Here is a 55567-nt window from a genome sequence, read left to right as displayed (position 1 = left end):
AAGAACGCGATCGTCGTGGACGGCACCAGGCACCACGCCATGAAGGAACTGGAAGAAGCCTTCCACGGCCCGGTGGCCATGGCCATCCATGGCCTGCAGGCTGCGCCGTTCTGGCTGGCGTTGGCTGGCGTGGTCCTGTCCTGGTACATGTACATGATCAACCCGGCGCTGCCGGCCGCGATCAAGCGCGCCTGCGGCCCGATCTACCGCCTGCTCGAGAACAAGTACTACATGGACTGGTTCAACGAGAACGTCATTGCCCGCGCCACGCGTGCGCTTGGCACCGGTCTGTGGAAGGGCGGCGACCAGGCCCTGATCGACGGCGCCGTCGTCAACGGTTCGTGGAAAGTGATCGGCCGGATTTCGGGTGTGGTGCGCTGGATGCAGTCTGGCTACATCTACCACTACGCCTTCGCGATGCTGCTCGGCATCTTCATCCTGATGACGTACTTCGTCTGGTTCAAACGCTGAGCCTAGCGCTGGAGAAAAAGAAAAATGGGTTTGTTGAGCCTTGCCATCTGGGTGCCGATCGCATTCGGCGCCGTGCTGCTGGCGTTTGGCCGTGACGAGCATGCCAAGGGCGTGCGCTGGGTCGCGCTAGTCGGTGCCATCGTGAGCTTCCTGGTCACGGTGCCGCTGTTCACGCGTTTCCAGAACGGCACTGCCGCAATGCAGTTCGTCGAAAAGACGGGCTGGATCGCGCGCTTCAACGTCAATTACCACCTCGGGATCGACGGTCTGTCGCTCTGGCTGGTGCTGCTGACGTCGTTCATCACGGTCGTCGTGGTGATCTCGGCCTGGGAGGTGATCACCGAGCGCGTGAACCAGTACATGGGCGCGTTCCTGATCCTGTCGGGCTTCATGATCGGCGTGTTCTCCGCGCTCGACGGCGTGCTGTTCTACGTGTTCTTCGAAGCCACGCTGATCCCGATGTACCTGATCATCGGCATCTGGGGCGGTCCGAACAAGATCTACGCGGCGTTCAAGTTCTTCATCTACACCTTGCTCGGCTCGCTGCTGATGCTGGTGGCGCTGATCTTCCTGTACAACAAGTCGGGCGGCAGCTTTGACATCCTGGCCTGGCACAAGCTGCCGCTGGGGTCGACCGCGCAGACCTTCCTGTTCTTCGCCTTCTTCGCGGCCTTCGCGGTGAAGGTGCCGATGTGGCCGGTGCACACCTGGCTGCCCGACGTGCACGTCGAGGCGCCCACCGGCGGTTCGGCCGTGCTGGCCGCGATCATGCTGAAGCTGGGTGCCTATGGCTTCCTGCGCTTCTCGATGCCCATCGCGCCCGACGCCTCGCACGAATGGGCCTGGCTCATGATCGCGCTGTCGCTGATCGCGGTGATCTACGTCGGCCTGGTGGCACTGGTGCAGCAGGACATGAAGAAGCTGGTGGCTTACTCGTCGGTGGCCCACATGGGCTTCGTGACGCTCGGCTTCTTCATCTTCAACGAGCTCGGCGTGTCCGGCGGCATCGTGCAGATGATTGCGCACGGCTTCGTGTCGGGCGCCATGTTCCTGGGCATCGGCGTGCTGTACGACCGCGTGCACTCGCGCCAGATCGCCGACTACGGCGGTGTGGTTAACACCATGCCCAAGTTCGCCGCGTTCGCGCTGCTGTTCGCCATGGCCAACTGCGGCCTGCCGGGCACCGCTGGTTTCGTGGGGGAGTGGATGGTGATTCTGGGCGCCGTGAAGGCCAACTTCTGGATCGGCGCAGGCGCAGCCACCGCACTGATCTTCGGTGCCGCCTACACCCTCTGGATGTACAAGCGTGTGTACCTGGGCCCGGTCGGCAACGACCACGTCAAGGAACTCAGCGACATCAACGCCCGCGAGTTCCTGATGCTGGCACTGCTGGCCATCGCCGTGCTGTGGATGGGCCTGTTCCCGAAGCCGTTCACCGATGCGATGGACGCCTCGGTTACCGAGCTCCTGCGCCACGTGGCAGTTTCGAAGCTGCCTTCCTGATGCCACGCTGAAGAAGAGAACGAGATGATTGACAAACTCAGCTGGGTCACGATCTACCCCGAAATCGTGTTGCTGGTCATGGCCTGCATCATTGCGCTGGTCGACCTGTCGGACACGAGCCCGCGCCGTACCCGCACTTATGTGCTGACGCTGCTCACGCTGGCCGTGGTCGCCGTGCTGTCGGGCCTGCAGGCCCTGGACGCCAAGACGATCTACGGCTTCGGCGGCATGGTCGTCAGCGACCCGATGGGCAACTGGCTCAAGTGCTTTGCCACCGTCGCCCTGATGGTCACGCTGGTCTACGGCCGTCCCTATGCGGCCGACCGCGAGATGCTGCGCGGCGGCGAGATGTTCACCGTCAGCATGTTCGCGCTGCTGGGCATGTTCGTGATGATCTCGGGCAGCAACTTCCTGCTGATCTACCTGGGCCTCGAACTGCTCACGCTGTCGAGCTACGCGCTGGTGGCGCTGCGCCGCGACAACGCGGTGGCCAGCGAAGCTGCCATGAAGTACTTCGTGCTCGGCGCCATGGCCAGCGGCTTCCTGCTGTACGGCCTGTCGATGATGTACGGCGCGACCGGCTCGCTCGACGTCAACGAAGTGTTCAAGACCATCGCGAGCGGCAAGGTGAACCACCAGGTGCTGGTGTTCGGCCTGGTGTTCATCGTGGCTGGCCTGGCCTTCAAGGTGGGCGCTGCGCCGTTCCACATGTGGGTGCCTGACGTCTACCAGGGCGCTCCGACGGCGATCACGCTGCTGATCGGCGCCGCGCCCGAGCTGGCTGCCTTCGCCATCATCATCCGTTTGCTGGTTGACGCGCTGCAGCCGCTGGCCATCGACTGGCAGCAGATGCTGGCCGTGCTGGCCATTGCCTCACTGCTGGTCGGCAACCTGGCCGCCATTGCGCAGAGCAACCTGAAGCGCATGCTGGCCTACTCGACGATCTCGCAGATGGGCTTCATGCTCCTCGGCCTGGTCGCCGGCTCGGATCAGCAGGGCACCTACAACGCCCAGTACGCCTACAGCGCCTCGATGTTCTACATCGTGACCTACGTGCTGACCACGCTGGCGAGCTTCGGCATCATCCTGCTGCTGGCGCGCGAAGGCTTCGAAAGCGAAGAGATCACCGACCTGGCTGGCCTGAACCAGCGCAGCCCGCTGTACGCCGGCGTGATGGCCATTGCGATGTTCTCGCTGGCCGGCTTGCCGCCGCTGGTCGGCTTCTACGCGAAGCTGGCCGTGCTGCAGGCGTTGATCGCCTCGGGCCACGCCATCTATATCGGCTTGGCCGTGTTCGCGGTGATGATGTCGCTGATCGGCGCGTTCTACTACCTGCGCGTGGTCAAGGTCATGTACTTCGACGCGCCCGTCACGGCCACTACCGTGTCCGCACCGCGCGACGTGCGCACCGTGCTCACGATCAACGGCGCGCTGATCCTGATCCTGGGCATCGTGCCCGGTGGCCTGATGACGCTCTGCTACGACGCGATCGTGGCAACCCTGGCCCACTGACGCGGCCGACCTGGTGTCGCAAACCGCGTCGGTCTGGGTCGTTCTGCTGGTGGCCCTGGTGGCCGCCAATCTGCCGTTCTTCAATGACCGCCTGTTCGGCGTCGTGCCGCTGGCGACGAAACCCAAGTCGCTCGCGGTGCGCTTCGCCGAACTGGTGGTCTTGTACTTTGTGGCCGGCGGCATCGGGTTGCTGTTCGAGCGCAGGGCAGGGCAGATCGCCCCGCAGGGTTGGGAGTTCTATGCGGTGACCGGCGCGCTGTTCATCGTGCTGGCCTTTCCAGGGTTCACCTGGCGCTATCTGATGAAGCACAGGCATTGACGAGGACGACATGATCACGCCCATCGACACCACCGATTCCCACCTGAAGGAAGAGCTCAAGAGCCGCGAAGAGCTGTTCAAGGGCAAGTTCCTGGAGGCCAGGCGCGACACCATCCGGCTGCCCGACGGCCACAGCGCCACGCGCGAGTACGTGGTGCACCCGGGCGCCGTGGTGGTGATTCCGCTGCTGGACGACGGCCGCGTGGTGCTGGAGCGGCAGTTCCGCTATCCGGTCGGCCACGTGATGATCGAATTTCCGGCGGGCAAGCTCGACGCGGGCGAAGACCCGTTCGACTGCGGTCGGCGCGAACTGATCGAGGAAACCGGCTACACCGCGCGCGAATGGGCGTATGCGGGTGCGATGCATCTGGCGGTGGCGTACTCGACTGAAATCATCCACATCTACTTTGCGCGTGGCCTCTCGCTCGGTGAGCGGAAGCTCGACCATGGCGAGTTTCTCGACGTGTTCACGGCCACGCCCAACGAGCTGGCCGGCTGGTGCCGCGACGGCAAAGTGACTGACGCCAAGACGCTGACCTGCACGCTCTGGCTGCAGAACGTCCTTTCGGGCGCATGGGCACTGGATTGGCAGGCCGCCCCGGCAGAAGGCGGCGCGGGATAATCCCCGCATGAAGGTCCTCAATCTCCGCTGCGCACACGGCCACGGCTTCGAGGGCTGGTTCGCGTCCAACGAAGCCTTCGACAGCCAGTTGGCTAGCGGGCTGGTCGAATGCCCGGTCTGTGGCGACACCGCCATCGTCAAGCTGCTGAGCGCGCCGCGCCTCAATCTGGGCAATGCCAAGGCGCCGCAGGAAGCGGCAGCGCCCGCTGCGGCTGCTGCCTCCAACGTTCCTGCTGAACTCTCGCCTGAAGCCCGCTGGATGCGCGCCGTGCGCGAGGTGCTGGCAAAGACAGAAGACGTCGGCGACCGCTTTGCCGACGAAGCCCGCAAGATGCACTACGGCGAAGCCCAGGAGCGCGGCATTCGTGGCCAGGCGACGCCGGAGCAGACTGAAGCGCTGCTCGATGAAGGCATCCCGGTGATGGCGCTGCCGATTCCGGCGGCGCTGAAAGAAACCCTGCAGTAATCGATCAGCCGGTCGCGGCCGCTCAGGCCGTGAACTGCAGCGCTGCCAGGCGCGCGTACACGCCACCCTGCGCGACCAGCGTCGCATGCGTTCCCTGCTCGACGATTCCGCCGTGGTCCAGCACCACGATGCGGTCGGCCTTCTGCACCGTTGCCAGCCGGTGCGCGATCACCAGCGTGGTCCGGTTCTCCATTGCCGATTCCAAGGCCGCCTGCACCATGCGTTCGCTTTCCGCATCGAGCGCGCTCGTGGCTTCGTCGAGCAGCAGCAGCGGCGGGTTCTTCAGGATCGCGCGCGCGATCGCGATGCGCTGGCGCTGTCCGCCCGACAGGCGCACGCCGCGCTCGCCGAGGAAGGTGTCGTAGCCCTCGGGCAGCGCCTGCAGGAAGTCGTGGGCGAAGGCGGCGCGGGCGGCGGCATGCACTTCATCGGCCGTCGCCTCGGGACGGCCGTAGCGGATGTTCTCGAATGCGGTGGTCGAGAAGATCACGGCGTCCTGCGGCACGAGGCCGATGCGGGTGCGCAGGTCGGGCAGGGCGAGCGAGGCCAGCGGCGCGCCGTCGAGCAGCAGGCGTCCCGATTGCGGGTCGTAGTAGCGCAGCAGCAACTGGAACACCGTGCTCTTGCCCGCGCCGCTCGATCCCACCAGCGCCACGGTTTCGCCCGGTGCGACTTCGAGGCTGAAGTCACGCAGTGCCGGCGTGCTTGGCCGCGACGGGTAATGGAAGGTCACAGCATCGAATTTGATCGTGCTGCCCGCCACGGGGACGGGCGTGACCGTCGGGCTCGGCGGCGAAAAGATGGCCGCGGGCGCATGCAGCAACTCCATCAGCCGCTCGGTCGCGCCGGCGGCGCGCAGCAGGTCGCCATACACCTCTCCGAGCACCGCAGTCGCGCTGGCCAGGATGGCGACGTAGACGACGGTCTGACCCAGGTGGCCGGCCGTGATGTCGCCGCGCAGCACCGCCTGCGTGCCTTGATAGAGGCCCCAGAGCAGCGCTGCCGAGGTCGCGATGATGATGAACGCCACCAGCACCGACCGCGCCTTGGTGCGGCGCACGGCGGTGCGGAAGGCGTTCTCGGTTGAGCCGTTGAAGCGCGCTGCCTCGCGGCCTTCAGCCGTGTAGCTCTGCACCACCGGGATTGCGTTCAGCACCTCGGCGGCGATGGCGCTCGAATCGGCCACGCGGTCCTGGCTGGCGCGCGACAGCTTGCGCACGCGGCGACCGAACCACATGCTCGGCAGCACCACCAGCACGAGGATGCCCAGCACCTGCACCATCACGTAAGGATTGGTCCAGATCAGCACCGCTAGGGCGCCCACGCCCATCACCGCGTTGCGCAGGCCCATGCTCAGCGACGAGCCGACGACCGTCTGCACCAGCGTGGTGTCGGCCGTCAGGCGCGACAGCACTTCGCCGGTCTGCGTGGTTTCGAAGAAGACGGGACTCTGTTTCAGCACATGGCCGTAGACCGCGTTGCGGATGTCGGCGGTCACGCGCTCGCCCAGCCAGCTCACCGTATAGAAGCGCGCCGCCGAGAAAACGCCCAGCGCCACGGCCACGGCGAAGAGGGCGCCGAAGTGCTCGCGCAGCGCCATGGTCTGGGCGCCTTTGTCCGTGCTGATCAAGCCGCCGTCAATCAGACTGCGCAATGCGATAGGAAAAACCAGCGTGGTGACCGCCGCCAGCACCAGAAAGAGGGCCGCCAGCACGATCTGCACGCGGTAGGGCCGAAGAAAAGGGCTCAGGCCCGACAGCGACCGGGGCGAGCCCTTGGCCATGGAAGACGGTGGGGTAGAAGCCATGCGCCGATTCTAACGATCCCTTGCCTCCACAAAGGCGGCCTTGACAATTACTGCCGAGGCAGCTAATATTTCGACCATGAGCGATGCAAACACCCCAGAAGCCTCGTCGGCCCCCGCCGACGCTGAGCGTCGCCCGCCTGTCTTCTATCGCGCGGAGACTTATTCGACCGAAGACAGCATCGGTTACCTGATGCGCCGCATCGTCACTGCGGTCGGTCAGGCAGTAGAAACCCGCATGTGCGAGCCTGGCGGCCCGACCTATCCGCAATGGGTGCCTCTATACAAATTGCACACCGGCGCCGCCACCACCGTGGCCGAACTGGCCCGCGCCTGCGAGCTCGACACCGGCGCCATGACGCGCCTGCTCGACCGCCTCGAAGCCAAGGGCCTGTGCCGCCGCGTGCGCTCGCTCGAAGACCGCCGCGTGGTCAACATCGAACTCACCGACGAAGGCCGTGCCGCCGCCAAGGAAGTGCCTTACGTGCTGAGCCGTGTACAGAACGAACACCTTGCTGGCTTCAGCGCCGAAGAATGGGAGCAGCTCAAGGGTTACTTGCGCCGCATCCTCGACAACGCCCAGGCCCTCGCGGCCCGTGGAGATAAAAATGACTGATTCCCTCGCCGTGCGCGCTGTGCGTCGCACCCCCGTCGTGGCCGCAGCATTGCTCGTGGTCGCACTTGCCGGCTGTGCCGACATGGCCGGCATCGGCTCGCAGGCCAAGCTGCGCGACGCCTCGTCGCTGGGCATCGCGCCCGACAGCGCCGCGGCGCCGGTGTCCCGCCTCGACAGCCAATGGTGGCTCGCCTTCGGCGACACGCAGCTCAATTCGCTGATCGACCAGGCCGTGGCCGGCAACCCCAACCTGCAGGTCGCGCAAGCCCGCCTCGCGCGTGCGCAGGCCTCCGCCGACATCGCCGGCTCGGCCCTCAAGCCCCAGGTCAGCGCCGAACTCGACCTGAATCGCCAGAAGTTCAACAGCAACTACATCTACCCCGCACCGCTGGGCGGCTCCACGCAGAACATCGGTCTGCTGCAGCTCGGCGCCAGCTGGGAGCTCGACTTCTTCGGCAAGAACCGCACCGCGCTCGACGCCGCCATCGGCTCGGCGAATGCCGCGGCCGCCGATGCGGACGCCGCCCGCGTGCTGCTCGCGAGCAACGTGGCACGCAGCTACTTTCAATGGGCGCGCCTGAACGACCAGCTCACCGTCGCCCAGCGCACGCTGGCGCAGCGCGACGAAACGCTCAAGCTCGTGCGCGACCGCGTGTCCGCCGGCCTCGACACCCGCCTCGAACTGCGCCAGAGCGAAGGCGGCCTGCCCGAGGCACGCCAGCAGATCGAATCGCTCAACGAGCAGATCGCGCTGCAGCAACACGCGCTCGACGCGCTCGTCGGCCAGCCGAATGTGTCGGCATCGCTCAAGCCGCCCGTGCTGGCCGGCGTCAAGCCGATTGCACTGCAGGGCAGCATTCCGGCCGATCTGCTCGGCCGCCGCGCCGACATCGCCGCCGCGCGTTGGCGCGTCGAGGCCGCCACGAGCGACGTGGCCAACGCCAAGACGCTCTTCTATCCCAACGTGAACCTCACGGCCTTCGTCGGCTTCCAGAGCCTGGGCTTCGGCAAGCTGCTGAAGTCGGGCAGCGAGCAGTGGGGCGTGGGCCCGGCCATCAGCCTGCCGATCTTCGAAGGCGGCAAGCTGCGCGCCAACCTGCGCGGCAAGTCGGCCGACCTCGACGTGGCCATCGAAAGCTACAACGCCACCGTGCTCGACGCGGTGCGCGACGCAGCCGACCAGGTCACGAGCGCGCAGTCGATCACTCGCCAGCAAACCGAACAACGCGCCGCGCAGACCGCTGCCGAAGGCGCCTACGACATCGCCGTGCAGCGCTACCGCGCGGGCCTCGGCAACTACCTCAACGTGCTGACCGCGGAAACCTCCGTGCTGGCGCAGCGCCGGCTGGCCGTCGATCTCGCCGCCCGCGCGCTCGACACGCAGGTGGGCCTGGCGCGCGCACTGGGCGGCGGCTGGCAGCCCCCGGCCATGGCCACCGCTTCGGCCCCCGCGGCCGCAGTGAACTGAACAAGAACCGACCAGAACTGACCCGACTCCCTCGTCTTCGGAAAGAACTTCATCATGAGCGACAACAACACTCCGACGCCCGCTGCAGCTGCAGCTCCTGCAGCCCCCGAGGCACCCGCCGGCAACGGCAAGCGCCGCCGCGCACTCACCGCGCTTGCCGCGGTGGTGATCGTCGTCGGCGGCGGCTGGGGCCTCTACGAATGGCTGGTTGCCAGCCACTACGAGGACACGGACAACGCCTACGTGCAGGGCAACGTCATCCAGATCACGCCGCAGATCGGCGGCACCGTGATGGCCATCGGCGCCGATGACACCGACTTCGTGAAGGCCGGCCAGCCGCTGGTGCAGCTCGACCCGGCCGATGCCAAGGTGTCGCTCGAACAGGCCGAAGCCGCGCTCGCGCAGGCCGTGCGCCAGGTGCGCACGCTGTACGCCAACAACGGCTCGCTGGCCGCGCAGGTCACGCTGCGCCAGTCCGACATCGTGAAGGCGCAGAGCGACATCGCCAAGGCGCAGGACGACCTGCAGCGCCGCCGCGCGCTGTCGGGCAACGGCGCCGTGTCGAAGGAAGAACTCAACCACGCCGAGACGCAACTCGACACCGCCAAGAGTGCGCTCGCCGCTGCGCAGGCCGGCGTGGTCGCCGCGAAGGAAGCGCTGGTCAGCAACCAGTCGCTGACCGACGGCACCAGCGTGGCCCAGCACCCGAGCGTGCTGGCCGCCGCCGCCAAGGTGCGCGAGGCCTACCTCGCCACTCAACGCGTGGCCATGCCCGCACCGGTCGACGGCTACGTTGCCAAGCGCACGGTGCAGCTCGGCCAGCGCGTGGCCGCCGGCACGCCGATGATGTCGATCGTGCCGCTCAACCAGCTGTGGGTCGACGCCAACTTCAAGGAAGTGCAGCTGCGCAACATCCGTATCGACCAGCCCGTGAAGCTCACGGCCGACGTGTACGGCAAGAAGGTCGAATACACCGGCAAGGTCGCGGGCCTCGGCGTTGGCACCGGCAGCGCGTTCGCGCTGCTGCCCGCGCAGAACGCCACCGGCAACTGGATCAAGGTGGTGCAGCGCGTGCCCGTGCGCATCGCGCTCGACCCCGAGCAGCTCAAGGCTAACCCGCTGCGCATCGGCCTGTCGATGGACGCTGAAGTCGACATCTCGTCCAAGACCGGCAAGATGCTCGCCGACGCACCGCGCGCCACCGCGCTGACGCAGACGCAGGTCTACAGCCAGCTCGACCGCGGCGCCGACGCCGAAGTCGACCGCATCGTCGCGGCCAACCTCGGCCGCAGTGCACCGGCCACGGCCACCGCGCCGTCGAAGGGCTCGGCGGCACCGTCGAGCGCGCCCGCCGCGGCATCGGTGGCAGTGCAAGGGCAGCCGGGCTGATCGCCCGCGCTTCCCTCGGGTAACTCAGGCAAACAGTTCGCGCGACCGCAATGGCCACCGCTGCTCCTGCTTACGTTGCGCATCCACCGCTCGAAGGCGCAGCCCGCGTCTGGGGCACGGTAGCGCTGTCTGCGGCAACCTTCATGAACGTGCTCGATTCGTCGATTGCGAACGTGTCGTTGCCCGCCATCTCGGGCGACCTGGGCGTGAGCACCACGCAAGGCACCTGGGTCATCACCAGCTTCGCGGTGGCCAACGCCATCGCGGTGCCGCTCACGGGCTTCATGACGCAGCGCTTCGGACAGGTGCGCCTGTTCATGGCCAGCGTGATCCTGTTCATGGTCGCCTCGCTGCTGTGCGGCCTGGCGCCGAACATGACGACGCTGATCGCCTTTCGCGCGCTGCAGGGCTTTGTTGCGGGCCCGATGATTCCGCTGTCGCAGACGCTGCTGCTGTCGAGCTATCCGCGCGCCAAGGCCGGCCTCGCAATGGCCATGTGGTCGATGACCACGCTGGTCGCGCCGGTGATGGGGCCGCTGCTTGGCGGCTGGATCACCGACAACATCTCGTGGCCGTGGATCTTCTACATCAACATTCCCGTGGGCATTGTCGCGGCGGCCATCACCTGGACGCTGTACCACAAGCGCGAGAGCAGCACGCACAAGGTGCCGATCGACGCCATCGGCCTCGCGCTGCTGGTGCTGTGGGTGGGCTCGATGCAGCTGATGCTCGACAAGGGCAAGGAGCTCGACTGGTTCCACTCGGCACAGATCGTCACGCTGGCTGTGGTGGCCGTGGTCGGCTTTGCGTTCTTCCTGGTCTGGGAGCTGACCGACAAGCACCCGGTGGTCGACCTGTCGCTGTTCAAGCGCCGCAACTTCTGGTCGGGCGCCGTGGCAACGGCCGTGGCCTACGGCCTGTTCTTCGGCAACGTGGTGCTGCTGCCGCTGTGGCTGCAGCAGTGGATGGGCTACACCGCCACGCAGGCGGGGATGATCATGGCGCCCGTGGGGCTGCTGGCGATCTTCTTCTCGCCGATCGTCGGGCTCACGGTGGCCAAGATCGACCCGCGCCGCTATGCGACCTTCTCGTTCCTGGTGTTCGCACTGATTTTGTGGATGCGGTCGAACTTCAACACGCAGGCCGACTTCGTCACCATCATCATCCCGACGGTGATCCAGGGCATTGCGATGGCGTTCTTCTTCATTCCGCTCGTGACCATCACGCTGTCAGGCCTCACGCCCGACCGCATCCCGGCCGCATCGGGGCTGTCGAACTTCCTGCGGATCACCGCGGGTGCGATGGGCACGTCGATCACCACCACGCTGTGGGACAACCGCGCGACGCTGCATCACACGCAACTGGCTGAAGCCATCAACCAGGGCAATAACGCAGCCACGAGTGCGATGTCCGGGCTCAATGCCAGCGGCTTCAGCACCGACCAGGTGCTGGGGCAGATCAATCGCATCGTCGATCAGCAGGCCTACATGCTGGCCACGAACGACATCTTCTATGCGTCGGCGATCCTGTTCCTGCTGCTGATTCCGCTGGTGTGGCTGGCAAGGCCGCAGAAGGGCGGTGCCGGCGGCGACGCCGCAGCCGGCGCGCACTGACCGCGCATCGCCTTCACACCGATCACCCCCAGCCTCCGTGAGGAGCCTGGGGGTTTCTTCATGGGGGTTCTTATTTGCGCAGCGCCTTGAGCACGTCGTGGCATGCGCCCATGGTGTGATAGTCGGTCTTGCCGGCGGGGCTCTTCTCGTCGCTGATCTTCCGGTTCTGCGGCGTGAGGATGCGGTACCAGGCGCCGTGCCGGTGGTCGACGAAGTGCTCCCAGCTGTAGGCCCAGATGCTGTCGTACCAGTCCCAGTAGCTGGCCTCGCCGGTGCGCACCGCGAGCAGGGCGGCCGCCGCGAAGCTCTCGGCCTGCACCCAGAAGTACTTGTCGCCGTCGCACACCTTGCCGTCGGGGCCGAAGCCGTAGACCAGCCCGCCGTTGTCGGCGTCCCAGCCGCGGAACATGGCGGTGTCGAAGAAATGCCGCGCGCGCGGCACGATCCAGTCGGCCGTGCGGTCCTTGGTGGCGAGGTGGCCTTCCAACTGCAGCAGCAGCTTGGCCCACTCCGTCAGGTGGCCGGTCTGGAAGCCCCAGGGCCTGAAGATGTTGGTCTTGTCGCCGCGGTTGTAGTCCCAGTCGACCGACCAGTCTTCGCGGTAGTGCTCCCAGACCAGCCCTTCGGCCAGCGCGGCCTGCTTGCCGGTCACGGATTCGGCCACTGCCAGCGCGCGGTCAAGGTAGCGCGTCTGCTGCGTGGCTTCGAATGCGGCCATCAGGGCCTCGCAGGCGTGCATGTTGGCGTTCTGCCCGCGATAGGCACCGATGCGCCAGTCGGCCGTAGCCTCGTCGGCGTAGAGCTGGTGGCGTGATTCCCAGAAATGCTGTTCCATCAGTTGCCAGGTGTGCTCCAGCCCCGCATACGCTTCTTCGATGCCTGCCATCAGCGCATGCGCTTGCGCGAGCAGCACGAAGTCAAGGCCGTAGCAGTGGTTGGTGCCGTCCTGCACGGTGGCGCGCTGCTGGTGCCAGTCGATCTGCCATGCATAGCCGCCGCCCGGCTGCCGATGCGCATGCTCGACGAACGCAAGACCGTGCCGCGCGGCCGCAAGATGTGCGGGAATGCCGAAGCGGCGATACGCCATCGCATGGTTGAACACGAAGCGCGTGCTGCTCACGAGATGACGCGTGCGCCGGTCGTACACCGTGCCGTCGTCCTTGAAGAAATGAAAGAAGCCGCCCGTGGCATCGAGGTCGCGCGGCTCGTAGAAGGCCAGCGTGTGCAGGATGTGGTCGGTCAGGAAGTCGGGAGAGCGGAAGTCCGGCATGTTGGCTGCAGTCTACGCAGACCCCTGTGCGCACCGGCTTGGGGTTTCCGATGCCGCGGAGCTTTCTTTGTCGTCGCAGCGACAGTCCCCGATTCGAATGTGCGCCGGTCCGTGCAGGTTGCACTGCAGCATAGGCATTTGCCCCAGTATGCAAGCGGGGTAGGCCCACGAACAATCGGTCCGCGCTCGATGGTGGCGCATTGAGATGGACCGCATGACCGACATTCTTTTTCCGTACCCGGGCGACTTCGCGAGATGAGCGACGTCATTCTCGAAACACGCCAGCTCACCAAGGAATTCAAAGGGTTCACGGCGGTCAGCAAGGTCGACCTGTCGGTGGTGCGCGGATCCATCCACGCGCTCATCGGTCCGAACGGCGCCGGCAAGACGACCTGCTTCAACCTGCTCACCAAGTTCCTCGAACCGACCACCGGCACGATCCTGTTCAACGGGCAGGACATCACCGGCGAGCGGCCTGCGCAGATTGCGCGGCGCGGCATCATCCGCTCGTTCCAGATCTCGGCCGTGTTCCCGCACCTCACGCTGCTCGAGAACGTGCGCCTCGGGTTGCAGCGACGCCTCGGCACCTCGTACCACTTCTGGAAGAGCGAGAAGTCGCTCAAGCCATTGGATGCCAGAGCCCGCGAGCTGCTGGCTGAAGTCGGCCTCGAAGAACTCGCCGACGAACAGACGGTGAACCTGCCCTACGGCCGCAAGCGCGCGCTCGAAATCGCGACCACGCTGGCCATGGAGCCCGAGCTGATGCTGCTCGACGAACCTACGCAGGGCATGGGCCATGAAGATGTGCATCGCGTGGCCGAACTCATCAAGCGCGTGTCGGCTGGACGCACCATCCTGATGGTCGAACACAACATGAGCGTGGTCTCGACCATCGCCGACACCATCACCGTGCTGCAGCGCGGCGCCGTGCTGGCCGAAGGCCCGTACGCCGAAGTCTCGAAGAACGCGCAGGTGATGGAGGCCTACATGGGCACCACCGACGGCCAACTCCAAGGGGCCCACTGATGACCGCCGCATTGGAGATCAAGGGCCTGCAAGCCTGGTACGGCGAATCGCACGTGCTGCACGGCGTCGACATGGTCGTGCAGCCTGGCGAGGTCGTCACGCTGCTGGGCCGCAACGGCGCGGGCCGCACCACCACGCTGCGGGCCATCATGGGCCTGACCGGCGCGCGCAAGGGCAGCATCGAGGTCAATGGCAAAGAAACCATCGGCATGCCGACGCACCGCATCGCGCACCTCGGCATCGGCTACTGCCCGGAAGAGCGCGGCATCTTCGCCAGCCTGTCTTGCGAAGAAAACCTCCTGCTGCCGCCAGAACTCAAGGGAGCGGGGCAGGGCATGTCGGTCGAAGAGATCTACGCCATGTTCCCCAACTTGGCCGAGCGCCGCAACAGTCAGGGCACGCGCCTGTCGGGCGGCGAGCAGCAGATGCTGGCCGTCGCGCGCATCCTGCGCACGGGCGCCAAGCTGCTGCTGCTCGACGAAATTTCCGAAGGCCTCGCGCCCGTCATCGTGCAGGCGCTGGCCCGCATGATCACCACGCTGCGCTCCAAGGGCTACACCATCGTCATGGTGGAGCAGAACTTCCGCTTCGCCGCGCCGCTGGCCGACCGCTTCTATGTGATGGAGCACGGCCGCATCGTCGAGAAGTTCGGCGCTGCCGAGCTCGAAGCCAAGATGCCCGTGCTCACCGAGCTGCTCGGCGTCTAGGTTCTTCGAGGTTCTTTCACCTGTTGCTACTGCTGGAGACAAACATGAAAAATCGGCTCACCGTATTCGCCCTGGCTTTCGGCGCACTGGCGCTTGCAGCGTCCGCCCATGCGCAGGCGCAGGACAAGATCAAGATCGGCTTCATCACCGACATGTCGAGCCTGTATGCCGACCTCGAAGGCAAGAACGGCGCGCTCGCGATCCAGATGGCCATCGACGACTTCGGCGGCAAGGCGGCTGGCAAGCCGGTCGAGCTGCTCACGGTGGACCACCAGAACAAGCCCGACATCGCCGCCTCCAAGGCACGCGAGTGGATCGACACGCAGGGCCTGAGCATGGTGTTCGGCGGTACCAACTCCGGCGTGGGCCTGGCGCTCGCGAAGGTGGCGGCCGAGAAGAAGCGGGTGTACTTCAACAACGGCGCCGCATCGTCCGCACTCACCAACGAACAGTGCTCGCCCTACACGGTGCACTACGCCTACGACACCGTGGCGCTGGCCAAGGGCACCGGCGCGGCCGTGGTCGACGGCGGTGGCAAGACCTGGTTCTTCCTGACCGCCGACTACGCCTTCGGCCATGCGCTCGAAGCCGACACCTCCACTGTAGTGAAGGCCAAGGGCGGCACCATCGTGGGTTCGGTGCGCCATCCGCTCAACGCGTCCGACTTTTCCTCGTTCCTGCTGCAGGCGCAGAACTCCAAGGCACAGATCCTCGGCCTGGCCAATGCGGGCGGCGACACCGTCAACAGCATCAAGGCCGCCAAGGAATTCGGCATCGGCAAGACCATGAAGCTCGCCGGCCTGCTGATCTTCCTGAGCGACGTGCACAGCCTGGGCCTGAAGAACACCGAAGGCCTGCAGTTCACCACCAGCTGGTACTGGGACCTGAACGACGACACGCGCAAGTTCGCCAAGCGCTTCTTCGACAAGACCAAGCGCATGCCCACCGAGATCCAGGCGGCCGACTACTCCGCCACCATGACCTACCTGAAGGCCGTGGACGCGGCCAAGTCGGACGATGCCGACAAGGTCATGGCCGAGCTCAAGAAGATGAAGCTCAACGACTTCTTCGGCTCCGGCCAGATCCGCGCCGACGGCCGCTACGTGCACGACATGTACCTGATGCAGGTCAAGTCGCCCTCGGAGTCGAAGACGCCGTGGGACTACTACAAGCTCGTGAAGAAGCTGCCCGGCGACACGGTGTTCACCACCAAGGCCGAGTCCAAGTGCGCGCTCTGGAAATAACCAGCCGATCGACCCCCATTCAGGATCACAAGGACCTCTCATGAAAAAAGCATTCGCCTTCACCGCCGTTTTTGCCGCCGCAGCACTGGCCGCCGGCGCAGCCCAGGCCCAGGACAAGGTCAAGATCGGTTTCATCACCGACATGTCGAGCCTCTACGCGGACGTGGAGGGCAAGAACGGCGCCCTCGCGATCCAGATGGCCATCGACGACTTCGGCGGCAAGGTCAACGGCATGCCCATCGAGCTGCTGCAGGCCGACCACCAGAACAAGGCCGACATCGCAGCCTCCAAGGCGCGCGAATGGATCGACACGCAGGGCCTGACGATGCTGTTCGGCGGCACCAGCTCGGGCACCGCCCTGGCCATGGCCAAGGTGGCGCAGGAGAAGAAGCGCGTATTCGTCGTGAACGGCGCGGGCAGCTCGGCGCTCACCAACGAGCAGTGCACTCCCTACACCGTGCACTACGCCTACGACACCGTGGCGCTGGCCAAGGGCACCGGCAGCGCAGTGATTGCGCGCGGCGACAAGAGCTGGTATTTCCTCACGGCCGACTACGCCTTTGGCCAGGCGCTGGAGGCCGATGCCTCCAAGGTCGTGAAGGAAAAGGGCGGCACCGTGGTGGGCAGCGTGAAGCATCCGCTCAACACCTCCGACTTCTCTTCGTTCCTGCTGCAGGCGCAGAACTCCAAGGCCCAGGTGCTGGCGCTGGCCAACGCTGGCGGCGACACCATCAACTCGATCAAGGCTGCCAAGGAATTCGGCATCACCAAGACCATGAAGATGGTCGGCCTGCTGGTGTTCGTGACCGACGTGCACAGTCTGGGCCTGAAGAACACCGAAGGCCTGCTGCTCACCACCAGCTGGGACTGGAACCTCGACGACAAGACGCGCGCCTTCGGCAAGCGCTTCTTCGAGAAGACCAAGCGCATGCCCACCGACATTCAGGCGGCCGACTACTCGGCCACCATGACCTACCTGAAGGCCGTGCAGGCCGCCAAGACGGTCGATGCCGACAAGGTGATGGAGACGATCAAGGCCACGCCCATCGACGACTTCTACGCCAAGGGCACGGTGCGCGCCGACGGCCGCTTCGTGCACGACATGTACCTGGTGCAGGTCAAGTCGCCGGCCGAATCCAAGCAGCCGTGGGACTACTACAAGGTGATCCAGAAGCTCAAGGGCGAAGACGTCTTCACGACGAAGGCCGAGAGCAAGTGCGCCCTGTGGAAGTGATCCCCCGCGGGCGCGCAGCCGCCCGGGTTCGTTGAAACGCTTATGACCATTTCCCTTCCCGCGCTTTTGAGCCAGCTCCTGTTGGGGCTGGTCAACGGCTCCTTCTACGCCATCCTGAGCCTCGGGCTGGCGGTGATCTTCGGCCTGCTCAACGTCATCAACTTCGCGCACGGCGCGCTGTTCATGCTCGGCGCCGTCCTGACGTGGATGGCGATGGAGTATCTCGGCATCAACTACTGGGTGATGCTGATCGCGGCGCCCGTCGTCATCGGCATCTTCGGCGTGCTCATCGAGCGCCTGCTGCTGCGCTGGATCTACAAGCTCGACCACCTCTACGGCCTGCTGCTCACGCTGGGCCTCACCCTGCTGATCGAAGGCGTGTTCCGCTCGATCTACGGCGTGTCGGGGCTGCCCTACGATGCGCCCGATGCGCTGTCGAGCGCCACCGACCTGGGCTTCATGGTGCTGCCGAACTACCGCGCCTGGGTGGTCGTTGCGTCGCTGGTGATCTGCTTTGCGACCTGGTACGTGATCGAGAAGACCCGCCTGGGCGCCTACCTGCGCGCAGGCACCGAGAACCCGCGCCTCGTGGAGGCCTTCGGCGTCAACGTGCCGCTGATGATCACGCTGACCTACGCCTTCGGCTGCGCGCTCGCGGCCTTCGCAGGCGTGCTGGCCGCGCCAGTGATGCAGGTGTCGCCGCTGATGGGGCAGAACCTCATCATCGTGGTGTTCGCCGTGGTGGTGATCGGCGGCATGGGTTCGATCATGGGCGCCATCCTCACGGGCCTCGGGCTCGGTGTGATCGAAGGGCTCACCAAGGTTTTCTATCCCGAGGCATCGTCTACCGTCGTATTCGTGATCATGGTCATCGTGCTGTTGATTCGCCCCGCCGGCCTGTTCGGCAAAGAAAAATAAGGCGAACGGCATGAACATGAAAAAAATCTCCACCGTCGTCTACATCTTGCTGCTGGTCGCGCTGGTCTTGGCACCGTTCTTCGGTGCCTACCCGGTGTTCGTGATGAAGCTGATGTGCTTCGCACTCTTCGCCGCGGCCTTCAACCTGCTGCTGGGCTTCACGGGCCTGCTGTCCTTCGGGCACGCGGCCTTCCTGGGCGGCTCTGCATACGTCGCAGGCCATGCCATCAAGGTCTGGGGCCTCACGCCCGAGCTGGGCCTGATCGCGGGCACGCTCACCGGCGCTTTCCTCGGCTGGCTCTTCGGCGTGCTGGCCATCCGCCGGCAGGGCATCTACTTCGCGATGATCACGCTGGCGCTCGCGCAGATGATGTTCTTCGTCGCGCTGCAGGCCAAGTTCACGGGTGGCGAAGACGGCCTGCAGGGCGTGCCGCGCGGCAAGCTCTTCGGCCTGATCGACCTGTCGAACGACCTCACGATGTACTACGTGGCTCTGGTCATCGTGGTCGCGGCCTTCCTGCTGATCGTGCGCACCATCCACTCGCCCTTCGGCCAGGTGCTCAAGGGCATCAAGGAGAACGAGCCGCGCGCGCTGTCGCTGGGCTACGACGTGAGCCGCTTCAAGCTGCTGGCCTTCGTGATCTCGGCGGCGCTCTCGGGGCTGGCCGGTTCGCTCAAGACGCTGGTGCTGGGCTTTGCCACGCTGTCGGACGTGCACTGGACCGCCTCGGGCCAGGTCATCCTGATGACGCTGGTGGGTGGCCTCGGCACGCTTTCGGGTCCGCTGGTGGGCTCGGCCGTGGTGGTGCTGCTCGAAAACAAGATCGGCGAACTCGGCAACTTCCTGGCGCGCATCACGACGATCGACTGGTTCAACACGCTGGGCGAGTCGGTGACCATGGTCACGGGCCTGATCTTCGTGATCTGCGTGCTGGCGTTCCGCAAGGGGATCATGGGCGAGATCATCGCGTTCATCGAGCGGCGACGAGCCAAATAGCAAGCAAGGCAACTGCAATGAAAAAGGGAGCCTCGGCTCCCTTTTTTTCATTGAATCAGCAGTTGCCTTTTTTCGCCTGGCCGGGCGGGCAGAAATCGCCGCGGTCGCGATTGTGGTCATGGCCGCGCCGATAGTCGCGATCGTGGTCGCGGCGGCGATGGTCTTCTTCCCACTCGCGTTCGCGGCGCGCTTCACGGTACGCCTCGCGCCGGCGCCAGTCGCCTTCGGTCCAGCGCCAGCCGCCGCGGTCCTCGACCCAGCGGCCCGGGGCATAGGCGTAGCCCGCGCGTTCGGGCTGCCAGCCGCCCTGGCGCCATGCGTAGGCTCGGCCATCCCAGGCCCAGCGGCCCGGCACCCAGACGAAGCCGCCGCGCGGTGGTGGCAGGGGTTCGTAGCGTGGCGGCGGCGGTGCTGTCATCACCAGCCCGGGCACGTTGATGTTCACCGAGACCTGCGCGTTGGCGGCAAGGGGGCTCGCAAGGATGGAAAGGGCGCCGGCCACGGCCAGCACGGCAAGTCGAATCTTCATGGTGGGGATCCTCTGTTTTAGGGTTCTGGTAATTTTTCCCAACGCACGGGGGAGTCGTCCGGTTGTCAGTTCTTCTACGCCGCTACAACAGTTACAGCTTCAGCGGTGGCTGTGGCCAGTGACCTCTAAATTCGATTCGGATGAATGGCAAGCGCCGAAAGAACGTACTCGAATAGCTCTGGGGGGCTATTTGTCAAACCAATGAACAAGTTCGGCGAACTCGGCAACTTCCTGGCGCGTATCACGACGATCGACTGTTTCAACACGCTGGGCGAGTCGGTGACCATGGTCACGGGCCTGATCTTCGTGACCTGCGTGCTGGTATTCCGCAAGGGGATCATGGGCGAGATCATTGCGTTCATCGAGCGGCGCAAGGGGCGCGGTTCAGGCTCTCCGCACTGAATGCGCCTGTCGCGAGGGGCTGCTAGTTGGCCTTCGGAAGCACGGTGATCTCGATCTCCCGGCTGGCCACGTAGTACGGCACGTGCGCGTGGTTGGCGAACAGCAGGCGCAGCTTGTGCTTGCCGGGCGGCAGGTCGAGCACGGCTTCCGTTTCTCCGTTCCCATAGTGCTTGTAGTGCTGGTGCAGGTACTCGTCGGGCTTGTCGAAGGGAATCGGCGCCTTGATATCCACCGGCAGCGGCATGTCGATCAGGATGTGGTGATGGCCGGTGTTCTTGATGTCGCCGGCGACCACGGGCGAGACCCCCATGCCCGAAGCCACGAACGCGACGCGAAACGGTGACTTCACCTGGTCCCCGTTCTTGATGTTCGTGAAGTACAGCAGTTTTTCTCCGGGCAGGAAAGGACGCGTGCGATCGCTCGCGCTGATGTCGCTGATCACGGATTCCGTGGTCTCCAGCGGTTTGAGCGCGACGTCGGGCGGCGCTGCGATGGCGAAGGAGGTGCTGATCGACAGCAGGGCACTGGCGATGACCAGCGTTTTCAGGTGGTGATGGGTGTTCATGGGGGGACTTACGATTCCGGCCGGAAAACGGATGCACTCTACCGTTTTCTTTTTGGAATGTTGTGGTGATGTTGCGATGTTTGGGGCGCGATCACGCCGACGGTGTGCTCTGCTCCGCGAATGTCCCCCGGCCTGCGGCCTCCTCCTTTATTTCGCTGCGCAGAGCACACCATCGACGTGATCGATGGACGCAGCGGTCGTTCGGCCGGCACAAGAGCCGCGCTCATGTGCGAGTGGCACCGGGTACTCCCCGCAGCGAAATAAAGGAGGAGCCGAAGGCGGGGGACATTCGCGGAGGGGAGTACCCGGTGTCATTCGCACGCACCCCGAACGAACACACGCCCCTAGAAACGCACAAGGACTACAGCCGCAGCGGCGCCGCGTAGCCCGTCATCTCCAGATAGCCACGGCCGACACGTCGCCCCTGCGCATCGAGCAGGTCACTCACGCCTTCCCAGTACACGCCGCCGGTCGAGCCGCGGCTGTCCAGCTCCTGGTCGTCGAGCAGGGCACGCACTTCGAAGTTGCCCGCGGGTGTCTGCACGCGCCATTGCGTCGGGTACTTTGCCTGCGTGCGCGGGCTGTCCCAGGTCTTGAGGCTCTCGAAGCGGACTTCGTCGTTCCTGAAGATGCGAGCCACGCCGTCGCGCGGGCGGAACGAACCGCCGCCCCACAGCGCACTGCCGTCGCTGCGCCGCAGATGGAAGGCGGTGAGCGCGCTGCCGTCATCAAGGTTCATGCCGATCCAGTCCCAACCCACGGCCTCGGGGTGCATCAGCGCCTCGCTCCATTCGTGGTCGAGCCACGCGGTGCCGCCCACGTCGAAGGCCTGTCCCTTGAGCGTGAGCTTGCCCTGTGCCTTGAGTTGCGGCTCGCTGTAGTAATAGCTCGCCTGCGATTCATCAGGCCCCTTGCGCGAGAGGCCGGCGTTGCCTTGCAGCAGCACCGGCTGCGTCGGCGTGAAGCGCAGGTCGAGCGAGAACTCGCCGGCCGGAATGCGTGCGACGTAGAGGCCGTTCTCGCGCGCCAGCGACCAGTCGCGGATGCGCACGTCGGTGTCGCTCGTGCTCGCCTCCGCAACACCGAAGCCCGCGCGCGCGATGCGCTGGTCATGCAGCAGCACGCGGCCTTGGAGATCGGTGACGGCCGCGTGCGCGAACACGAGATGCTTCGCCGCGAAGGCCGAGCGCATGCCCTGCGTGGCCTCGACGCGCGAGCGGAAGAAGGTCACCTGAAAGCCGAACTCGCGCCCCGCCGGCGTCTTCGCATGGCCGGTGATGTACCACCACTCGGTGTGCAGATCAGGGTGACTGCCGAAGTCGCGCGGAAACTCCAGCCGGCGCTCGGGCAATGCCCATGCCGCCAGAGGCCCCGCCGCGAGCGCCGCCAGCAGCAGGCCGCGACGCGACAGCCGTGATGCGAGAGGCGTCACGACGCCACCAGCGCGTCGATGCGCTGCTGCGCCGGGCCGATGTCGCCGAAGGCGTTCTGCACCCACGCCGCGTCGTGGTAGCTCGGCAGGTAGCGCTCGCCCGCATCGCACAGCAGCGAAAGAATGGAGCCCTGCTGCCCGGCCGCGCGCATCTCCTGCGCCACGGCCAGCATGCCGACGAAGTTGGTGCCCGTCGACGGCCCGACCTTGCGGCCCAGCAGCGCCGACAACGCATGCATAGCCGCCACCGAATCGAGGTTCGGCACGTCGATCATCCGGTCGACCAGCGTGCGGATGAAGCTGGGCTCCACGCGCGGCCGGCCGATGCCTTCGATGCGCGAGCCGGCGGCCGTCAGCGTGGCGTCGCCCGTGCGGTGGTAGGCCGAGAACACCGAGCCCTCGGGGTCGGGCACGCACACCTGCGTGTCGTGGCAGCGATAGCGCAGGTAGCGCCCGATGGTCGCGCTGGTGCCGCCCGTGCCCGCACCCACGACGATCCACTTCGGCACCGGATGCCGCTCGCGCGACATCTGCTGGAACATGCTCTCGGCAATGTTGTTGTTGCCGCGCCAGTCGGTCGCGCGCTCGGCATACGTGAACTGGTCCATGTAGTGGCCGCCGGTGCGCTCGGCCAGCGCGCGGGCCTCTTCGTACACCTGCGAGGCATGGTCCACGAAATGGCAGCTCGCGCCGTAGAAGGCGATCTGCGCGATCTTCTCGGGCGAGGTGGTGCGCGGCATCACCGCGATGAAGGGCAGGCCCAGCAGCCGCGCGAAGTAGGCCTCGCTCACGGCCGTCGAACCGCTCGAGGCCTCGACGATGGTCGTGCCTTCGCGCACCCAGCCGTTGCACAGCGCATAGAGAAAGAGCGAACGTGCGAGCCGATGCTTGAGGCTGCCGGTGGGGTGCGTCGATTCATCCTTCAGGTACATGTCGATGCCGTGCGCGGCGAACGAGGGCAGGGGCAGCGGGATCAGGTGCGTGTCGGCGCTGCGCTGGTAGTCGGCCTCGATGCGGCGGATTGCGCCGCCGAGCCAGCCGCTGCAGGAGGGGATGGAGGGTGTTTGCTGCATGGCGCCCAGTCTACAAGTCATGCCTTGTAACGCCCACGCAAGGCGCAAATCGGGATACTGTGCCCTGCCATCTACAACAAGGCAGGAGACGAGACACATGAAAAGAACAAACCTGCGCCCCGCATCGCGGCGCTCGTTAGGTCAAAGGCATTCTTTCGGCGCCGTTGCGCTCGCGGCCTTCGTGCTCGCGGGTTGCGCGTCGGGGCTTCCCGGTTCGCAGACGCCCACGCGTCCTTCCTCATCGTTCGCCGTGCCCGGGCTCGAGAAGCCGGCCGAGGTGCTGGTCGACCGCTGGGGCGTGCCGCATCTTTATGCGGGCACGCTCTACGACGCCTTCGTGGCACAGGGCTTCATTGCCGCGCGCGACCGCCTGTGGCAGATGGACCTCTGGCGCAAGCGCGGCCTCGGCGAAATGGCGAAGGACTTCGGCCCAGCATGGGTCGAGAACGACCGCGCCGCGCGCGCCGTGCTCTATCGCGGCGACATGTACCGCGAGTGGCTGGCCTACGGCTCCGACGCCAAGCGCGTGGCCGAGGCCTTCACGGCCGGCGTCAACGCCTACGTGGCGCAGGTGCGCGCGCAGCCTTCGCTGCTGCCGCCGGAGTTCGCGCTGCTGGGCTACCAGCCGGCCACGTGGTCGCCCGAAGACGTGGTGCGCATCCGGCACCACGGCCTCACGCTCAACTTCACATCGGAGATCGATCGCGCCCGTGCTTACTGCGCGGGCGGCGCCGGCATCAAGGCCGACTGGCTGCGCCGCGAGCTCGATCCACCGATCAACCCGCGCGTGCCACCGGGGCTCGACCCGTGCACCATTCCCGCGGCCGAATTGCGCGCGGCCTACATGCGCGCGACCGAGTCGCCGCAGTTCACCAAGGCCAACACGCGGCTCGCGTCACCAGTGGCGATGTTGCCCGGCAGCGCTGCCGAAGCGGATGAACAGCAGGCCTCGCAAGGCGACCCGACTGGCGCCTACGGCAGCAACAACTGGGTGATCTCGCCGAAGCTCACGTCCACCGGCCGCCCCATCCTGGCCAACGACCCGCACCGGGCCCACAGCGCGCCCAGCCTGCGCTACATGACGCACCTGAGCGCACCGGGCATGGACGCCATCGGCGCGGGCGAGCCCTTCCTGCCGGGCCTGTCGATAGGGCACAACGGCACCATCGCCTTCGGCCTCACGCGCTTCTACATGGACCAGGAAGACCTGTACGTGTACCAGCTCAACCCGCGCAATGCCAACGAGTACCGCTACCAGGGCCGCTGGGAGCCGATGGTGCGCGTCACCGAACGCATCGCGGTCAAGGGCGAGAGCGCGCCGCGCGAGGTGGTCAACACCTTCACGCGCCATGGCCCGGTGCTGCTGGCCGAGCCCGGCAAGCAGCGTGCGTTCGCGCTGCGCGCGGCATGGCTGGAGCCCGGCATGGCGCCGTACTTCGGTTCGATGGACTACATGCGCGCGCGCAACTGGGACCAGTTCCGCGCCGCCATGAACCGCTGGGGCGCGCCCGGCGAGAACCAGGTCTATGCGGACACGAGCGGCAACGTCGGCTGGATTCCCGGCGGCCTCACGCCCATCCGGCCCAACTGGGACGGGCTGATGCCGGTGCCCGGCGACGGCCGCTACGAGTGGTCGGGCTTCCGCAACGGCGATGAGCTGCCTTCGGAGTTCAACCCGGCGCGCGGCTATGTGGTGACCGCCAACGAGAACAACATTCCGCCCGACCATCCCGCCGCGAAGAAGGGCGTGGGCTACGAGTGGAGCGACGCGGCGCGTGCGCGGCGGCTCAAGGAGCTGTTCGCGGCCAAGGTGGCGGCAGGCTCGCGCTTCTCCGTCGAGGACTCGGAGCGCATGCAGAACGACATCGTCGCGACGCCCGCGCAGCGCGTGCTGAAGCTGCTCGCCGGCTTGCGCAGCGATGACGCGCAAACGACGACCGCGCTGCGCATGCTGCAAGGCTGGGACGGCACCATGGACCGCGACAGCGCAGCCGCCGCGCTGTACGAGGTGTGGAGCAGCAAGCCCCTGCGCGCCGCCGTGCTGAAGGCCGGCGCGGGCGATGCCGGCGCCGCGCTGGCCGCGCCCGGCGACAACACGCGCATGGTGCTGTTGCTGGAGAACCCGTTCGGCTGGGTCACGAACGAGCAGCGCGATGCACTGCTACTGAAGACACTGCCGGCAGCGATGCAGGAGCTCACCACCAAGCTCGGCCCCGACCCCGCGACCTGGAAGTGGGGCGTGCTGCACCGCGCCGAGTTCCGCCATCCGCTGGGCGGTGTGGTCGATGCCGCCACGCGCAAGAAACTCGACGTGGGCGACTGGCCGATGTCCGGCTCTTCCTTCACGCCGATGGCGGCCACCTATCGGGCCAGCGACTACAAGCTGACGGCGGGCGCGTCGTTCCGCATGGTGCTGGACGTGGGCAACTGGGATGCCTCGCGCGTCATCAACACGCCGGGCCAGTCGGGCAACCCGGAGAGCCCGAACTACCGCGACCTGGCGCCGCTGTGGCTCGAAGGCAAGTACGTGCCGCTGGTCTACAGTCGCGGCGCTGTCGAGAAGGAAACGGTGGAGAGGATCCAGCTGACGCCGGTGCGCTGAGGCGCCGAGGGCGCCTACCAGTCTTCCTTCACCGCCAGCACCACGTCCTTGCCGGCGGCGGCCCGGCCTGCCATCCAGGCCGTCACGGTGCCGGCGGCCACCACCGCCGCGCACAGCGCCAGCAGGCGGCCCCATGGCACCAGCAGGTCCATGCTCCAGTGGAAGCTCTGCGGGTTCACGACCTTCACGAGCACTACCGACACGGCCAGGCCTAGCCCCAATCCGGCTACGGCGCCGATGGCCGTCCAGGCCGCGCCTTCACCCGCCACCACGGCCAGCACTTGCCGCCGCGTGAAGCCCAGGTGCGCGAGCAGCCCGAACTCCTTGCGCCGCGCCAACACCTGCGCGCTGAAGCTCGCGGCGATGCCGAACAGCCCGATGGCGATGGCCACCGCCTGCAGCCAGTAGGTCACCGCGAAGCTGCGATCGAAGATGCGCAGCGAGGTCGCGCGGATCTGCCCCACCGATGCGATCTCGACGGACTCGGCGGACGAGCTGCCCTGGCGTGCTGCCAAGGCGCGCACCGCGGTCTGCACCGCGCCTTCCGACGCTCCAGGCGAAAGCCACAACGCCACGTCGCTCACATTGCGCTCGCCGGTGATGCGCTCGAAGTCCCGCGCATCCATCGTGACCGTGCCGAACTGCCGCGCATAGTCGCGCCACACGCCCGCCACGAAGAATGTCTGAGCTTTCTTCGAGCCCGCCCGCAGGCCCATTGCATCCGACAGCGGCGTGAACGCTGTGCCCGGCTTCGCGCCATACAGCTCCACCATCGGCTCGCTCACATAAATGCCGATCTGCCCCTCGGGCACGGGCAGTGCGGCGCCCACCAGCGGCAGCGATTGCGTTGCCCCGCCTTCCAGGCTGCGCGCGATCAGCGTCACGGTGGGCCGTGTCGCATCCAGCTGAAGCGACTGCGTGCGCAGCGTGCCCGTGCGCGCCACGCCGGGCAGCTGCGCCAGCGACTGCACGAAGGCCGGAGAAAAGGTCGCGGTGTCGGTGCTGCTGCTGTTGCCGCTGTTGCTGCCGCGTCCTCCCGATGTGGCGCGCACGTACAGGTCGGCCGGCAGCACCACGTCGAGCCAGTGCGTCACCGAATCACGAAAGCTCGCGACCATCACCGTCAGCGCGACCGCCAGGCTCAGGCTCGCCACCACGCCGCTGACCGCCACCGCCGCCGTGCCGCGCATGCGGCGCGCGCGTTCCACGGCCAGCATCGGCAGCACGCGCCGCGCGAACATCGGTGCCACGCGGTCGTACAGCAGCGCGATCAGCCAGGGCAGGGCGGTAATGCCGCCCACCAGCAGGCAAGCCACCGATAGGTACGCCGCCACCGGAATGCCGCCGATGGCCGGCACGTTGGCCAGCACCGCGCCGAGCGCGATCAGCCCCAGCGCCAGCCAGTGGCCGTTGCCCTGTGTGGGCGCGGCGCCCAGGCCCTTGAGCGTCTGTGCTTCGGGCAGCGCCTGTGCCGCTCGAGCGGGCCACCATCCGCCGACCAGCGCGGCCAGCACACCGAGGCCGCCGTACAGCACCGCCGAGCCCGCGCTCCAATGCAGTGTGGGTGCCACGCCTTCGAAGTACCCGCCGCCGAGATCACCGCCCAGAACGCGCAGCGCAAAGGCCGCGAGCGCCGTGCCCAGTGCAAGGCCTGCCGCACTGCCGATCAGCCCCAGCACCAGCGATTCGGCCAGCACCAGCCGCAGCCGTTCGCGTGGCGTGAGGCCGAGCACGCCGAGTAGCGCGAACTGCTGCGCGCGCTTGGCCACGCTGAGGGCCAGCACCGAGAACACCAGGAATGCACCCGTGAACAGCGCCACCAGCGCCAGCACCGTCAGGTTCACGCGGTAAGCGCGCGACAGGTTGCTCACGCGCTGCGCCGCATCGCCGGGCTCGGCAAACTGCACGCCCGCGGGCCAGCCCGGCGACTGCTGCAGCGAGGCCATGAAGGCGGCCCTGTCGGTGCCGGGCGCCAGCCGCAGGTCGATGCGGCTGAGCCGGCCGATCTGGCCGAACAGCTCCTGCGCGGCAGCGATGTCCATTACCGCGAGCGCCGTGCCGCTGGCGGCGACATGGCCGGCCACGTCGAGCTTGTGCCATGCGTCGCCGCTGCGCAGCTGCATCGTCTCCGCCGCGCCTGCAGGCGCTTCCGTCGGCAGGCCGAGTGCACTGCGCGCCGCGGCGTTGAGAAACACATGGCTCGGTGCGAACAGCGCGAAGCGGTCGGCGCCGGCCGCGGCCTGTGGCATCAATGCGGGCGCGATGGTGGGCAGCACCAGCGCATCGACGCCGATCACGCGCATCGGCACCTGGCGCTCGCCGGCCAGCGCCAGGCCCTGGAACTCGACCACGGGGCTCGCCAGGGACACCTGCGGGTGCCGGGCCAGCCGCGCGAACACGGCCTCGTCGAAGCCGCCCTGCACGGCGCGCACTTCCAGGTCGGGCTGGCCGTTGACCGAGCGCACCGCGCTCGCGAACTCATCGAGCGCCGACGCGTTGATCAACTGCACCGAGAAGGCCAGCGCCACGCCCAGCATCACGGCCAGCACGGCGGCTGCGTTGCGCCAGGGGTGGTGGCGGAGTTCCTGCCAGGAGAAGGTGGTGAGCAATGCGCGCATCGGGCAATTGTCGCGGCGCACGCGGTGTTACGCCGCCGTGGCACGATGGCGGCTCTTCGACGACGCCTGAGGAATCCGACGATGCGGCTCTTGCCCCGTGCCCTGTACCGCCCCTGGCTTGCCGCCTGGTTCCTCGCTCCACTGCTGGCAGGCCATGCCGCCGCGCAGTTTCAGCAGCAACCCCTGACGCTGGCCAGCGACCCGACGGTGCTGGCCAAGGCCGCCCTCGGCGCCGAGCGGGGCACGCTGGTGGTGGGCACGCTGCGCAACGGCCAGGCGGCCTACGGTGCCGCCTACAACCCCGAGCCGCCGTCGCCGCCGCGCGCCATTGCGGCCGGCAGCGCCGAGCAGCCGATGTTCGAGATCGGCTCCGTCACCAAGGTCTTCACCGGCCTGCTGCTCGCGCAGTCGGTGGAGCGCGGCGACCTGAAGCTCGACGACACCGTGGGCAAGCTGCTCGCCGGCAAGGTCGAGGGCCTCTCGTCCGCCGTGGCCTCGGTCACTCTGCGGCAACTCGTCACGCATACGGGCTGCATGCCCGTGATGGCCGATGGCGTAACGGGCGGTGCGCCGCTCGCCGAACAGTTCCGCACCTTCGACAAGCCCATGTTCTGGGCGTCCCTTACGCGCATCAAGCTCACGGCCGCCGCGCCGCCGTGCGAGGGTGCGTACAGCAACTTCGGCATGGCGCTGCTCGGCCAGCTGCTGGCCGAGCACTACGACACCTCGTGGGGCGAACTGGTGCGCGCGCGCATCACCGAGCCGCTGGGCATGAACGACACCGTGATCTCGCTCGGCGACAAGGCCTCGCGCATGGCCCCGGCCTTTGCCGGCGACCGCCGCCAGCCGCTGTTCGACATGCTGGCCTACGCGCCGGCCAGCGCGCTGCGCTCCACGGCGGCCGACATGATGACCTTCAGCCGCGCCATCCTTGCGGGCGCTGGCGGTCCGCTCGGCCCGGCCGCCGCTCGCATGCTCACGCCGCTGGCGCGCTACGAGGGCGCCGAGATCGGCTATGCAGTGATGGTGCGCGGCCCCGAAGGCGGGCGGCGCACCTACTACCACGCAGGCGTCACCGAGGGCTACCGCACGCTATGGCTGCTCGCACCCGATACCGGCGAGGCGATGATCGTGCTCAGCAGCAACGCACGCGCGCCGATGCAGCCCGTGATGCTGGCCATAGGCAAGAGCCGCTACCCGGTGCCGACGGTGGAAGTGCCCGTCGACCCGAAGCGGCTGGAAGACTACAAGGGCGAGTTCCGCGTGACGAAGACCAAGTCGCTGAGCTTCACGGTGCGCAGCGGCAAGCTGCTGGTGCGCGAGACGGGGCGCGGCTACAACGCGCTCACGCCTACCGGCAACGACCGGTTTGCCGTGACTGGCATCGGGGCGCAGTTCGTGTTCCGGCGGGATGCGGGGAATGCGGTGGTTGCGGTTTCGCTGATGCAGGGTGGCAGCCAGCTTGACGCGAAGCGGGTGGGGGAGGCTGTGGCTGTGCCGCAGGAGTGACTGCGACGGATTCACCGAAAAGGCGGCCGCTCAGAGCCGATCCGACATCGCATGCAGATACGCGCGCACCGCCGCACTGGCGCTCAAGCCGATGGCGCGGTCGTAGGCCTGGCGTGCGGCGGCACGTGCGCCGCCGGTCGCGAGCAGGTGCGCACGTGCGGCCCAGAACGGCTGGTAGTTCGCTACCTCCAGCGCGGGAATGGCTTCGAGCGCCCGCAGGCCGATTTCGGGGCCGCGCGCGTTCGCCAGTGCGCAGGCCCGGCTGACCTGGGCGCCGATGCTGGGCCGCAGCGCCAGCAGGCCTTCGTACAGCGACACCAGCACTTCGGGCGCCACCGGCGCGCCCACGCGGCGTTCGCAGTGGGCCGACTGGATGGCTGCCTCCAGTTGATACGCGCCGAGGGATTTCATGTCCGATGCCCGCCGCAGACAGCGCTCGGCCTCCGCGAGCAGATCCGGGTCCCAGCGCAGTGGGTCCTGCTGGTCGAGCGGCACGTAGGCTCCGGTCTCGCTGCGGCGGGCTGCGGCGCGGCTTTCGCAGAACAGCATCAGCGCTAGCAGGCCCAGCGGCTCGGGCTCGTTCGGCATCAGGCCGCACAGGATGCGGCAGAGGTCGATGGCCTCGGCCGTGAGGCCGCGGGGCAGGGCGTCGGCGCCGTCCACGTCGTCCCAGCCTGTGCCGTAGGCGGCGTAGATGCCGTCGAGCACGTCTTGCAGCCGCTGTGGCAGGTCGCGTGCTTCCGGGTACTCGAAGGGAATGCCGGCCGCGCGGATGCGGGCCTTGGCGCGCACCAGCCGCTGGCCGAGCGTGGCCGGCGCGGTGAGAAAGGCGCCGGCCATGCGCGCCGCGTCGAGGCCGAGCACGGTCTGCAGCATGAGCGGCGCGCGCGCCGCCGCGTCGATGGCCGGATGCGCGCACACGAAGAGCAGGCGCAACCGCTCGTCGGGCACGGCCGCGCCGTCAGTGGTGCCTTCGTCGACCTCGCCGGCCAGCAGCAGCAGGCTCTGCGTGGCCGCGTCCTGCACGCGGGTGTGGCGCCAGGCGTCGAGCTTGCGGTGCCGGGCCACGCTCAGCAGCCAGGCATCGGGCTGCACGGGAATACCGTCGGACGGCCAGCGTTCGAGCGCCCGCGCAAAGGCGTCGGCGAGCGCGTCTTCCGACGCGGCGATGTCGTGCGTGCGCGCCGACAGGATGGCCAGCAGCCGCCCGTACGAGTCGCGCGCCGCACGTTCGGCGGCTCTCTGAACCGCCGGATCGCTCATGCGGCTACAGCCGTCGCCATGAAGACGGGCCTGATCTCCACTCCGCCACTGGTCGCGCAGGGCGCGCGCGCCGCCCATTCGAGCGCGGCGTCGATGTCGGGCACGTCGACCACGAAGTAGCCGCCGAGCTGCTCCTTGGTGTCGGCGAAGGGGCCGTCCTGCACCTGGCGCTTGTCGCCGCGCACGCGCAGCGTGGTGCCGGTCATGGGCGGGAAGAGGCCGTGGCCGCCGAGCGAGATGCCGGCCTGGCGCACGGCGTCGGCATATGCGACCCAGCTGGCCCGGTAGGCCTGCGAGGACGCATCGTCGCGTTGTTCGAATTCGGCCGCGGGCTGATAGAACATCAACATGTACTGCATGGTGTCTCTCCGTCAAGGAAAAGGCTGTTGAGCAAGATCGCTCACCACAATGACGGCCCGCTGGCGGTCATTTCGACACGGGGTTCGTGTCGAGCAGATTATTTTTTATGCGATTGCCGTTCGGCGCAACGGTTGAGCTACCTAGGCCGTCATGCCGCCTTGGCCCTGACGGACGGCGCGAACATGGCTTCCATTTCGTTGCGCAGCCTGTAGGCGGCAGTCGTCGTGTCGATCGCCACGTCGGCCCAGCTCAGGCTCTGGCCCTTCTTCACCGGGCGGACCAGCTTGACGTTGTGCGCCAGCCCGAGCGGCAGGCCGCCCAGGCGCAGCGAGCGCTCGGCCGGCAGCAGCTTGCCCCAGACCGTGTAGCCGCCTTCGCCGTCGAGCATCTCGCCCGCGGCGAGGTCGCGCTTGGCGGTGGCGACCACGTCGGCATTCCAGCAGGTGGCCACGCCCGTGGGCTCGCCGCGCAGCGCCACGCTGGCCACCGACATGCCAACCTCCAGGCCGATCAGGTGCCAGCGCTTGTAGAGCGTGAAGTAGCGCCCGCTCGGGTCGGTGTGGGCGTTGTATTCCTCGAAGCAGTTCTTGATGTAGTCGGTCTCGGCCTCGACCGTGACCCACACGCCCATGCGGATGTCGTAGGGAATCTTCCGGCCATCGGCTTCGAGCGAGGACACCACCTCGACCATGCCCTTGCGCTCGAGCACGCCGCCTTCGCTCTTCGGCCGCGTGACGAAGGGAATGTCTTCCACGCTCGCGGGTGGGTAGAGCAGGCCGTCCGAAGGCACCGTGAGGCCGGTGGCGTTGGCCACCGCCGAGCTTTCGATGGACGGCTTGGAGCCGTCGAGAAAGCTGTTGAACATCTTCGGGTTGAGCCCGCCGCGTTTTGCCTGCTCGGGCGTGAGGCCGTAGTTGCCCCACACCGTCTCGGGCGTCGATTCGGTGAAGTGCGGCAACCACTTATGGCCGCGCCCGGCCGCCACCACCGGAAAGCCGCAGGTGCGCGCCCAGTCGACCAGGTCGCAGATCAGCGCGGGCTGGTCGCCGAAGGCCAGCGAATAGATCACGCCGGCCTGCTGCGCCCTGTGCGCGAGCAGCGGGCCGCAGAAGGCGTCGGCCTCGACCGTCACGTTGACCACGTGCTTGCCGTGCGCGAAGGCGTCGAGGCAGTGGTCGACCGCGGCGATGGGGTTGCCCGTGCACTCGACCACGATGTCGATGGACGGCTCGCGCGTCACGGCCTGCCAGTCGTCGGTGATCCAGGTGGTGCCGTGCTTCAGAGCTTCCTGCACCGAGGCGGCAGCGGCGCGCTCTGGCTGCCAGCCCACTCGTTCGAGGTTGATGCGGGCAGCGTCGGGCGACAGGTCGGCAATCGCCACCAGCTGCACGCCGGGCGTGCGCGGAATCTGCGCGAGATACATAGCGCCGAACTTGCCGGCGCCGATCAGGCCGATGCGGATGGGGCGGCCCTCGGCGGCGCGCTGTTGCAGGCGGGAGTGGAGGCTCATGGGGTCAGGCCTGTGCGGTGTCGAGCACGTCGAGCGAGGTGCGCAGTGCGCTTTCGGGCAGGCCGTTTTTCCACGGTACGTCGACCGGGTAGGGCTTCAGCAGGCAGTCATCGGGCAGCATCTCGATGGGCGTGAAGTCGCGGTGCGCGATGTACTCGGGCCGCTTGTGGCGCCGGATGTGGTTGCCGACCGCACACAGGCTCAGGTACACCGCCACACGGTTGAACGGCGAGAGGTTGCTGCCCGAGGCATGCACCAGGCAGCTGTGGAACAGGATCATCGACCCCGCCGGCCCCTTGGGCGAGACGATGCCGCCGTGCCTGCCGCCCGCGCGGTCGACCAGCTGGCGGATCAGGTCGTTGTCCACGGTCCACAGCGGGTAGCTGGTGGTCGTGAGGTCATGCTTTGCATCGACCACGCCCTTGCGGTGGCTGCCCGGAATGAACATCAGCGGGCCGTTGTGCTCGGTCACTTCATCGAGAAAGATCGCGACGTTCATCGCGCGCTCGGTGGGCATCAGGTCGTCGTTGAGCCAGGTGCCGTAGTCCTGGTGCCATTGCCACACGTCGCCCTCGAAGGCCATCTTGCCGTTGATCTTGAACTGGTGCATGTAGACCTCTTCCTCGAAGAGATCGGTCACCGGGCCGACCATGCGCGGGTGGCGCGCCAGTCGAGCGAAGGGCTCGCTGATGAGGTGCGCTGCGAAGTTCGTGCGCACGGCATCGGAGCCTTTCTCGCGCACGTTGAAGGCCTCGCGCCTGCTGTAGAGATCGGGCACCGCGTCGGTCAGCACCTTCGTCTCTTCGGCCGAGAAGTGGCCGGGGAAGAACAGATAGCCGTCGCGCTCGAACTGCGCGCGTTGCTCAGGGGTCAGCTTCATGCCTTATCTCCTTTTTTCGTGGGGGTGGGGGATGCAGCGCGCGCCAGTTGCTGCGCGAGCCGTTCGCTCAATGCCTCGCTAGCCCGCGAGACGTGTTCCTCGCTCAGGCGTGCAGCACGTTCCACGTTGCCTGCAGCGATGGCTTCGGCGATGGCCTCGTGCTCGTCCCACAGCGATTCGCGCTGCGGCTCGGCCTGCAGCACCGCGCCCATCGCGCGGCGCAGGTGGCGCCAGTGCGGGTCGGCGCTCTGGCCGATCAGAGGGTTGCCTGAGGCCTCGTAGATGGCCTGGTGGAAGGCCACGTCGGCGTCGATCATGGCTTCGACATTGCGCCCGCGCGCGGCACGCCGGCCACGCTCGATGAGCTTCGGGTCGATGCGAAAACGCTGCTGCGCCGCCAGCCGGGCGGCCAGCACGTCGAGCGCGCCACGCACCTGGTAGACCTTGCGCATCGCTTCGGCTTCGAGCGGCGCCACCAGCACGCCGCGGCCGGGTGCGTCGAGCACGAAGCCGTCTTTCTTCAGCAGCCGAAGCGCCTGCAGCACCGGCTGGCGCGACACCGAGAGGCGGGAGGCGATGTCTTCCTGCGTGACGCGCTCGCCCGGCGCGAGCGCGCCGCTGCTGATGGCACCGAGCAGGGCGCGGTAGACCTGATCGACGAGGTCGGGGGCGACTTCGATGCTGACGAGCTGGACTGGCATGGGTGGCTTTCTTTGAACTCTGTATACAGAGTACAAACTTCGCGGCCGACGCGTATCCCGGGTTTTTACCCATCGGGGCTGCAAAAATTTGCAAGCCGCCGCTAAGCTCGGACACATGCAACTACCTACCTACGACGACGTCATCGCCGCGGCCGCGCGGCTCGAAGGCCATGCCCACCGCACGCCGGTGCTGCGTTCCACCACCGCCAACGAGCGCTGGGGCGCCGAGTTCTTCTTCAAGTGCGAGAACTTCCAGCGCATGGGCGCGTTCAAGTTCCGCGGCGCGTTCAACGCGCTGTCGAAGTTCGACGCCACGCAGCGCAAGGGCGGCGTGATCGCGTTCTCGTCGGGCAATCATGCGCAGGCCATCGCACTGTCGGCGCGCCTGCTGTCGATGCCGGCCGTGATCGTGATGCCCAAGGATGCACCGGCCGCCAAGGTCGCCGCCACCAAGGGCTACGGCGCCGAAGTGGTGATGTACGACCGCTTCACCGAAGACCGCGAGGCGCTGACCAAGCGGCTCGCGCAGGAGCGCGGCATGACGATGATCCCGCCCTACGACCACCCCGACGTGCTGACGGGCCAGGGCACGGCGGTGAAGGAACTGATCGAGGAAACCGGCCCGCTCGACCATCTTTTCGTGTGCCTGGGCGGCGGTGGGCTGCTGTCGGGTTCGGCGCTGTCGGCGCGTGCGCTGGCGCCTGATTGCAAGGTCTACGGCGTGGAGCCCGAGGCGGGCAACGACGGCCAGCAGTCGTTTCGCGCCGGGAAGATCGTGCACATCGAAACGCCGAAGACCATTGCCGATGGCGCGCAGACGCAGCATCTGGGCGAGTACACCTTCGGCATCATCCGCCGCGACGTGGACGACATCTTCACCGTTACCGACGAGCAGCTCGTCGATGTGATGCGCTTCTTTGCCGAGCGCATGAAGATGGTGGTGGAGCCCACCGGCTGCCTCGCCTTCGCGGGTGCCATCGCGGCGGGCAAGGCGATTGCCGGCAAGCGCGTGGGCATCGTGATCAGTGGCGGCAACGTCGACCTGTCGCGCTACGCGGCGCTCCTGTCGGCGTAATTTTTCAGGCGCGGATGCCGCTGGCCGTCAGGTGCAGCAGGCGGTCCGCGCGAGCTGCTGCGCTCTCCGAGTGCGTCACCAGTACCAGCGACGCACCGTGCTCGCGGGTTTGGCCGATCAGCAGCTCCATCACCTTCGCGGCAGTGGTCGGGTCGAGGTTGCCCGTGGGCTCGTCGGCCAGCAGCAGGGCGGGGCGGTGCACCAACGCGCGCGCAATCGCCACGCGCTGCAACTGGCCGCCCGACAGCGTCTGCGGCAGTCGCGCGCCCATGCCAGGCAGGCCCACCGCTTCGAGCATGTGCGCGACGCGGCCGTCGTCCTTCTGCTGGCCCAGCAGCATCAGCGGCAGCGACACGTTCTGCGCCACGTCGAGGTGCGGCAGCACGTGGAAGGCCTGGAACACGAAGCCCACGTGGCGCCGCCGCCAGAGCGCGCAGGCTTCGCCGTCGAGCGCGCCGATGTCGGTGCCGTCGTGCGTCACCGTGCCCTGGTCCCAGCTGTCGAGGCCGGCCATGCAGTTGAGCAGCGTCGACTTGCCCACGCCCGATTCGCCCACGATGGCGACGAACTCGCCGGGCTCGACGGCGAGCGTCACGTTCTCGAAGACAGGCGCATCACCGTAGTGCTTGCCGAGGTTGGAAATGCGCAGCGTCATCCGGGTTGAGTGGTCTTGGCGATCAGTTGAACGGCGGTCTGCACCGCATCGGGGGCGTCGCAGGCGATCACGGTGCGCTGCGGCATGCTGCGCAGCCAGGTGATCTGCCGCTTGGCAAGCTGGCGCGTGGCGGCGATGCCGCGTTCGCGCAGGTCGGCGATGGCCTTGGCATCGGGCGCCGCGTCGCCGCAGGCGTCGAGCGTTTCCCATGCCTGGCGGTAGCCGACGCAGCGCATCGAGGGCAGGTCGGTCGACAGGTCGCCGCGCGCGCGCAGAGCGCGTACTTCGTCGAGGAAGCCAGCCGCCAGCATGGTGTCGAAGCGCTCGGCGATGCGCCCGTGCAGCCAGGCGCGGTCGGTTGGTTCGAGCGAGAACAGCACGCCGCCTTCGACCGCGCTCGCAGTCTTGTTGTCGCTCGCATGAAAGCTCGACAGCGGCTGGCCGCTGCTCTCCCACACTTCGAGCGCGCGCTGGATGCGCTGGCTGTCCTGCGGCGCCAGCCGGGCGGCTGTGACCGGATCGACCTGCGCAAGCCGCGCGTGCATGGCGGGCCAGCCGAGTGCGGCGGCATCGGCGTCGATGCGCGCTCGCACTGAGGCATCGGCCGCGGGCATGGCATCGATGCCGTCGAACAGCGCCTTGAAATACAGCATGGTCCCGCCCACCAGCAGCGGCAAGGCGCCGCGCGCGCGAATCTCGCCGATGAGTCGCGTTGCGTCGGCCACGAAGGCGGCGGCGCTGTAGCTGTCGCGCGCATCGAGGATGTCGATCAGGTGGTGCGGCGCGGCAGCCTGCTCGGCGGCCGTGGGCTTGGCGGTGCCGATGTTCATGCCGCGGTAGACCAGCGCCGAATCGACGCTGATGATTTCGACCGGCTGCAGCCGCGCCAGCGCCAATGCGGCGGCCGTCTTGCCCGAGGCGGTGGGGCCGGCGAGCGCCACATAGCGCGGCGGAACGGAACGCGCAGCGGCGGGCGATGCCGGGGGAGCGGCCTCGGCGGCCGGTGCGGAGCTGGGAAACATGATGCGCCGAGGGTAGCAAATGGCGCGCGCCAGTCTGCAGCGCGGGTCTTGCTCAGGTCGTTTCGCGCATCCGCTTGATGTCGCGCAGCGGCGGCGCCCCGAACAGGCGGGCGTATTCGCGGCTGAACTGCGAGGCGCTTTCGTATCCCACGCGCACCCCTGCGGTGCCGGCGTCGATGCCCTGGTTCAGCATCAGTTGCCGGGCCTCTTGCAGGCGCAACTGCTTCAGGTATTGCATGGGGCTCATGCCCGCCACGGCACGGAAGTGCTGCCGGAACGTCGATGGACTCATGTGCACGGAGGCCGCCAGATCGTCTGCGAGCACGGGCTGCGTGAAATTCATCTTGAGCCAGGCCATGCTCTGTGCCACCTGCTGGCCTGGAGAGCCGACTGCCACGAGGCGCTGCAACTGCTGGCCGTGGCGCCCGGCGAGCAGGCGAACGGCGATTTCTTGCTGAAGCAGCGGAGCAATCTGGGGAATCAGCCTGGGCTCGGCAAGCAGCTCGACGAGCCGCGTCACCGTGCCAAGCAGTGTCGGATCGAGATCGCCGAGCGACATGGCCCGGTAGCTGTAGTCCTTTGTCGGCTGGGGCAATGCCATCTCGGCCGCTGCCTGCACGATGGCGCGCGAGTCGAGCTTGAGCATGAGGCCCAGAAATGGCTGCGCAGTGCTGGCCTGAGTGACATGCGCCACGACGGGGAGGTCAACCGTCGTCAGCAGCGATTGCCCCGCGGCATAGTCGAAAACCTCTTCGCCAAGCGCAACCCGCTTCTTCCCGCTGACGGTGATTCCCACGCCGAAGCCATAGATGCAATGCACAGGCTCGGTCGCGGCGCTGCGACGGTGGAGCGAGAGTTCGGGAATGGCGGTGATGAAGTCACCGTCATTTTTGACAATGCTTCCGACCGCTTTGGCCAAGCCGCTCAGGACGGCCGATTCGCTTTGCTGCGTCAGCTGCGGCGCTTCCATTTGAATCCTTTCGGGAGTGCTCGAACAAAGTCTAGCTCGCGCACTTCGCCCGGCCCGCGTTTCTGGCGCAGTCCCGTCGTTTCAGGCAAGAACACGCGCGCTTTCGGCAAACGGGTCGACGGGTCCCGGGCAGACACTGGCACCAACCGAAAGGAACTCCCCATGACTGACAAGAAAATCTGGTTCATCACCGGCGCGGGCCGGGGCTTGGGCGTCGACATCGCCAAGGCGGCCCTGGCTGCGGGCCACGCCGTCGTGGCCACGGGCCGTGACCCTGCGAAGGTGGCTGCGGCCATCGGCGATCACGCGGACCTGTTGAGCGTCAAGCTCGACGTCACCAGCCTCGACGACGCCAAGGCCGCCGTGGAAGCCGCCATTGCGAAGTTCGGGCGCATCGACGTGCTGGTCAACAACGCGGGCAACTTCTACGCCGGCTTCTTCGAGGAGCTGAGCCCGGAGCAGGTCCGCAACCAGCTCGAGACGCTGCTGTTCGGCCCGATGAATGTCACCCGCGCCGTGCTGCCGGCGATGCGCAGGCAGCGCTCGGGGCTGGTGCTCACCATCTCCTCGACTGCCGGGATTGCCGGTGGAATGTTCTGCACGGCGTATGCCGCTGCGAAGTTTGGGGTCGAAGGGTGGATCGAGTCGCTCGCACCTGAGGTCGCCCCCTTCGGCATACGCACCATGCTGGTAGAGCCGGGCTTCTTTCGCACCGAACTGCTCACCGCCGGTTCGACCACTTTCGCCGAGCCGAACATCGACGACTATGCCGAGCGCACGAGGGAGACCGTTGCCGCCTGGAGCGGCATGAGCGGCAAGCAGGGCGGCGACCCCGCCAAGCTCGCCGACGCCATCGTGCAGCTTGCCGCGCTCGAAGAGCCACCGGCCCGATTCGCCGCAGGTGCCGACGCCGTGCAGACCTTCGAAGCCAAGGGCAATGCGCTGCTTGCACAGGCTGGCGCGCATCGCGACCTGTCCACGTCTCTCGCCCACGACGACCGGGAGCAGCAATGACCAACGACAGCATCGCAACCGTCCAGCGTTCCTTTACCGCTTCCCTCGCCGTAGCGCTGGGTATCGGTGTGAGCGCCGCCTGGCCGGCACGCGCCGTAGCCAGCCAGGCGCTGGCGCAGAAGTACGCGTGTGTCGCATGCCACCAGGCCACGGCCAAAGTGGTGGGCCCGTCCTGGAAAGACATCGGGGCAAGGTACGGCGAAGGAAAGGGAACGGCCGCGCAGCTGGCTGCAAGCATCAAGGCCGGCAGTTCGGGCAAGTGGGGCGCGATGCCGATGCCGCCGCAAACCCAGATCCCCGATGCCGACGTGCAGTCGCTCGCGCAATGGCTGCTCGACGGCGCCAAGTGAATCCGATCCAACCTACCCAGGAAGAACAGAACATGAGCGCGCTCCACATCAACGGCCGTGAACACACGGTCGACGCCGACCCCGGCACTCCCATCCTCTGGGCCCTGCGCGACACGCTGGGCATGACCGGCACCAAGTTCGGCTGCGGTGCCGCGTTGTGCGGCGCCTGCACCGTGCATCTGGACGACCAGGCCATCCGTTCGTGCATCACGCCCATCTCCGCCGCCGAGGGCAAGAAGATCACCACCATCGAAGCGACCACCGGCGGCAGCGACCGGGTCGGTGCGGCCGTGCACGCCGCATGGGTCAAGCACGACGTGGCGCAATGCGGCTACTGCCAGAGTGGCCAGATCATGAGCGCGACCGCCTTCCTCAAATCGCTGCCCCGAGGCAAGCAGCCCAGCGTGGACGAGATCGATTCGGCCATGGTCGGCAACATCTGCCGCTGCGGCACCTATGCCCGCATTCGCGCCGCCGTGGCCGATGCGGCCAAGACCCTCGCCTGAAGGAGCCGCCATGCTGCCCAACATTGACTACCGCGAACTGCCACGCGTCATGCAGCGCCTGATGGCCCAAGGCTCAGTTCATGAAGTCGCCGCGCTGCCTCGCCGGAGCTTCCTGAAGATGGCCGGGGCTGGTGGCCTCGCGCTCGGCGCCTTTCCTCACCTGGCCATGGCGCAGGCCGACGGTGCGGCGCAGGCGACAGGCGGGCTAAAGCCGACGCAGCAGCCATCGGCCTTCGTGCAGATCGCACCCAACGGCGAAGTCACCGTGACCATCAACCGGCTGGAATTCGGCCAGGGTGTGCAGACCGGCCTGCCGATGATCCTGGCCGAGGAGCTCGATGCAGACTGGGCCCTGGTGCGCAGCCGAAATGGCTCGAACGACCCCGCTTACGTCGACCCGCTCTTCGGCATCAACATGACCGGCGGCTCCCACTCGATCAAGAACAGCTTCACGCAGTACCGAGAACTGGGTGCACGTGCCCGGGCCATGCTGCTGTCGGCGGCAGCGGCGCGCTGGAAGGTCGATGTGGCCACGCTGCGCACGCAGGCCGGCACGGTGCTGGGGCCGGGTGGGCGCAAGCTGGGCTATGGCGAGCTGGCCGAAGCGGCCATGGCCCTGCCGGTGCCCGAGAAGGTCACGCTGAAGGATCCCAAGGACTTCCGGATCATCGGCCGTCCGACCACGCGCCTGGACGCGCGCGCCAAGAGCAGCGGGCGGCAGGACTTCGGCATCGACGTCAAGCATCCCGGTCAGCTCACGGCGGTCGTGGCCCATCCGCCCGTGTTCGGCGCCCGCCTGGCCTCGGTGGACGACAGCGCGGCGCGCGCCGTCAAGGGCGTGAAGGCCGTGCTGCGCGTGCCGCTGGACCGCGGCGCCGAAGGCGTGGCCGTGGTGGCCGATGGCTACTGGCCGGCCAAGCTGGGCCGCGACGCACTGAAGCTGCAGTGGGACACGGCGGCAGTCGAGAAGGTGGACACCGAAAAGCAACTGGCCCAGTACCGCGAGTTGGCCGGCCGCCCTGGGGCACGCAAATTCGACGCTGACATGGCGCCGCTGGCCACGGCGCCCCGGCAACTGGAGGCCGAGTTCGTCTTTCCTTATCTGGCCCACGCACCCATGGAGCCGGAGAACTGCACCGTCAAGCTGTCGAACGGGCGCGCCGAGCTGTGGGTCGGCACCCAGTGCGCCGGGCTGGACGCTGATGCCGCCGCGCGCGTGCTTGGCCTCAAGCCCGAGCAGGTGGCGGTGCACGTGCAGATGGCGGGCGGCGGCTTCGGCCGGCGCTTCGTGGGCACGAGCGACTTCGTGGTCGAGGCCTGCGAGATCGCCAAGGCCGCGCGTGCCGCCGGCTTCGATGTGCCAGTGCGCCTGCTGTGGAGCCGCGAGGACGACATCAAGGGCGGCTACTACCGCCCCATGCATCTGCACCGCGCACGCATCGGCTTCGACGAGCGCGGCAAGATCCTGGCGTGGGACCACGTCATCGTCGGCCAGTCGATCACCACGGGCACGGTGTTCGGGCAATTCCAGGTGAAGGACGGCATCGACGCCACGGCCACGGAGGGCATGCGCGATCCGTATCCGTTGCCGATGCGCCTGACGGTGCATCACCCCCAGGTCAATGTGCCCGTGCTGTGGTGGCGCAGCGTGGGTTCCACCCACACCGCCTTCGTGATGGAGACGCTGATCGACGAGATCGCCCGCAGCACGAAGCAGGACCCGGTGGCCTACCGCATGCAGCTCTTCGGCGACAAGCACCCACGCCACCGCGCCGCGCTGCAACTGGCAGTGGACAAGAGCGGCTACGGCAAGAAGCAGCTGCCGGATGGCCGTGCCTGGGGCGTTGCCGTGCACGAGTCATTCGACTCCGTGGTGGCCTACGTGGTGGAAGCTTCGGTGAAGGACGGCCAGCCGGTGCTGCATCGCGTCACCAGCGGTGTGCATTGCAACCTGGCCGTCAACCCGCGCAGTGTGGAGGCGCAGGTGCAGGGCGCGGCGGTGATGGGGCTGTCGACATGCCTGTCCGGCAGTGCCATCACATTGAAAGACGGCGAAGTGCAGCAGAGCAACTTCGGCGACTTCACCGTGGCTCGCATCACCAACGTGCCGGAGTTCGATATCCACATCGTGCCCAGCGCCGACGCACCCACCGGCATGGGCGAGCCCGGTTTGCCGCCATTGGCACCCGCGTTTGCCAACGCCATCGCGCGGCTGACGGGCAAGCCCTTGCGCCAGTTGCCCTTCAACCTGGCTTGACGGCGGGCTGGAGCGGACGAAAACCTAGATAGCGGCAGGTGCCGGCGCGCGCACCTCGCCCCGCACATCCTGCGGCGCCAGCGCGGCGGAAGGCGGCGCGAGCCGTGGCTGTGGCCGGTTTGCCGCGCCGCCGTTGCTGGCGACCATGCTCTCCGGCTTCATGCGGAACAACTGCGTCAGTGCGGCGCGGTACTGCGCCTCGCCGACCGAGTTGGTGTTGTGGTGCGAACCACCCTCGACCAGCACGAACAGCTTGGGCACGGTGGCCGCGTCATACAGCTTGCGGCCCAGCGTCGGGTTGATGAGGCTGTCGGCGGTGCCATGCACCACCAGCAGCGGCGAGCCGATGTCCTTGACCGTATTGATTGCCTCGAAGCGCTGCGTGATGAACGGGCCGAAAGGCAGCCAGCCCCACTTGAAGCCGCTGACCACGTCGGCGATCGAGGTGAAGGTGCTCTCGACGATGGTGCCGCTCTCGTCGTTCACATGCGCCGCCAGGTCGATGCCGATGGCGCCGCCGAGCGAGTGGCCGAAGATGTAGCGGTGCTGCTTGGGATGGCGCGCGGCCAGCCAGGTCCAGGCGGCGCGGGCGTCTTCGCGGGCCGACTCTTCCGAGGGCAGGCCCTTGGAACTCTTCCCGAAGCCGCGGTAGTCGATGGCCAGCACCGAGAAGCCCAGCTCGTGCATGCGCTGGATGCGCGGTGCCGAGCCGGCCACGTTGTAGCGGGCGCCGTGCAGGTACAGCATCACGGGCGTGTCGGTGGTCTCGGGTGCGCCGCCCAGCCACAGGCCGTGCAGGCGTGCGGGCTCGCCGGTGAGGGAAGACTGGAAATCGATCCAAACGTCTTCCATGCCCTGGGTCATGGTGGCGGTGTTGCCCCAGCTGCGGTCGCTGGGCTGGAAGATCCATTCGCGCTGCTGCTCGTCGAGCGTCGAGCAACCGGCTGCCAGCAGGGCACACAGCGAGAGGACAGACGCGAGGAGGGTCCAGCGTTTCATCATGGGGTTGAGGGACAGCGAAGTCGGCGGAAAAGTTCACCTGCTTTCACCTTGGTGCGCCGACACTGCACCTTGGTAACCCCCCGAAACAACGCTCACTGGCGCTTTACCGAGCCTATGCAACGTGCGTGCCCGCAATCCCGATGACTGCGGAAAACCCTAGAAAAAAGGCTTAAAGCGCCGATTTGCCCTATCGGCCGCGCATGAACAGCGAATCCAGCTCGCGAACCGACAGCTGGCGCCAGGTCGGTCGGCCGTGGTTGCACTGGTCCGAACGTTCTGTTGCTTCCATCTGGCGTAACAGTGCGTTCATCTCGTCGATGGTGAGCTTGCGGTTGGCCCGCACCGCCCCGTGGCAGGCCATGGTGGACAGCAATTCGTTCTGAGCGCGCTGCACCACCGTGCTTGCGTCGTGCTGGCTCAACTCGGCCAGCACGCTGCGCGCCAGCTCCACCGGATCGCCGTCGGCCAGCGTTCCGGGTACGGCGCGCACCGCAAGCGTGCGTGCCGAGAAGGGGGTGATTTCCAGGCCCAGCGTTGGCAGCACTTCGGCGCAGGCTTCGGCAGTGGCCACTTCCTGCGGCGTGGCCGCGAAGGTGGCTGGAATCAACAGCGGCTGGCTGCTGATAGACGCACCGTCGAGCTGCGTCTTGAGCCGCTCATAGACGATGCGCTCGTGCGCCGCGTGCATGTCGACGATCACGAGGCCCTGGCTGTTCTCGGCCAGGATGTAGATGCCCTGCAGCTGGGCCAGCGCGCGGCCCAGCGGCCAGGCTTGTTCGTTGGTGGCGAGGGCAGCGTCGGCGTTCGCTGCCGTGGGCAGCCCGGCGGGGGCCTGGAACGTTGCCGGCGCCGCACTGGCCTGGGGCCAGAGAGACGAGGCGGTCGATTCCGCCGCATGCTGAGCTGGCTGCTCGCTGCGCCGGGGCCACATCGCCTCGAAATCGCCGGTGCCGCGCTCCTGCGATGTGAAATTGATGGCTGGCTGAGCCCAGCTGGCGTTCGATGGCAGCGGGGTCTGCTTGAAAAATGGCTGCGGTGCGCCCGCTGGCGCGACTGCATCGCCGGCACGCGGAGCCGCCAGCGCGTCCTCGATGGCATGGCGCACCGCCTGGTGAACCTCGCGCCCATCGCGAAAGCGCACTTCGATCTTGGTCGGGTGCACGTTCACGTCGACCCGCGCCGGATCGATCTCCAGGTACAGCGCGTAGATCGGCTGGCGCTGGCCGTGCAGCACGTCTTCGTACGCGCTGCGCACCGCGTGCGACAGCACCTTGTCGCGCACGAAGCGGCCATTGACGTAGAAGAACTGCTGGTCGCCGCGCGAGCGCGCCGCATCCGGAATGCCGGCGCGGCCCACCACGCGCACCGGGCCGCCTTCGCGATAGACGGCCACGCTCTGCGCCACGAACTCGTCGCTCAGCGCGTCGGCCAGCCGCTGCTCGCGCGTGGTGGCAGCGCGCCACTGCTCGACCAGCTTGCCGTCGTGCCAGACCGAAAAGCCCACCTCGGGCCGTGCCAGCGCATGGCGGCGCACCGCCTCGATGCAATGGGCCAGTTCGGTGGCGTCGGTCTTCAGGAACTTGCGGCGCGCGGGCGTCGCAAAGAACAGCTCGCGCACCTCGACCGTGGTGCCGGTGGAGCGGGCCACCGGCCGCAGCTCGCCGGTGCGCCCATCAAGCGCGAAGGCGGTGTCGGAGCCGGTGAAGCGCGAAAGAATGCTGAGCTCGGCAATCGCATTGATGGCGGCCAGCGCCTCGCCGCGAAAGCCCATCGTGCCGACCGTCTCCAGGTCGTTGAGACTGGCGATCTTGCTGGTTGCGTGACGGCGCAGGGCCACCGTGAGTTCTTCGCGCGGAATGCCCAGGCCATCGTCTTCCACCGAGATCAGCCGCACGCCACCCGAGGCCAGCCGCACCGTGATCTGGCTGGCGCCCGCGTCGAGCGCGTTGTCCAGCAGTTCGCGCACCACCGATGCGGGGCGCTCGACGACTTCACCGGCGGCGATCTGGCTGATCAGTTCGTCGGGGAGTTCGCGGATCGGGCGGCGTTCGGTGGGGGGGATGGAAGTGGGGAGGGCGCTCACCGGGGCATTCTAAAAGCCGTGTCGTTTTCAGCGCGGCATCAGGGTGTTCGACGGCAGTGTCTCGTCCAGCAGCTTGCGCGCCGTTTCGATTCCCGCCACCGGCAGCAGCTTCGCATCGAGCAGACCCACCTGCACCAGCACGCTGGCCTGGTCCCAGTAGATGTGCTCGTGATAGAGCTTGTTGCCGCGGAACTTGATGACCGCGAGCAGCGGCACTTCGACGCGCTTGCCCGTCGGCGCGACGCCAGGGAGCATCCACGGGATCTCGGTGGTGTGGGTGAAGCTGAAGAGCAGTTCGTCGACCACCTGCGTGGCGCCCACGGTGCGCGAGATCGAGGTGAGCGTGGTGTCGGGCGGATTGCTGTTGACGAAGTGGTTCGTATAGAAAGCGTGCAGCGCCTTGTAGCCCACGCCGCCGGTCATGGTCGGGATGTGGTTGACGTACGGCTCGGCCACCATGGTCGACATGGTGTCGTCGACGTTGCGGGTGCCGAACTCGTATTCGCAGTGCTTGTCCCACAGCGCCGAGAGGTCGTAGTGCGGGCCGATGGCGTCCTTCAGCGTGGCGATGCTGCGCTCGTGCGCCATCAGGGCCGAGGGCTTGTGGAAGTGCTCTCCGCCGGCGCGCGCGAAGGCGTGGTCCATGCCGGGGTACACATACAGCGAGATGCCTGGTCGGCCCTTGAGCGTGGCGACGATGCGGTCGCGCGCCTCGGGTGGGCAGAACTTGTCGAGCTCGGCAACGTGCAGCGTGAGCGGGCGCTTGATCTTGTCGGCCTCACCGAGTGCGGCGTCGATGCCCACGCCGTAGTAGCCGACGGCAACGTCCGCATCGGTGCGGCAGGCTGCCAGGTAAGCCAGCTTGCCGCCGAGGCAGAAGCCGAGCACGCCGACTTTCTTCGAGGGCACCTCGGCGCGGCCACGCAGCGCGTCGATGGCGGTCTGCATGTCTTCCATGCCCTTGGCCTCGTCGAAGCCGCCATAGAGCGCGAAGGCGCGCTGCCAGTCGGCTTCGCTGTAGCCGAGCTCCACGTTCGGTTCCTGGCGCCAGAACAGGTCGGGCACGAGCGCCACGTAGCCTTCTTCGGCGTAGTAGTCGGCCACCTCGCGCATCGTGTGGTTGATGCCGAAGATTTCCTGCGCGATCACCAGGCCCGGGCCGGTACCGGCTTCGGGCAGGGCGAGGTAGCCGCGGAAGGTGCCGCTGTCGTCGGCGGCTTTCATCTGGATGTACTGGCCTGTCATCGTGTGTTTCTCCGGGGTGGGGGTAAGTAAGTCTTATGGCTGCTGCAGTTGCTTGAACATGACGAAGGCATCCACGAAGCCATGCTGCGGATGCCTGAAGGCGCCGGGCAGCGTGCCGACGATGGCGAAGCCCAGCTTGCGCCAGAGGCGCACCGCGCCTTCGTTGGTGGACACCACGAAGTTGAACTGCATCGCGCGAAAGCCCATGCGCACGGCCTCCTGCTGCGAGTGTTCGCACAGCGCCGATGCCACGCCCAGGCCGCGCGCGGACTCGGACACCACGTAGCCGCAGTTGCTCACGTGCGAGCCGTGTCCGGGCTGGTTGGCCTTGATGACGTAGGTGCCGAGCACCGCGCCCTGCGCGTCGCAGGCCACGAAAGTGGCGGCGGGCAGGTTCATCCACGCATGGCGGGCCTCGGCTTCGGTGACGTCGGTCGCGAAGGTATAGGTGTCGCCACGGCGGAAGGTGGGTTCGAGGACGGACCAGATGGCCGGCCAGTCTGCGTCGGTGGCAGCGCGTATGTGCAGCATGGGGTGATTCACAGGGCGTTCGGTTTCAACAAGGATAATCCGCGGCCATGGAAATCATCAGCTTTCTCGTCGACTTCGTCCTTCACGTCGACAAACATCTCGAGGCCTTTGTCATTGCCTATGGCTCCTGGGTCTATGCCTTGCTGTTCCTCATCGTCTTCGTCGAGACCGGTGCGGTGGTGATGCCGTTCCTGCCCGGGGACTCGCTGCTCTTCATCGTTGGTGCGCTGTGCGGCGCAGGGCTCATGAGTTATCCGCTGGCCTGCGGCATTCTGATTGCGGCGGCCATTCTGGGCGACCAGTGCAACTATTCGATCGGCCGCTACTTCGGGCCGAAGGTGTTCCAGTGGGAGAACTCGCGCTTCTTCAATCGCAAGGCCTTCGACCAGGCCCACGGCTTCTACGAGCGCTACGGCGGCATCACGATCATCCTTGCGCGCTTCATGCCGTTCATTCGCACCTTCGCGCCCTTCGTGGCCGGCGTGGCCGAGATGAGTCGCGCGAAGTTCACCATGTTCAACGTGGTCGGCGCGCTGATCTGGGTGCTGGGCATTGCAACAGCGGGTTACTTCTTCGGCAATCTGCCGTTCGTGCGCCAGCATCTCGACAAGATCATCTGGGCGCTGATCTTCGTGCCGGGGCTGCTGGCGATCTTCGGCGCGTGGCGCGCCTCGAAGGCCGAGAAGGCACGCGCGGCGCAGGCCTGACGGCCGCTTCGCCTCATTGATCGACCAACAAAAAAGCGCGCCACTGGCGCGCTTTTTCGTTCAGGCCGTATCTCAGTACGTATCTCAGTAGTTCGGCCCGTTGCTCGGGTAGTAGCCGCTGCCTTGCGGATAGCGCTGCTGGTTGTAGTAGTTGCGTTCGTCGGCATTGCGGCCGACCTGGTTGCCGATGATGCCGCCGATGGCCGCGCCACCCAGCGTGCTTCCGGTGTTGCCGCCGATGGCATGGCCCACCAGCGCGCCGCCCACAGCGCCCACACCAGTCCCGAGGTTCTGGTTAGGGCCGCTCGCGCAGCCTGCAATCGTCATGACCGAAGTGGCTGCGAATGCAGCGATCCAGAGACGTGTGTTCATGATGTCCACCTTTCGAGGAGTGATGAGTCATCATGTCCAGAAGGCCAACGGCTCCTGTGTAGGAGCCTGCCGCGCCTGCCTGTGCGGACTCGTGGGCCGCACGGCGTGGGACAGCAGTGCACGCTTTGGCTTTACAAAGCCGCGCGGCCGATCAGAGTTGCCGGCTGCGCGCCAACGGTGGGTTCTGCGCAAAGTAGCGCTGGATGCCGCGCATCAGCGCATCGGCCAGGTTCTCCTGGTAGTCGACGCGGCGCAGGTTGGCTTCTTCTTCCGGATTGCTGATGAAGGCGGTCTCCACCAGCACGCTCGGGATGTCCGGCGCCTTCAGCACTGCGAAGCCAGCCTGTTCGACCTGGCCCTTGTGCAGCCGCGCGCCGATGTTCTTGATCTCGCCGAGCATCGCGCCGCCGAGCTTCAGGCTGTCGTTGATCTGTGCGGTGGTGCTCATGTCGAGCAGGGCGCGCTGCACCTGCGCCTCGTGGCCACCGACGTTCACGCCGCCGACCTTGTCGGCATCGTTTTCCTTGTTGGCCATCCAGCGTGCCGCGCTGCTCGACGCGCCGCTCTGGCTCAGCGCGAACACGCTGGCGCCGCGCGCGGCGGGCGTGGTGAAGGCATCGGCATGGATGCTCACGAACAGGTCGGCCTGTACGCGCCGCGCCTTCTGCACGCGCACACCCAGCGGCACGAAGAAGTCGGCGTCGCGCGTGAGAAAGGCGCGCATCGGGCTGCCGTTCACGCTGCTCGCGTTGATGCGTTCGCGCAGCCGGTGCGCCACTTGCAGCACGATGTCTTTCTCGCGCGTGCCGTTGGGTCCGATGGCGCCGGGGTCTTCGCCGCCGTGGCCAGGGTCGAGCGCCACGATGATGATGCGGTCGGTGCGGCTGGCCGTGGCGGCGGTGCTGCTGCTGCCGCGTGTGGCGGCCACAGGGGGAGGGGGCGTCACGGGCCTGACGGGCGCAGTGCCCACCACGGGCGGTGGTGGCGCGATTAGCACGGGTGGCGGCGTCTGCGGGCCGGGGCGCATCGACTGTTGCGCCATCAACTCACCCAGCGGGTCGGCCGCCGGCGCGGCCGGGGCCGAGGGCACGACGCCGGCCACTGCCGGAGCGTTGTTCGTGTTGCTGCCGCTGCCCGCGCGAGGCGCATCGCGCAGACGCTCGGCAATCAGCGCTTCCATCGGGTCGATCGCCTGCTCGGGGTACAGGTCGAGCACCAGCCGGTGCTTGTACGCGGCCACGGGCGCGAGCGAGAACACCTGCGGCACGACGGCCTGCTTCAGGTCGAACACGATGCGCACCACCTTCGGCGCGTTCTGCCCGACGCGCAGGCCATTGATGAACGGGTCGCCCGGCTTGATCTTGCCGACCAGCTCGCGCAGCTCGGGGCTAAGGTCGATGCCCTCGATGTCGACGGCAAGCCGCGGCGGGCTGCCTACCACGAGCTGCTGCGAGTTGAGCCGTGCATCGGACTCGATGGTCACGCGCGTGTAGTCGGCGGCGGGCCACACGCGCACGGCGAGGATGGTGGCGCCGCGGGCGATCTGGTGCACGCCGAGCATCAGCGCAATGCTGCCGCCCTGCAGCAGCACGCGCCGTTTCAGGCCGGTCGCCTTCATGCGGCGATGCGCGCCAGCAGATCGCTGCCGCGAGGGGTGTTCGCGAGGAGGGTCACGCTGCGTGTGTCGTCAGTCATTGCTTCTATTTTAATAGCGAGGTCGGCAACCGGTGTGCGGCCCGCGGCGTTCTCCGGCCATTCGGCCAGCTTGAGGCCCGGTCCCGCGAAGATGTCGCGGAAACCGGCGTCGTCCCATTCGCGCGGATCGGCGAAGCGGTAGAAGTCGAAATGGAAGATCTGCAGGCCGTCGGGCGCCTCGTGGGGCTCGACCACTGTGTAGGTGGGGCTCTTGATGCGCCCCGCGATGCCGAGCGCGCGCAGCAGGTGGCGTACGAAGGTGGTCTTGCCGGCCCCGAGGTCGCCATGCAGCGCAATGAAGGCATCGCGCAATGCGGGCGAGGACGCCAGGGCCAGCGCGAAAGCGTTGGTGTCGTCCTCGCTGCGCCAGCGCAGGCTGCGGGCGTTCTGGGTCGTTTCTACAATCGGCAAGTGATCGTCAGCCATCCACTCGTTGTTCGTATTCAGGCTTTGGCCCGGGAACTCGGATTCTCCCAAATCGGAATCGCGGGCGTCGATTTATCGAGCGCCGAGGCCGGTCTGATGCAATGGCTGGCCCATGGGTTCCATGGCGAAATGCAATACATGGCAACACACGGCACGCGCCGCGCCCGTCCGGCCGAGCTGGTGCCGGGCACGGTGAGCGTGATTACCGCGCGCATGGACTACCTGCCGCGCAGCACCGAACCCGAATGGCAGGCCATCGAGTTCGACCGGCTCACGCGGCCTGGCGAGGCCATCGTGTCGGTCTATGCGCGGGGCCGCGACTATCACAAGGTGCTGCGCAACCGGCTCGCGAAGCTGGCTGAGCGCATCGCCGAAGAGGTCGGCCCCTTCGGCCACCGAGCCTTCACCGACTCGGCCCCCGTGCTCGAAGCCGAATTGGCCTCGCGCAGCGGACAGGGCTGGCGCGGCAAGCACACGCTGGTGCTCGACCGCGACGCGGGCTCGATGTTCTTCCTGGGCGAGATCTACGTCGACATGGAACTGCCGCCGAGCGAGCCCGTCACGGCACACTGCGGCAGCTGCAGTGCCTGCATCGACATCTGCCCGACGAAGGCCATCATCGCGCCGCAGCGGCTGGATGCACGGCGCTGCATCTCCTACCTGACCATCGAGCACGGCGGCCCCATTCCGCTGGAACTGCGCCCGCTGATGGGCAACCGCATCTACGGCTGCGACGACTGCCAGTTGATCTGTCCCTGGAACAAGTTCGCGAAGAAGAGCGAGCTGCCCGACTTCGATGCGCGCGAAGGGCTCACGGGGCGCACGCTGGCCGAGCTTTTTGCGTGGACGGAAGAAGACTTTCTGCGCCGCACCGAAGGCAGCCCGATCCGCCGCATCGGGCACGAGCGCTGGCTGCGCAACATCGCCGTGGCGCTGGGCAATGCGGCGAGGGTGGGCGAGGGCGGTGCGCAGGAGGCGCTGGCGACACGCGCCGAACACCCAAGCGAACTCGTGCGCGAACACGTCGCGTGGGGCCTGGCGCAGCAGGCCACGAGCTGACGCTTCAGGCTGGAAGGATCTCGCGTACCCGCTCCCACGGCCGGCACATCAGCGTGCCGCGCGGCGACACCACGATGGGCCGCTGCAGCAAGATGGGGTGCTCGACGATGGCGTCGAACAGCTGGTCGTCGGTCCACTTCGGGTCGGCCAGCTTCAGCTCTTCGTATGGCGCTTCCTTGGTGCGCAACAGTTCGCGCGCGCCCATACCCATCGCCTTCGCGAGCTCGCGCAGCTTCTTCTTCGGCGGCGGCGTCTCCAGGTACAGGACGATCTCGGGCTCCACGCCGCTTTCGCGGATCAACGTCAGCACGTTGCGCGAGGTGCTGCAGTTGGGCTTGTGGTAGATGGTCATCGGGTAGACGGTGGTCGGTGTGCGTGCGGTCATGGTGTCGATGATAGAAAACAGGACTCAGCCTCCCGGAGCGCTCGGGTCCATCGTGAAGGGAAAACGCGCCGCCCAGAGTTCCGCCAGCCGAGGGTCGGCGTCCACGCGGCGCACTACCCGGGCCATGCGCGGCGCCACGCGGTAGAAGCGCCTGCGGCCCGGCGTCCAGCGCGACATCACGGTCACGTACAGGTCGAGCATGCTCAGCTTCTCACCGAGAAGGTAGGGCGCGGGCTCGTCGATCTGCGTGTCCATCAGGTGCCAGCAGTGCGCGATGCGCTCGGCAGAGCGTTCGAGCATCGTGGCCTGTGCGGTGGGGTCGGGCACGAGGCGCTGCGGGTCGTCGCGTACCCAGAACAGCGAGTAGATGGCCGCCGGCAGGTAGACCATCCAGCGCAGGTAGCGTGAGCGCAAGGGGTCATCCAGCGCGGGGCAGAGCCCGGCTTGCGGATAGCGGTCGCCGAGCCAGATCAGGATGGCCGCGCTCTCGGTCATCACCTCGCCCGAAGGCAGCACCAGCGCGGGCACCTGGCGCATCGGGTTGACGCCCGACACGCGCTCGCGCTCGGCCTCGCTTTCCCAAGTGGCGACATCGACGGTATCGACCTGCGCGCCGATCAGCGTCAGTGCGGCGTGTATCGGCGTGGCGCCCGAACCGGGCGCGCCGTAGAGGGTGTAGCGGTCTTCGCGGGCGGATGATGAAGAACTCATCCGCCCAGATTACTGCAGGCTCGCGCCTGTTGTCACGCAGCAGCCAGCAGCGCGTCGACCTTCTTCAGCCCTTCGAGCGTCTTGAAGCAGGCCTCGGCCACTTCCGTGCCCTTGACCGCGAAGTGGCGGTGGAAGTACTTGCGGTGCTCCACGTGCTCGTGGAAATGATGCGGCGTGAGCACGGCCGAGAAGATCGGCACATCGGTTTCCAGCTGTAGCGACATCAGCGTGCTGACCACCGTGTTCGCGACGAACTCGTGGCGGTAGATGCCGCCGTCGACCACCAGCGCGCAGCCGATGATGGCCGCGTACTTGCCCGAGTTGGCGAGCCGCTTGGCGTGCAGCGGAATCTCGAAGGCGCCCGGCACGTCGAAGATGTCGATGAGATCGCGTGCCACGCCGAGCCGGTCCATTTCTTCGAGAAAGGCGTCGCGCGCCTGGTGGACGATGTCGGAATGCCACTGCGCTTCGACGAATGCGATGCGCGTGCCGCGCGGCGAACCCGACGCGGTAACGGCAGAGAGGGGAAGGTCGTTGATCTGACTCATGGTGTGCCTCTTGAAAGCAGGTTTCCTGAATCAGGGCGCACGAAACCGCAGGGCAACCTGCGCGCACGGCAAAGCAATGCGCGCGGGCGGGCCCGCATTTCGCGCTCTCTTTCATCCGGACTGTGACCGTCGGCTTCGGAATCGCACCGAAATCTGCTGACCCTGGAGCTTGTTGCAAGCTCCAGGCGCTCGCGGGCTTGTGCAGCCTTTCAGCCGCCATTACCGCCGGTGGGGAATTGCACCCCGCCCTGAGAACGCTTGCCGCCCGGCGAACCGGACAACGGCGCGATTCTAGGAGTCAGCCACCGCACGAGCCTGTCGCCCGCGCGGCAGACCTTCGCCCGAGCAAGGATTTTCTTCAGAAGCGATACGTGGCGGCCGCAGTCACTGTACGGCGCTGGCCGTAGAAGCAGTCGCCGCGCGCCAGGCAGGTGGTGATCTGCACCTTGTCGGTCAGGTTGCCCACGTTGAGCGACAGGCGCAGCGGGCCGTTGTCCCAGGCGAGCATCGCGTCCAGCAGCGTGACTGAGGGCACGCGGTTCGCGTCCATGCCGTCCCACGACGGACCGAGGTAGCGAACGCCGCCGCCCACCGAGAAACCAGACACACCGCCGATCGCGAAGCGCCGCGTCACCCAGGCCGATGCCGTGTGCTTCGGCACGCCCGAGATGCGCTTGCCGAGGTCGCTGCCGTTGCTGCGCGACACGCGCGCGTCAGTGTAGGCGTAGGAGGCGATCCAGTCCCAGTCGCGCCCGATGCTGCCCTTGTATTCGAGCTCCAGGCCCTTCACGTGCACCTCGCCCAGCTGCACGCTGTTGAGCGGGTTGGTCGGGTCGGTGGTCTTGCGGTTGGTGTCGCGCAAGTCGTACACGGCGGCCATGAACGAGGTGCGCTGGCCTTCGGGCTCCCACTTCACGCCGGCCTCCCACTGCTTGCCGCGCTGCGGCTTGAAGGGCGTGTTGTTCACGTCGACCCCGCCCAGTGGCAGGAACGACTCGGCATAGCTCAGGTACGGTGCCCAGCCGCCATCGGCCAGGTAGACCAGACCGGCGCGCTTGGTGGTGGCCTTGTCGTCGGCGGCCGCGGCGGGGCGGCCTTCGGTGTCGGTGGTGGCCTTGTCGTGGCGCAGGCCCAGCAGGCCGATCCAGCGGCCATACTTGACCTGGTCTTGCACGTAGATGCCGGCCTGCTTCTGCACTACCTCGGGCTGGCGCGTGAGGAAGGCGGGCGGCGTGTAGTTGCCGTACACCGGTGCGTACACGTCGAGCGCGCCGGCCCGGCCGCGGCCCGAGAGCTTGGAAGTCGTGTTGCGCTGGAAGTCGGCGCCGACGAGCAGCGTGTGCTCGACCTCGCCAGTCTTGAAGTGCGCCTCGGCCTGGTTGTCGACCAGCAGCATCTTGCCGCCGTTGATTTCGCTGCTCAGGTCGCGCTCGATGGTGCGCTGGTCGGCGTTGAACACCGGCCGCGCCGGGCGGCCCGTGAGCCGGTTGGCGGTGAAGCTGGTGTACGAGGTGTTGTAGTGCACCTTGCTCTCTGTCGAGCGCAGGTTCTGCCGGAACGTCCACGTGTCGTTGAAGCGGTGGCTGAACAGGTAGCCGAGCGAGGTGTTGCGCGTGTCGTAGCGGTCGAAGCCCGGTTCGCCGGTGAAGGTCGACGTGGGAATCGGCCCGTAGAGCGAAGGCAGCCGCGTGCCCTGCCATGGGAAGAAGCCGATCAGCGAACCGCTCTTGTCCTTCTGGTAGAGCGCCTGCAGCGTGAGCGAGGTGTCTGCGTTCGGGCGCCAGGTGAGCGAGGGCGCGAGCAAGATGCGGTCGTCGGGCACGTGGTCGACCTGTGTGCCGCTGTCGCGGTTCACGGCCACAAGGCGGTAGAGCCACTTGCCCTCGGCATCGATAGGCCCGGTGAAGTCGGCCGCGACCTGCTTGCGCGAGTTGTTGCCCAGTTGCAATTGCACCTCGCGCTGCGTTTCCGCTTGCGGCCGTTTCGAGACGAGGTTGAGCACGCCGCCGACGCCGCCCTGGCCATAGAGCACCGACGACGGACCGCGCAGCAGCTCGACGCGCTCGAGCATGTACGGGTCCGGCTTGGTCGAGTTGTAGGTGCCGTAGGTGCGCTGCAGGCCGTCGAGGTATTGCACGGCATCGCCGCCGCGCACCTTGAACGAGTCGACGCGGCTGTCGAAGTAGCTCGACACCACGCCGGCCGTGTAGTTGGTGGTTTCGCGCAGCGTGAGCGCGCCTTGCGCTTCCATCTGGTCGCGGGTGACGACCGAGATGGCCTGCGGCGTTTCGATCAGCGGTGTGTCGGTCTTGGTGGCGGAGCCGCCGCGCC

50 protein-coding genes, 2 pseudogenes and 1 riboswitch (2 of these 53 cut by a window edge) are annotated in these 55567 nt (G+C 67.1%); of the genes and pseudogenes, 26 read left to right on the top strand and 26 right to left on the bottom strand.

What is annotated here, in order from left to right; translation table 11 throughout:
* The 6 genes in view from nuoL to ACSFBF_RS27620 are tightly spaced (at most 24 nt apart) and all read left to right on the top strand, a layout consistent with a single transcriptional unit that may run on beyond the window.
* Nucleotides 1–471 carry the 3' portion of an NADH-quinone oxidoreductase subunit L gene (gene nuoL / locus ACSFBF_RS27645; RefSeq protein WP_435472557.1) on the top strand. The gene continues 1563 nt to the left of window position 1, outside the view, so 471 of the gene's 2034 nt are visible here — the last part of the coding sequence; its start codon lies off the left edge, out of view; it ends in the stop codon at nucleotides 469–471.
* A 24-nt stretch (nucleotides 472–495) separates the two neighbouring features.
* Nucleotides 496–1974, top strand: coding sequence for an NADH-quinone oxidoreductase subunit M (locus tag ACSFBF_RS27640; protein WP_435472555.1), 1479 nt, complete (start codon nucleotides 496–498; stop codon nucleotides 1972–1974).
* A gap of 24 nt (nucleotides 1975–1998) precedes the next feature.
* Nucleotides 1999–3486, top strand: coding sequence for an NADH-quinone oxidoreductase subunit NuoN (nuoN, locus tag ACSFBF_RS27635; protein WP_435472553.1), 1488 nt, complete (start codon nucleotides 1999–2001; stop codon nucleotides 3484–3486).
* Between the two features lie 13 nt (nucleotides 3487–3499).
* Complete coding sequence (locus ACSFBF_RS27630) at nucleotides 3500–3805, top strand: DUF2818 family protein (RefSeq protein ID WP_435472551.1); 306 nt, start codon at nucleotides 3500–3502, stop codon at nucleotides 3803–3805.
* Between the two features lie 10 nt (nucleotides 3806–3815).
* Nucleotides 3816–4427: an NUDIX domain-containing protein gene (locus tag ACSFBF_RS27625; protein ID WP_435472549.1), complete on the top strand. Its 612-nt coding sequence runs from the start codon at nucleotides 3816–3818 to the stop codon at nucleotides 4425–4427.
* 7 nt (nucleotides 4428–4434) lie between these two features.
* A complete protein-coding gene (locus tag ACSFBF_RS27620; RefSeq protein ID WP_435472547.1) occupies nucleotides 4435–4893 on the top strand; it encodes a DUF1178 family protein in 459 nt (152 codons plus the stop codon).
* Between the two features lie 22 nt (nucleotides 4894–4915).
* Here ACSFBF_RS27620 and ACSFBF_RS27615 read toward each other — a convergent pair whose 3' ends face one another.
* A complete protein-coding gene (locus ACSFBF_RS27615; RefSeq protein ID WP_435472545.1) occupies nucleotides 4916–6700 on the bottom strand; it encodes an ABC transporter transmembrane domain-containing protein in 1785 nt (594 codons plus the stop codon).
* Between the two features lie 76 nt (nucleotides 6701–6776).
* Between ACSFBF_RS27615 and ACSFBF_RS27610 the strand changes: the two genes are divergently transcribed.
* From ACSFBF_RS27610 to ACSFBF_RS27595, 4 genes and pseudogenes are all read left to right on the top strand, one after another.
* Entirely contained in the window at nucleotides 6777–7313 is a 537-nt protein-coding gene (locus ACSFBF_RS27610) for a MarR family winged helix-turn-helix transcriptional regulator (RefSeq protein ID WP_258350159.1), read from the top strand.
* Complete coding sequence (locus tag ACSFBF_RS27605; RefSeq protein ID WP_435472543.1) at nucleotides 7306–8781, top strand: efflux transporter outer membrane subunit; 1476 nt, start codon at nucleotides 7306–7308, stop codon at nucleotides 8779–8781. The genes ACSFBF_RS27610 and ACSFBF_RS27605 overlap by 8 nt, the downstream gene beginning before the upstream one ends.
* Nucleotides 8782–8835: 54 nt before the next feature.
* A complete protein-coding gene (locus tag ACSFBF_RS27600) occupies nucleotides 8836–10170 on the top strand; it encodes an HlyD family secretion protein (RefSeq protein ID WP_435472541.1) in 1335 nt (444 codons plus the stop codon).
* Between the two features lie 47 nt (nucleotides 10171–10217).
* Nucleotides 10218–11783 (top strand): annotated as a pseudogene (locus ACSFBF_RS27595) (DHA2 family efflux MFS transporter permease subunit); the annotation flags it as partial.
* 70 nt (nucleotides 11784–11853) lie between these two features.
* Here ACSFBF_RS27595 and ACSFBF_RS27590 read toward each other — a convergent pair.
* Nucleotides 11854–13053, bottom strand: a complete 1200-nt coding sequence (locus ACSFBF_RS27590) for an AGE family epimerase/isomerase (RefSeq protein WP_435472539.1) — start codon at nucleotides 13051–13053, stop codon at nucleotides 11854–11856.
* A gap of 255 nt (nucleotides 13054–13308) precedes the next feature.
* On the opposite strand from ACSFBF_RS27590, the gene ACSFBF_RS27585 reads away from it, so the two are divergent.
* From ACSFBF_RS27585 to ACSFBF_RS27560, 6 genes are read left to right on the top strand one after another with little or no spacing between them, the layout of a single operon-like run.
* The gene (locus tag ACSFBF_RS27585) at nucleotides 13309–14079 is read left to right on the top strand and encodes an ABC transporter ATP-binding protein (RefSeq protein ID WP_435472537.1); all 771 of its coding nucleotides are present in this window, start codon (nucleotides 13309–13311) and stop codon (nucleotides 14077–14079) included.
* Nucleotides 14079–14786 (top strand): ABC transporter ATP-binding protein, encoded by a 708-nt coding sequence (locus ACSFBF_RS27580; RefSeq protein ID WP_093079937.1) that lies wholly within the window; start codon nucleotides 14079–14081, stop codon nucleotides 14784–14786. The genes ACSFBF_RS27585 and ACSFBF_RS27580 overlap by 1 nt, the downstream gene beginning before the upstream one ends.
* Nucleotides 14787–14830: 44 nt before the next feature.
* Nucleotides 14831–16030, top strand: coding sequence for an ABC transporter substrate-binding protein (locus ACSFBF_RS27575; RefSeq protein ID WP_435472534.1), 1200 nt, complete (start codon nucleotides 14831–14833; stop codon nucleotides 16028–16030).
* A 40-nt stretch (nucleotides 16031–16070) separates the two neighbouring features.
* A complete protein-coding gene (locus ACSFBF_RS27570) occupies nucleotides 16071–17264 on the top strand; it encodes an ABC transporter substrate-binding protein (protein WP_435472532.1) in 1194 nt (397 codons plus the stop codon).
* A 42-nt stretch (nucleotides 17265–17306) separates the two neighbouring features.
* Entirely contained in the window at nucleotides 17307–18182 is an 876-nt protein-coding gene (locus ACSFBF_RS27565) for a branched-chain amino acid ABC transporter permease (RefSeq protein ID WP_435472530.1), read from the top strand.
* Between the two features lie 10 nt (nucleotides 18183–18192).
* Nucleotides 18193–19179: a branched-chain amino acid ABC transporter permease gene (locus ACSFBF_RS27560; protein WP_435472528.1), complete on the top strand. Its 987-nt coding sequence runs from the start codon at nucleotides 18193–18195 to the stop codon at nucleotides 19177–19179.
* Nucleotides 19180–19234: 55 nt separating this feature from the next.
* Here ACSFBF_RS27560 and ACSFBF_RS27555 read toward each other — a convergent pair whose 3' ends face one another.
* Complete coding sequence (locus ACSFBF_RS27555; protein ID WP_435472526.1) at nucleotides 19235–19708, bottom strand: hypothetical protein; 474 nt, start codon at nucleotides 19706–19708, stop codon at nucleotides 19235–19237.
* A gap of 204 nt (nucleotides 19709–19912) precedes the next feature.
* Between ACSFBF_RS27555 and ACSFBF_RS27550 the strand changes: the two are divergent.
* Nucleotides 19913–20110, top strand: a pseudogene (locus ACSFBF_RS27550) (branched-chain amino acid ABC transporter permease); the annotation flags it as partial.
* Between the two features lie 22 nt (nucleotides 20111–20132).
* Here the strand turns inward: ACSFBF_RS27550 and ACSFBF_RS27545 are convergent.
* From ACSFBF_RS27545 to ACSFBF_RS27535, 3 genes are all read right to left on the bottom strand, one after another.
* Nucleotides 20133–20675: a DUF4399 domain-containing protein gene (locus tag ACSFBF_RS27545; protein WP_435472525.1), complete on the bottom strand. Its 543-nt coding sequence runs from the start codon at nucleotides 20673–20675 to the stop codon at nucleotides 20133–20135.
* A gap of 361 nt (nucleotides 20676–21036) precedes the next feature.
* Nucleotides 21037–22107, bottom strand: a complete 1071-nt coding sequence (locus tag ACSFBF_RS27540) for a lipocalin-like domain-containing protein (protein WP_435472523.1) — start codon at nucleotides 22105–22107, stop codon at nucleotides 21037–21039.
* Entirely contained in the window at nucleotides 22104–23180 is a 1077-nt protein-coding gene (locus ACSFBF_RS27535) for a PLP-dependent cysteine synthase family protein (RefSeq protein ID WP_435472521.1), read from the bottom strand. The genes ACSFBF_RS27540 and ACSFBF_RS27535 overlap by 4 nt, the downstream gene beginning before the upstream one ends.
* A gap of 97 nt (nucleotides 23181–23277) precedes the next feature.
* Here ACSFBF_RS27535 and ACSFBF_RS27530 point away from each other — a divergent pair, with 97 nt between their 5' ends.
* Nucleotides 23278–25782: a penicillin acylase family protein gene (locus ACSFBF_RS27530; RefSeq protein WP_435472519.1), complete on the top strand. Its 2505-nt coding sequence runs from the start codon at nucleotides 23278–23280 to the stop codon at nucleotides 25780–25782.
* Nucleotides 25783–25796: 14 nt separating this feature from the next.
* On the opposite strand, the gene ACSFBF_RS27525 is transcribed toward ACSFBF_RS27530, so the two are convergent.
* Nucleotides 25797–28400, bottom strand: a complete 2604-nt coding sequence (locus ACSFBF_RS27525; protein WP_435472517.1) for an FtsX-like permease family protein — start codon at nucleotides 28398–28400, stop codon at nucleotides 25797–25799.
* A gap of 81 nt (nucleotides 28401–28481) precedes the next feature.
* Between ACSFBF_RS27525 and ACSFBF_RS27520 the strand changes: the two genes are divergently transcribed.
* Nucleotides 28482–29909 carry a serine hydrolase domain-containing protein gene (locus ACSFBF_RS27520; RefSeq protein WP_435472515.1) on the top strand — a complete coding sequence of 476 codons (1428 nt, stop codon included), beginning with the start codon at nucleotides 28482–28484 and terminating at the stop codon, nucleotides 29907–29909.
* A gap of 30 nt (nucleotides 29910–29939) precedes the next feature.
* Here ACSFBF_RS27520 and ACSFBF_RS27515 read toward each other — a convergent pair whose 3' ends face one another.
* The 5 genes from ACSFBF_RS27515 to ACSFBF_RS27495 form a co-directional block, all read right to left on the bottom strand.
* Complete coding sequence (locus ACSFBF_RS27515) at nucleotides 29940–31172, bottom strand: RNA polymerase sigma factor (protein WP_435472513.1); 1233 nt, start codon at nucleotides 31170–31172, stop codon at nucleotides 29940–29942.
* A complete protein-coding gene (locus ACSFBF_RS27510; RefSeq protein ID WP_435472511.1) occupies nucleotides 31169–31531 on the bottom strand; it encodes a YciI family protein in 363 nt (120 codons plus the stop codon). The genes ACSFBF_RS27515 and ACSFBF_RS27510 overlap by 4 nt, the downstream gene beginning before the upstream one ends.
* 149 nt (nucleotides 31532–31680) lie before the next feature.
* Nucleotides 31681–33042, bottom strand: a complete 1362-nt coding sequence (locus ACSFBF_RS27505) for an NAD(P)H-dependent oxidoreductase (RefSeq protein ID WP_435472510.1) — start codon at nucleotides 33040–33042, stop codon at nucleotides 31681–31683.
* Nucleotides 33043–33046: 4 nt separating this feature from the next.
* Entirely contained in the window at nucleotides 33047–33922 is an 876-nt protein-coding gene (locus tag ACSFBF_RS27500) for a phytanoyl-CoA dioxygenase family protein (protein WP_435472508.1), read from the bottom strand.
* Complete coding sequence (locus ACSFBF_RS27495) at nucleotides 33919–34623, bottom strand: GntR family transcriptional regulator (RefSeq protein ID WP_435472506.1); 705 nt, start codon at nucleotides 34621–34623, stop codon at nucleotides 33919–33921. Before ACSFBF_RS27495 ends, ACSFBF_RS27500 begins: the two co-directional genes overlap by 4 nt.
* A gap of 115 nt (nucleotides 34624–34738) precedes the next feature.
* Here ACSFBF_RS27495 and ACSFBF_RS27490 point away from each other — a divergent pair, with 115 nt between their 5' ends.
* Nucleotides 34739–35698 carry a threo-3-hydroxy-L-aspartate ammonia-lyase gene (locus ACSFBF_RS27490; RefSeq protein WP_435472504.1) on the top strand — a complete coding sequence of 320 codons (960 nt, stop codon included), beginning with the start codon at nucleotides 34739–34741 and terminating at the stop codon, nucleotides 35696–35698.
* Nucleotides 35699–35702: 4 nt separating this feature from the next.
* Here ACSFBF_RS27490 and ACSFBF_RS27485 read toward each other — a convergent pair whose 3' ends face one another.
* The 3 genes from ACSFBF_RS27485 to ACSFBF_RS27475 are packed head-to-tail and all read right to left on the bottom strand — an operon-like array spanning nucleotide 35703 to nucleotide 38345.
* Complete coding sequence (locus ACSFBF_RS27485) at nucleotides 35703–36353, bottom strand: ABC transporter ATP-binding protein (protein ID WP_435472502.1); 651 nt, start codon at nucleotides 36351–36353, stop codon at nucleotides 35703–35705.
* The gene (gene miaA / locus ACSFBF_RS27480) at nucleotides 36350–37375 is read right to left on the bottom strand and encodes a tRNA (adenosine(37)-N6)-dimethylallyltransferase MiaA (RefSeq protein ID WP_435472500.1); all 1026 of its coding nucleotides are present in this window, start codon (nucleotides 37373–37375) and stop codon (nucleotides 36350–36352) included. Before miaA ends, ACSFBF_RS27485 begins: the two co-directional genes overlap by 4 nt.
* Nucleotides 37376–37427: 52 nt before the next feature.
* On the bottom strand, nucleotides 37428–38345 hold the full coding sequence (locus ACSFBF_RS27475) for an AraC family transcriptional regulator (protein WP_435472498.1): 918 nt from the start codon (nucleotides 38343–38345) through the stop codon (nucleotides 37428–37430).
* Nucleotides 38346–38507: 162 nt separating this feature from the next.
* On the opposite strand from ACSFBF_RS27475, the gene ACSFBF_RS27470 reads away from it, so the two are divergent.
* The 4 genes from ACSFBF_RS27470 to ACSFBF_RS27455 are packed head-to-tail and all read left to right on the top strand — an operon-like array spanning nucleotide 38508 to nucleotide 42472.
* Complete coding sequence (locus ACSFBF_RS27470) at nucleotides 38508–39359, top strand: SDR family oxidoreductase (RefSeq protein WP_435472496.1); 852 nt, start codon at nucleotides 38508–38510, stop codon at nucleotides 39357–39359.
* Nucleotides 39356–39709 (top strand): c-type cytochrome, encoded by a 354-nt coding sequence (locus ACSFBF_RS27465; RefSeq protein WP_435472494.1) that lies wholly within the window; start codon nucleotides 39356–39358, stop codon nucleotides 39707–39709. The genes ACSFBF_RS27470 and ACSFBF_RS27465 overlap by 4 nt, the downstream gene beginning before the upstream one ends.
* Nucleotides 39710–39741: 32 nt before the next feature.
* Nucleotides 39742–40215, top strand: a complete 474-nt coding sequence (locus ACSFBF_RS27460) for a (2Fe-2S)-binding protein (protein ID WP_435472492.1) — start codon at nucleotides 39742–39744, stop codon at nucleotides 40213–40215.
* 10 nt (nucleotides 40216–40225) lie between these two features.
* Nucleotides 40226–42472: a xanthine dehydrogenase family protein molybdopterin-binding subunit gene (locus ACSFBF_RS27455; RefSeq protein WP_435472490.1), complete on the top strand. Its 2247-nt coding sequence runs from the start codon at nucleotides 40226–40228 to the stop codon at nucleotides 42470–42472.
* Nucleotides 42473–42496: 24 nt separating this feature from the next.
* Here the strand turns inward: ACSFBF_RS27455 and ACSFBF_RS27450 are convergent, their stop codons facing one another.
* From ACSFBF_RS27450 to ACSFBF_RS27435, 4 genes are all read right to left on the bottom strand, one after another.
* On the bottom strand, nucleotides 42497–43474 hold the full coding sequence (locus tag ACSFBF_RS27450) for an alpha/beta hydrolase (protein ID WP_435472488.1): 978 nt from the start codon (nucleotides 43472–43474) through the stop codon (nucleotides 42497–42499).
* A 187-nt stretch (nucleotides 43475–43661) separates the two neighbouring features.
* Complete coding sequence (mutL, locus tag ACSFBF_RS27445) at nucleotides 43662–45557, bottom strand: DNA mismatch repair endonuclease MutL (protein WP_435472486.1); 1896 nt, start codon at nucleotides 45555–45557, stop codon at nucleotides 43662–43664.
* Nucleotides 45558–45584: 27 nt separating this feature from the next.
* Nucleotides 45585–46802 (bottom strand): dienelactone hydrolase family protein, encoded by a 1218-nt coding sequence (locus ACSFBF_RS27440; RefSeq protein WP_435472484.1) that lies wholly within the window; start codon nucleotides 46800–46802, stop codon nucleotides 45585–45587.
* Between the two features lie 33 nt (nucleotides 46803–46835).
* Nucleotides 46836–47333, bottom strand: coding sequence for a GNAT family N-acetyltransferase (locus ACSFBF_RS27435; protein WP_435472482.1), 498 nt, complete (start codon nucleotides 47331–47333; stop codon nucleotides 46836–46838).
* Between the two features lie 47 nt (nucleotides 47334–47380).
* On the opposite strand from ACSFBF_RS27435, the gene ACSFBF_RS27430 reads away from it, so the two are divergent.
* Nucleotides 47381–48040 carry a DedA family protein gene (locus tag ACSFBF_RS27430; RefSeq protein ID WP_435472480.1) on the top strand — a complete coding sequence of 220 codons (660 nt, stop codon included), beginning with the start codon at nucleotides 47381–47383 and terminating at the stop codon, nucleotides 48038–48040.
* Between the two features lie 84 nt (nucleotides 48041–48124).
* Here ACSFBF_RS27430 and ACSFBF_RS27425 read toward each other — a convergent pair whose 3' ends face one another.
* From ACSFBF_RS27425 to tsaE, 3 genes are all read right to left on the bottom strand, one after another.
* Nucleotides 48125–48412 carry a glycine zipper domain-containing protein gene (locus tag ACSFBF_RS27425; protein WP_435472478.1) on the bottom strand — a complete coding sequence of 96 codons (288 nt, stop codon included), beginning with the start codon at nucleotides 48410–48412 and terminating at the stop codon, nucleotides 48125–48127.
* Nucleotides 48413–48563: 151 nt separating this feature from the next.
* Nucleotides 48564–50030 carry an N-acetylmuramoyl-L-alanine amidase gene (locus tag ACSFBF_RS27420; protein WP_435472476.1) on the bottom strand — a complete coding sequence of 489 codons (1467 nt, stop codon included), beginning with the start codon at nucleotides 50028–50030 and terminating at the stop codon, nucleotides 48564–48566.
* Nucleotides 50027–50533, bottom strand: coding sequence for a tRNA (adenosine(37)-N6)-threonylcarbamoyltransferase complex ATPase subunit type 1 TsaE (gene tsaE, locus ACSFBF_RS27415; protein WP_435472474.1), 507 nt, complete (start codon nucleotides 50531–50533; stop codon nucleotides 50027–50029). The genes ACSFBF_RS27420 and tsaE overlap by 4 nt, the downstream gene beginning before the upstream one ends.
* On the opposite strand from tsaE, the gene queG reads away from it, so the two are divergent.
* Nucleotides 50519–51592, top strand: coding sequence for a tRNA epoxyqueuosine(34) reductase QueG (queG, locus tag ACSFBF_RS27410; protein WP_435472472.1), 1074 nt, complete (start codon nucleotides 50519–50521; stop codon nucleotides 51590–51592). The two genes, tsaE and queG, sit on opposite strands and share 15 nt — an antisense overlap.
* 4 nt (nucleotides 51593–51596) lie before the next feature.
* On the opposite strand, the gene arsC is transcribed toward queG, so the two are convergent.
* The 4 genes from arsC to ACSFBF_RS27390 all read right to left on the bottom strand — a co-directional run.
* Nucleotides 51597–51977 (bottom strand): arsenate reductase (glutaredoxin), encoded by a 381-nt coding sequence (gene arsC / locus ACSFBF_RS27405; RefSeq protein ID WP_435472470.1) that lies wholly within the window; start codon nucleotides 51975–51977, stop codon nucleotides 51597–51599.
* 24 nt (nucleotides 51978–52001) lie between these two features.
* A complete protein-coding gene (locus tag ACSFBF_RS27400) occupies nucleotides 52002–52688 on the bottom strand; it encodes a glutathione S-transferase family protein (RefSeq protein WP_435472468.1) in 687 nt (228 codons plus the stop codon).
* Between the two features lie 32 nt (nucleotides 52689–52720).
* The gene (locus ACSFBF_RS27395; protein WP_435472466.1) at nucleotides 52721–53236 is read right to left on the bottom strand and encodes a 6,7-dimethyl-8-ribityllumazine synthase; all 516 of its coding nucleotides are present in this window, start codon (nucleotides 53234–53236) and stop codon (nucleotides 52721–52723) included.
* Nucleotides 53237–53335: 99 nt separating this feature from the next.
* A riboswitch (FMN riboswitch) is annotated at nucleotides 53336–53496 on the bottom strand.
* Nucleotides 53497–53594: 98 nt separating this feature from the next.
* Nucleotides 53595–55567: the 3' portion of a TonB-dependent siderophore receptor gene (locus ACSFBF_RS27390; protein WP_435472812.1), read on the bottom strand. 217 nt of this gene lie beyond the right edge of the window; 1973 of the gene's 2190 nt are visible here — the last part of the coding sequence; its start codon lies off the right edge, out of view — the gene reads right to left on this strand; the stop codon is at nucleotides 53595–53597.

It is taken from the genome of Variovorax nivicola (assembly GCF_051216475.1).
Taxonomy (GTDB): Bacteria; Pseudomonadota; Gammaproteobacteria; order Burkholderiales; family Burkholderiaceae_C; genus Variovorax.
Note: the sequence above shows the minus strand (reverse complement) of the source record. Positions and strands in the feature narration are given on the sequence as shown.

Excerpts from the sequence above, each read along its gene's own strand:
- ACSFBF_RS27640 (WP_435472555.1), top strand. The coding sequence starts at position 496 with ATGGGTTTGTTGAGCCTTGCCATCTGGGTGCCGATCGCATTCGGCGCC.
- nuoN (WP_435472553.1), top strand. The coding sequence starts at position 1,999 with ATGATTGACAAACTCAGCTGGGTCACGATCTACCCCGAAATCGTGTTG.
- ACSFBF_RS27625 (WP_435472549.1), top strand. The coding sequence starts at position 3,816 with ATGATCACGCCCATCGACACCACCGATTCCCACCTGAAGGAAGAGCTC.
- ACSFBF_RS27620 (WP_435472547.1), top strand. The coding sequence starts at position 4,435 with ATGAAGGTCCTCAATCTCCGCTGCGCACACGGCCACGGCTTCGAGGGC.
- ACSFBF_RS27615 (WP_435472545.1), bottom strand. The coding sequence starts at position 6,700 with ATGGCTTCTACCCCACCGTCTTCCATGGCCAAGGGCTCGCCCCGGTCG.
- ACSFBF_RS27610 (WP_258350159.1), top strand. The coding sequence starts at position 6,777 with ATGAGCGATGCAAACACCCCAGAAGCCTCGTCGGCCCCCGCCGACGCT.
- ACSFBF_RS27605 (WP_435472543.1), top strand. The coding sequence starts at position 7,306 with ATGACTGATTCCCTCGCCGTGCGCGCTGTGCGTCGCACCCCCGTCGTG.
- ACSFBF_RS27600 (WP_435472541.1), top strand. The coding sequence starts at position 8,836 with ATGAGCGACAACAACACTCCGACGCCCGCTGCAGCTGCAGCTCCTGCA.
- ACSFBF_RS27590 (WP_435472539.1), bottom strand. The coding sequence starts at position 13,053 with ATGCCGGACTTCCGCTCTCCCGACTTCCTGACCGACCACATCCTGCAC.
- ACSFBF_RS27585 (WP_435472537.1), top strand. The coding sequence starts at position 13,309 with ATGAGCGACGTCATTCTCGAAACACGCCAGCTCACCAAGGAATTCAAA.
- ACSFBF_RS27580 (WP_093079937.1), top strand. The coding sequence starts at position 14,079 with ATGACCGCCGCATTGGAGATCAAGGGCCTGCAAGCCTGGTACGGCGAA.
- ACSFBF_RS27575 (WP_435472534.1), top strand. The coding sequence starts at position 14,831 with ATGAAAAATCGGCTCACCGTATTCGCCCTGGCTTTCGGCGCACTGGCG.
- ACSFBF_RS27570 (WP_435472532.1), top strand. The coding sequence starts at position 16,071 with ATGAAAAAAGCATTCGCCTTCACCGCCGTTTTTGCCGCCGCAGCACTG.
- ACSFBF_RS27565 (WP_435472530.1), top strand. The coding sequence starts at position 17,307 with ATGACCATTTCCCTTCCCGCGCTTTTGAGCCAGCTCCTGTTGGGGCTG.
- ACSFBF_RS27560 (WP_435472528.1), top strand. The coding sequence starts at position 18,193 with ATGAACATGAAAAAAATCTCCACCGTCGTCTACATCTTGCTGCTGGTC.
- ACSFBF_RS27555 (WP_435472526.1), bottom strand. The coding sequence starts at position 19,708 with ATGAAGATTCGACTTGCCGTGCTGGCCGTGGCCGGCGCCCTTTCCATC.
- ACSFBF_RS27545 (WP_435472525.1), bottom strand. The coding sequence starts at position 20,675 with ATGAACACCCATCACCACCTGAAAACGCTGGTCATCGCCAGTGCCCTG.
- ACSFBF_RS27535 (WP_435472521.1), bottom strand. The coding sequence starts at position 23,180 with ATGCAGCAAACACCCTCCATCCCCTCCTGCAGCGGCTGGCTCGGCGGC.
- ACSFBF_RS27530 (WP_435472519.1), top strand. The coding sequence starts at position 23,278 with ATGAAAAGAACAAACCTGCGCCCCGCATCGCGGCGCTCGTTAGGTCAA.
- ACSFBF_RS27525 (WP_435472517.1), bottom strand. The coding sequence starts at position 28,400 with ATGCGCGCATTGCTCACCACCTTCTCCTGGCAGGAACTCCGCCACCAC.
- ACSFBF_RS27520 (WP_435472515.1), top strand. The coding sequence starts at position 28,482 with ATGCGGCTCTTGCCCCGTGCCCTGTACCGCCCCTGGCTTGCCGCCTGG.
- ACSFBF_RS27515 (WP_435472513.1), bottom strand. The coding sequence starts at position 31,172 with ATGAGCGATCCGGCGGTTCAGAGAGCCGCCGAACGTGCGGCGCGCGAC.
- ACSFBF_RS27510 (WP_435472511.1), bottom strand. The coding sequence starts at position 31,531 with ATGCAGTACATGTTGATGTTCTATCAGCCCGCGGCCGAATTCGAACAA.
- ACSFBF_RS27505 (WP_435472510.1), bottom strand. The coding sequence starts at position 33,042 with ATGAGCCTCCACTCCCGCCTGCAACAGCGCGCCGCCGAGGGCCGCCCC.
- ACSFBF_RS27500 (WP_435472508.1), bottom strand. The coding sequence starts at position 33,922 with ATGAAGCTGACCCCTGAGCAACGCGCGCAGTTCGAGCGCGACGGCTAT.
- ACSFBF_RS27495 (WP_435472506.1), bottom strand. The coding sequence starts at position 34,623 with ATGCCAGTCCAGCTCGTCAGCATCGAAGTCGCCCCCGACCTCGTCGAT.
- ACSFBF_RS27490 (WP_435472504.1), top strand. The coding sequence starts at position 34,739 with ATGCAACTACCTACCTACGACGACGTCATCGCCGCGGCCGCGCGGCTC.
- ACSFBF_RS27485 (WP_435472502.1), bottom strand. The coding sequence starts at position 36,353 with ATGACGCTGCGCATTTCCAACCTCGGCAAGCACTACGGTGATGCGCCT.
- miaA (WP_435472500.1), bottom strand. The coding sequence starts at position 37,375 with ATGTTTCCCAGCTCCGCACCGGCCGCCGAGGCCGCTCCCCCGGCATCG.
- ACSFBF_RS27475 (WP_435472498.1), bottom strand. The coding sequence starts at position 38,345 with ATGGAAGCGCCGCAGCTGACGCAGCAAAGCGAATCGGCCGTCCTGAGC.
- ACSFBF_RS27470 (WP_435472496.1), top strand. The coding sequence starts at position 38,508 with ATGACTGACAAGAAAATCTGGTTCATCACCGGCGCGGGCCGGGGCTTG.
- ACSFBF_RS27465 (WP_435472494.1), top strand. The coding sequence starts at position 39,356 with ATGACCAACGACAGCATCGCAACCGTCCAGCGTTCCTTTACCGCTTCC.
- ACSFBF_RS27460 (WP_435472492.1), top strand. The coding sequence starts at position 39,742 with ATGAGCGCGCTCCACATCAACGGCCGTGAACACACGGTCGACGCCGAC.
- ACSFBF_RS27455 (WP_435472490.1), top strand. The coding sequence starts at position 40,226 with ATGCTGCCCAACATTGACTACCGCGAACTGCCACGCGTCATGCAGCGC.
- ACSFBF_RS27450 (WP_435472488.1), bottom strand. The coding sequence starts at position 43,474 with ATGATGAAACGCTGGACCCTCCTCGCGTCTGTCCTCTCGCTGTGTGCC.
- ACSFBF_RS27440 (WP_435472484.1), bottom strand. The coding sequence starts at position 46,802 with ATGACAGGCCAGTACATCCAGATGAAAGCCGCCGACGACAGCGGCACC.
- ACSFBF_RS27435 (WP_435472482.1), bottom strand. The coding sequence starts at position 47,333 with ATGCTGCACATACGCGCTGCCACCGACGCAGACTGGCCGGCCATCTGG.
- ACSFBF_RS27430 (WP_435472480.1), top strand. The coding sequence starts at position 47,381 with ATGGAAATCATCAGCTTTCTCGTCGACTTCGTCCTTCACGTCGACAAA.
- ACSFBF_RS27425 (WP_435472478.1), bottom strand. The coding sequence starts at position 48,412 with ATGAACACACGTCTCTGGATCGCTGCATTCGCAGCCACTTCGGTCATG.
- ACSFBF_RS27420 (WP_435472476.1), bottom strand. The coding sequence starts at position 50,030 with ATGAAGGCGACCGGCCTGAAACGGCGCGTGCTGCTGCAGGGCGGCAGC.
- tsaE (WP_435472474.1), bottom strand. The coding sequence starts at position 50,533 with ATGGCTGACGATCACTTGCCGATTGTAGAAACGACCCAGAACGCCCGC.
- arsC (WP_435472470.1), bottom strand. The coding sequence starts at position 51,977 with ATGACCGCACGCACACCGACCACCGTCTACCCGATGACCATCTACCAC.
- ACSFBF_RS27400 (WP_435472468.1), bottom strand. The coding sequence starts at position 52,688 with ATGAGTTCTTCATCATCCGCCCGCGAAGACCGCTACACCCTCTACGGC.
- ACSFBF_RS27395 (WP_435472466.1), bottom strand. The coding sequence starts at position 53,236 with ATGAGTCAGATCAACGACCTTCCCCTCTCTGCCGTTACCGCGTCGGGT.